The following is a 57,398-nucleotide window of genomic DNA, read 5'->3' as shown; positions in this document are numbered from 1 at the left end:
GGCGGACCGCATCGATGTCGTCATGGCGTTCGTCCGCCGGAGCGGCGTCGCCCCGCTGCTCGACGCGCTCCGTGTGCACTGTCAGGCAGGCCGCGAGCTGCGCGTGCTGACGACCACGTACACGGGCTCGACCGAGGCGCAGGCGCTCGACGCGCTCCGCAAGATCGGCGCAAGCGTGTGCGTCTCGTATGACACGGGCACGACGCGGCTGCACGCGAAGGCGTGGCTCTTTCATCGCGCGTCGGGCTCCTCGACAGCCTATATCGGCTCTTCCAACCTGACGCACACCGCGCAGACGAGCGGGCTAGAGTGGAATGTCCGCGTGTCCGGCGCCCGCAACCCGGATGTCGTCGCCAAGGTCGCCGCCGTGTTCGAGAGCTACTGGAACAGCGGCGACTTCGTGCCGTACGACCGCGAGGAGTTCCTCGAGCGCGTCGAGCGGACACCCGGCGAGGCGCCGTCGGTGATGCTCAGTCCGGTCGAGCTCCGCCCCGAGCCGTTCCAGGAGCGCCTGCTCGAGCAGATCGCGCTCTCCCGCGAGCGCGGGGTTCACCGCAACCTGCTCGTGTCGGCGACCGGCACCGGGAAGACCGTGATGGCCGCCATCGACTACGCCCGGCTCCGGGAGGCGCTGCCCCGCGCGCGCCTGCTCTTCGTCGCGCATCGCGAGGAGATCCTGGAGCAGAGCCTCGCGACGTTCCGTCACGGGCTGCGGGATCACGCCTTCGGTGAGCTGTGGGTCGGCGGCCGTCGCCCGCGGCGCTTCGACCATGTCTTTGCGTCGATCCAGAGCCTCTCCGCTGCAAGGCTCGATGACCTCGATCCGCGCCATTTCGACGTGGTGATCATCGACGAGTTCCACCACGCCGCCGCGCCGTCGTATCGCGCCTTGCTGGAGCGCGTGCGGCCCGTCGAGCTCCTCGGCCTCACGGCCACGCCCGAGAGGAGCGATGGGCTCCCGCTGCTCGGCTGGTTCGACCATCGGATCGCCGCGGAGCTCCGGCTCTGGGACGCCATCGATCAGCACCGGCTCGTGCCCTTCGTCTACTACGGTATCCACGACGGGCTGGATCTGCGCGATGTGCCCTGGCGCCGCGGGCGCGGCTACGACGTCGAGGGCCTCTCCAGGCTGCTCACCGCCAACGATGTCTGGGCCCGGCAGGTGGTGGCCCAGCTCGCCGCGCGCGTCGACGATCCACGGACGATGCGGGCGCTCGGGTTCTGCGTCAGCGTCGAGCACGCGCGGTTCATGGCGCGCGTCTTCCGCGAGGCGGGCGTCGCGGCGACGGCCGTGTGGGGAGACAGCCCCGAGGCCGAGCGGCGCGCCGCCCTCGAGGATCTCCGCGCGCGGCGGGTCAACGCCGTCTTCTCCGTGGACCTGTTCAACGAGGGAATCGACGTCCCCGCGGTCGACACGTTGATCCTCCTGCGTCCGACCGACAGCCCCACGCTGTTCTTGCAGCAGCTCGGGCGCGGCCTGCGGCGCAGCGCCGGAAAGACCGTCTGCACGGTGCTCGACTTCGTCGGGCACCATCGCCGCGAGTTCCGCTTCGATCGGCGCCTCGGCGCGCTGCTCGGCGGGAGCCGAAAGGAGCTCGTTCAGCAGATCGAGGGCGGGTTCCCGTTTCTGCCCGCGGGCTGCCACATGGAGCTCGATCAGAAGGCGTCGGAGATCGTGCTCGAGAACATCCGGCAGGCCGTGCCGTCGGGGTGGACGGCCAAGGTCGAGGCGCTGCGGGGGCTCGCCCGGGGCGGCGACGTGAGCCTCGCGCGGCTCCTCGAGGAGACGGGGATGGATCTCGAGGACGTCTATGCCGGCCAGCGATCGTGGTCCGATCTCCGTGGCGACGCGGGGCTCTCGTTGCTCCCCGCGGGGCCGCACGAGGAGGCGTTGCGGCGGGCGTGCGGGCGCTTGCTGCACGTGGATGATCTCGTGCGGATCGAGGCGTACCGGCGGCTGCTCGCGTCGGCGGCGCGTCGGGATCCAGGGGAGATGAGCCTCCGCGAGCGGCGCCTCCTGCGCATGCTGGTGGCCACGGTGGCCGATCGCGCCCTCGACAAGGCGACGACCCTGGCGCAGGCATGGGCGCTCGTCTGGGCGCACCCGCAGGTGCGCGCGGAGCTCGTCGAGGTGCTGGACCTGCTCGCTGCCCGCGTCGACCACGTGCACCGGGGGCTCATGACCCATCCGGACGTGCCGCTGGAGGTGCACGCGCGCTACTCGCGCATCGAGATCCTGGCGGCGTTCGGGGTCGGGGGCGGCGCGAAGGTGGCGCCGTGGCAGACAGGCGTGTACTGGGCGAAGGACGCCCGCGCCGACCTGCTCGCGTTCACGCTCGACAAGACGAGCGGGCAGTTCTCGCCGACGACGCGCTATCGCGATCATGCCATCAGCCGGGAGCTGATCCACTGGGAGAGCCAGTCGACCACCCGCGCTGACAGCGAGACGGGGCGCCGCTACCAGCAGCACGAGGCGCTCGGCTCGGCGGTGATGCTGTTCGCGCGGCTGCGCAGCGACGAGCGGGCGTTCTGGTTCCTGGGGCCGGCGAGCTATGTGCGGCACGCGTCCGAGCTGCCGATGGCGATCACGTGGCGGTTGCGCCATGCGCTGCCGGGGGACCTGTTCGCGTCGTTCGCGGCGGCGGTGGCGTGAAGGGGAGTGTGGGGCGACCGGGATCCCGAGCGAGCAATCGTCTCGCGTCAGCCCATCGGTGCTGGCGCCGTCTTGGGCAGCAGCGACCCGAGCGCAATACGGAGGCGGCGGCGCAGCGCTGAGCCCGCTCGGTCTCGTCCTGACCGCGCTGCGCCGCCGCCGCGCGAGCGCCGGCGGTTCCCTCTACGCACCCTGAGCCCGGTGGGCGTCAAGATTGCCGGCCGCGCCCTCACCGCACCTGGTCTTGCGTCCCCCCGTGCGCGACGAGCAACGCGACCGGCACCCGGCTCCGGACGACCACCGACTCGACCGTGCTCCCGAGGTAGAGCCGGCCGAGCGGCCCGTGATCGTAGCACCCGAGCACGAGCAGATCGTACGGAGCGCGCGCGAGCTCCCGCGCGATCTCGTCGCTCGGGTGCGCGCCCACCTGCACGCGCGGCGAGACGCGCACGCCGAGCCGGCGCCCCCGGAAGACCGCCTCGTCGACGACGCGGCGCGCCACCTCGCGCGCCCGGGATGGATCGCGATAGCGCCAGAGGACCGCGCCCAGCTCGGTCTGCGCGCAGCTGAACAGCACGAGCTCGGCGTCCCACGACAGCGCCACGTGGGCCGCGAGATCCGCCGCGGCGAGGGAGTACTCGAGGCCGATGATCGGGACGAGGATCCGCCGGCCCGGGGCGCGCTCCGCCGCCGGAGGGGCGCCCACGACGACGAGCACGTTGGACTCCGCCCGCTGGACGATCGCGTCCTGCAGGCGGCCGAACGACAGGCCGAGCGCGCGCGAAGGCGGCCGCGCGCCGAGCACGACGAGATCGTGATCCCGCGCGGCCTTCAGGATCGCCTGGATCGAGCCGCGCAGCTCGCGCTTCTGCCGCCAGATGCCGACGCGGGCGCGCTCGCCGAGCCGCGCGAGCCCCCGGCTCGCCTCGCCCGCGGCCCTCGCCGAGGCGGGCGCCTGCTGCGCCACGGCGAGCTCCGTGATGTCGACCGTCTCGCCGAGCTTTCGCTTGGCGGCGACCAGGCTCTCCACGATGTTCGTGGCGAACCCGGGCAGGGCGCGCGCCACGATCGGGACCAGGATCCGCTCGACCCCGGGGATGTACGCGCGCCGCGCGGCCTCCTCGCTCTCGAGGCGACGCGACTCCTCGGGCGACGGCGGCGTCTTTCCCTCGATCCAGGAGAGGAGCGCGGGGGAGAGGGTCACCGTGACGAGCGCGACGACGGCGTACATCGTGTAGCTGTCGCTGGAGAGGAGCCCGAGCTCGACGCCGACGATCGCGACGATGAGGTCCGTGCCGCCCTTCATGTTCAAGCCCAGCGCCACGAGCGCCGCCTCGCCGCTCCTGAGCCCGCCGAGCCGCGCGCCGACCGCGGCGGGGACGACCTTCGCCGCGGTCGCGACCAGCAGCAGCAACGCGACCATCCCCCACGCCGCCGGGGTGCGCAGCTGCGACACGTCGACGCGCATGCCCGCCAGGACGAAGAACACGGGCGCGAAGAGGCCCGCCACGAGCGTCAGCACGCCGTCGAGGAGGGGGCGGTTGGTGCGAGGTGCGCTGTTGAGCAGCACGCCGAGCGCGAACGCGCCGAGCAGCGGGTGCAGGCCGAGGCGCTGCGTGAGCGCCGCGGCCAGGAACGTGAGGACGAGGACGAGCGACACCTGTCCCTTCGAGACGCGCGTCGCGTCGGAGACCCAGCGCATCGCGAGGTGGGTGAGGCGCCGCCCGACGAGCGCCATGAACAGCAAGAACCCGCCCGCCAGGAGCGCGCTCCGGGCGACCGCCAGCGCGGGCGACGCGCCGTAGCTCGACGAGGTCATCGCGACGAGCACCCAGGCCGCGACCTCGCTGACCACCCCCGCCGCGAGCGTCACCTGCGCGTAGCTGCGGCGCATCGACTCGCGCTCGATCAGCACCTTGGCGATCACGCTGACCGCCGTCACCGAGAGCACGATCCCGAGGAAGAGGCCGCTCGGGAGGGGCTGATCGAGCGCCAGCACCGAGAAGGCGGCGCCCGCCACGAGCGAGGGCGCGATCGCGCCGAGCGCCGAGAGCGCCCCGGGGCGCGCCTCCTTGCGCAGGATGGCGACGTCGACCTCGATGCCCGCCATGAGCAGCAGGAGGAGCGCGCCGATCCAGGAGAGGCCCGAGAGCACGAGGCTGACCGCCGGATCCTGAAAGAGGACTCGATAGAACCCGGGCGCGAGCGCGCCGACGACGGACGGGCCCAGCACGACGCCGCCGAAGAGCTCGCCGAGCACCTCGGGCTGGCGCAGCCGCCGCGCGAGCTCGCCGAACGCGCGCGCGGTCACGAGGATGAGCGCGAGGGCGACGAGCGAGAGCAGGATCTGCCGCTCGGTGAGGCCGTGCATCAGGGTGGGGGGCTCCTCGGTGCGGGGTGCAGGCCGGTCCTGGCAAACGGCGTGCTGAGCGCGAGCGAGCTGCACCATGGACGTCCCCAAGGAGCGCTTCATCACCTTCACCGAGGGCCCGCCGCCCGTGGGCGAGGAGACCCTGGAGACCCTCTACGGCTGGGCCAGCTGGACCACCGCGAGCGCGCCCGCGTCCTGCTCGCCCTCGACGAGCAGCTCGAGAACGTCGGCGTCCCGGTGGCGGATCGCTACGGCGTCCTGCACGGCGTGTGGTTCCTCCTGCCGTACGTCGCCTGGGAGTCGCAGGACGCCGCGCGCGATTTCCGCGCCGACGTGATCAGCCGCACCTACAACGAGACGAAGATCACGTCGTCCAGGGAGCTCCATCGGGCGCTGGATGTCGGCGCTTCGTTGAGCGCTGTCGGGCTCTGGGGCAAGGCGAGCGCCGAGCTCAGCTATTTCAAGGACGTGGAGCTCAAGGACGACGCCTTCTACTGGCTGGTTGACGCCAACTACATCGTATCGGACGAACGGATCGAGACCAACGCGCCAGACTTCAAGCTGACAGCCGACGCCAAGGAGCTGCTCCAGCGGCATGGCGCGAGGGCGTTCTACGAGGCATGCGGCACGCACTTCTACTCGGGACAGCGCCTGGGTGCGTGATACACCCTGCTCTACGAGTTTGAGTCGAGGCAAGATAAAGTCGTCGAACGACTCAGGACGAGGGCGAGCTATGATGGCTTTGGTGTCAAAGCCAAGGCATGGTCGATGTGAAGCGGCGTATTCGGCACGGGCCGCAGGTGCAGCTCTTGAGTCCACTCATACAACTTGTCGACCACGGGGATCGACAGCTCGTGCCGGCGCGCCAGGCGTGCCTCCGGGGAGAGCGCCTCGGCTTTGCAGGCCGCTTCGATGCGGTAGGTGGCCTTGAGGTACGCGAGCGCCACGGCGGCCCGTGCGTCGCCGCCCTTCGCCGCCTTCTCGAACTTCGCGCGGATGTGCATTCCACAGCCGAGCCGGCGCTCCTCGGGCACGATCGCCTCACCCTCGTCGTCTCCGCGCAACATCGCGCCGTCCCCGGCGTAGCCATCACCCTGCAGGTAGCCGGTGAAGCCCTGCAGCAGCGCCGCCGGATGCTTCGCCCTCCAGCCCGGTGCGTACACGAACGACACCAGCTCGGCCCCGACGAAGCCCCAGATGTGCCCTCTCTTGACCCCCGCTGGATGATCCTGATCCAGCACGCGCATCCCCGTGTCGTCGGCGCGCAGGTAATACGAGCCCAGCACGCGCTCCTTGGAAACGGCCACGGGCGAGTTTTTGGCAAAAATGGCGTATCCGGTACGATCCCAGAACAAGATCCGGATCTGGTCGCCTCGCCGATCCCTGAACACGAACAGATATCCGCAGAGCGGATCGGCTCCGAAGCGCTGAGCGACCAGGGACGACAGGCCATCGAAGCTCTTTCTCAGGTCCGCCGGCTCGGCCGCGACGTAGACGCGCACCGACGGCGGCAGCGTCAGCACGGCGTCTCCTCGGCGACGAGCGCCAGCACTCGCTCGAGCGTGGCAGGGTCGAAGCCCGGCCGAACGCGGACCACCCGCCCGTTGGGCAGCGCGATCTCGATCGGCTCCGTCACGACCGGCGACACGTCCGCCACCACGTGCACCGGCAGGAACCGCGGCGCCCCCATCGATGACGACGGCGACGGCGAGGGCTGCGAGGCTCCGTCAGCCCGCAGCTTCCAGCGCCACCAGTAGAGCTGCTTGGGCTTGTACCCCTCGCGCCGCCCGAGCTGCTCGGCGCTCAGCCCGCTCCGCTCCCATCGCTCGACCCGCTCGGCCCACTCCGCTCCCATCGCTCGACCCGCTCGGCCCACTCCGCTCTCGTCGCCATCGTTTCCTCCTTCGCGATGGGAACAGATAGCCGGCGCCGCACGGACGATCACGATGGCGTTGGCTGGGCGGTTACGAGCGGGCGGCCACGCGCTGGTGCGGGTGAGCGATGCGGGCGCGGTGGAGCCGCTCGCTGCGTGGCAGGGCGGGCCGCCCCCAGGGCCGCTCGCTTCCTGGGGGGGACGGCCTACGTGGTGATGGGCGACCGGGTGACGTGCTTGCGGGTGTGATCTCCTGCGCGCCCCCCGCTACCGGTCGCGCTCGCCAATCGGCGCCGCGCCCCCGGCCAGGAACCTCGCGGTCGCCTCGAAATCGAGCAGGTATCCGCCCACCATCTCCACCTGCCAGGCCTCGGGCAGGACGCGCTGGAACTTGCTCAGGCGGTACTCGGGCACGAGCGCCAGCAGCCGGCGGCGGGTCTCGGGGGCTTCCCAGAAGCTCGCCGATCGCATCTCCTCGAACAGGCGGCTCACCGCCTCGAAGCGCACGCCGTCGCCCTGGATCTTGACGGAGAAATTGTCGGGGACGACCTTCCAACCGCCCCTCCACTCGAGCGCGTACTTGAGCGTCTGGTTGATCCGGCCGCCGGCGAAGGTCCACCAGGTGACCGTCGTGCCGTCGAGCTGCAGCGCGTCTCCGCCGCGCCGCAGGAGCTGCCCGAGGTCGCCGCGCCACTCGGCGAGCGCGGCCTTCGCCTTCGCGTCGAGGAACGCGTACTCCTCATCGCTCGTGAGGACCTCCCTCATCGCCTGGCACAGCTCGAACCCGAGGAACTGCGGGACGAAGCCTCCCCAGCTCGGCTTCTTGCCGCGCGGAGCCCCGCGGACGCGCACGAGGCGCTCCTCGTGGTTGATCGACACGACGAGCCAGGCGCGCCCGCCGAGCAGGAACGTGCTCATCTCCTCCACGAGGCGGTCCACGAACGCCTGCTCCAGGCTGCCCAGGTCGCGCTTCGACTCGGTTTGCACCTTGTAGAGGACAGGGCTCGAGAACACCGCATAGAGCTCCAGGAAGTTCTTCTTGCCGAAGACGCGCTCGGCGGTCAGCCCCATGCCGAGCAGCCCCCCGGACTCGAACAGATAGCCCTCGCGCTTCATGTGCTCGATGAGCTCGAGGTACTCCTCCCGCCGGATGCCCCGGAAATCCGGCACCCGCGCGAGCATCTGCCAGCAGCGCTCCGCGCTGATCCCTCCGTGCTGCTGCGTCATGGCCAGCACCTGGTGCACCAGGACCGGCCAGGCGCGCGCCTCGTCCTTGACGCGCTCCACCCACCCGCGCGCCGCGAGCAGCACGAGCGCCGCGCTCTGCACCACGGACACCGCGTCCTCGCAGAGGAACGTCATGTTGGCCACCGCGCCTGGCCGCCGACCCGTGCGCCCCATGCGCTGCAGGAACGACGACACCGTGCTCGGGGCGTTGGCCTGGAACGTGAGATCGAGCCCCCCGACGTCGATGCCGAGCTCGAGCGTGGACGTGGCGACGATGCAGGCGTTCGTGCCGCGGGCGAAGCGCTCCTCGGCGGCGTGGCGCTCCTCCCTCGAGACCGACCCGTGATGGACGAACACCTCGATCGCGTCGTCGCGCATGCCGTCGGCGACCGCCTCGGTGAGCGACCGGGACTGGCAGAAGAACAGGCTCTTCTTGCCGCGCCCCTCGCGGACGGCCTCGCGCGCGAAGTCGCTCGCGTCCTCCCGGAGATAGACCTTGATGAGCCGCGGAGCCTTCGGCCTCGGGGGGTCGACGACGACGCCCGGGCGCGCCGAGCTCCCGGCCAGCCAGCGGCCGATCTGCTCCGGGTTCCCGACCGTGGCGCTCAGGCCGACGCGCTGCACGTCGTGCCGGGAGAGCGCGGCGAGCCGCTCGATGACGCTCATCAGGTGCGCGCCCCGGTCGGTCCCCGCGAAGGCGTGGATCTCGTCCACCACGACGTGGCGCAGATCCGCGAAGAGCCGGCGCACCGGCACCCGGGGCGACATGAGCATCACCTCCAGCGACTCCGGCGTCGTCATCAGGAGCTCCGCGGGCTCGCGGCAGAAGGCCTCCTTCTGGCCCTGCCGGGCGTCGCCGTGCCAGACGAACCGGCGCATGCCGACCATCTGCGTGTAGTCCCCGAGGCGGACCTCCTGGTTGTTCAGCAGCGCCTTGATCGGCGCGACGTAGAGCGCCCCCACGCCCGACGGCGGCGCCGAGAGCAGCCCCGCGAGGACCGGGAACATCGACGCCTCGGTCTTGCCCCCCGCCGTCGGCGCGAGGACCACGGCGTTCTTGCCGTCCAGGATCGCCTCGCCCGCCAGCTCCTGGACCGGGCGGAGCGACGTGAAGCCGAGGTGGTGCGCGATGGCGTGCTGGAGTCGCTCCGGGAAGCGGGAGAACACGCTCATCGCCGCCTCACATCGCGACGCCGGCGCCCCCGAAGGCGTCGTCCGGCGGCGGCTCCTCGAGCTTGCGCCCGGCCAGCACGGCCTCCTCCTCGGGGGTCAACCCCGCCGGCTCGAACCCGAGCAGGCCGTGCGCGTCCTGGTCCGGGTCGTCCGCCAGCACGTCGAGCACGTTCACGAACGTCCGCAGGAACTGGCGCGGCACCACGCCCACGTCCCCCCGGAAGCCCGCCGTGACGGCGTCGACGAGCTGCTCGACGAGCTCCCTCGGCAGGCGGCGCTCGGCCTCCTCGGGCGCGAGATCGGGGTGCAGCGAGCGGAGCTTGAGCGCCACCTTCAGCAGGCGCTCGCGGTCGAACGGCCGGAGCGCGAGCTGCGGCTGCCGCAGGCTCGGGACCCCGTTGAACTCCTCGTACTTGATCCGGGCGTGGAGCGCCTCGACGCCCTTCACGCCCTGCCGGTCGTCGAAGAACGTCGGCGTGCCCGTGAACACCCAGAGCAGCCCCGGATAGCCGCTGGCCGCGTCCACGATCTGGCGGATCGCGTTCAGCGACTTGCCGCGCACGTCGCCGCGCATGCGCAAGATCGTCTCCGCCTCGTCGATGACGATGACGAGCCCGGTGTAGCCGGCGCGCTTGATGATCTCCAGGATGCCGCGGAGGTACGCCATGGCGTCGCTGCTCGAGATGTCGCCCTTCACGCCCGCGACGCCCTTGAGGCCCGCGGCGACGTTCGAGCTGCCCGAGAGCCACGACACGAGGGCCGACGCCTCTTGCACGCGGCCCGCCTGCTTCAGCTCGAACACCTTCCTGATCGCGCGGATCATGTCGGCGGGCGCCCGGCCTCCGGTGAGGGCCACGAGCTGCTCGTCGAGCTTCGCGAGCACCCGCTCGTCGAAGCTCGGGTCGTCGTCGCTCAGGCCGAGCTGGACGAGCCCCTCCTCGATGCCGCCGATCCAGCGATCGAGCACGTCCCCCAGCGCTCCCTGGGGGCACGCCGGCGTGCTCAGGCCGCTGACGACCTTGCGGTAGAGCTCGTCGAACCTGTGAAAGTGCAGATCGTTGTCGGACACCACGACGAAGCTCGTCGCGAAGCCGCCCTTCTGCGCGTCGTGGACGACGAGGTTCGCCATGAACGTCTTGCCGCAGCCGTAACCGCCGCGGAGGAACTTCACGTCGCCCTCGCCGCCCTTCACCTCGTCGAGCTTCCGCTGGAGCTCTTTCCTGTGCCGCTCGATCCCCACAGCGAACGCCTCCAGCCCCCGGTCGGGCACGGTGCCGTTGCGCAGGCGCTGGAAGATGTGGGCCGCGTCGCGGAATGCCATGCGTCAGTCCTTTCTCGCGTAGGCCTTCATGCCATGGACCGTCAGCACCTCCACCTCGAAGGGCAGCCGCCGGACCAGCTCGTCGAAGTGCCGGGCGAAGGCGCGCACGCGCCGCGGCGAGCCGAGCACCTGCGTGAGCTCGGCCTCGTTGATCGTGCGGCGCTCCGCGATGATCTCGAGCACGCGCCGGTAAGCGTCGTCCGCGACGAGCTCGCCCCACGCCGGCGTGGCCGGCGCCGGCTGCGCCGGAGCGGGGTCGCTGGCCGGCCGGGCGCGCCCCGGCGCGGGGACCGGCGAGGCCGCTGTACCGGCCCCCGGCGCGGGGACCGGCGAGGCCGCTGTACCGGCCCCCGGCGCGGGGACCGGCGAGGCCGCTGTACCGGCCCCCGGGGGCAGCGTCCCGGCCCCCGGCGGCGGCGGCGCGCTGCCCCCGGCGCCGCGGAGCTTCGGAAGGTGCCGGCTGCGCGCGACGTCGAAGAAGCCCTCGACCACCTTCGACGTCACCTCCTCGACCGCATCCGGGTGGTACACCTCGACCCGCACCTTCTCGTCGGCCTGCCCCTCGAGCTCGAACTCCACGACCGCCTCGTCGCGGTTCGGCGGGACCAGCACGCGCCCGTCGGACAGCGTGGCCGGCGGCCCCGCGTCGAGCAGCCCGATGCTCACGTCCGGCCGCCCCGGCACGCGCAGCGCCAGGCTGATGCTCTTCGGCGCGAGGAAGCCCAGCGACGCGTTCTCGCGGCTCTGCAGCCGCACGGCCACGCGCAGGCGCTGGCGCCCGAGGTGCGCGGGCTCGGGGTGCGCGACGACCTCGTACCGGGACGTCGTCCTGCCGCGGGCGACCTGCCGGTCGAGGACCAGGACCGGGATCACGCGCTCCTGCAGGCTGTTGCCGCCGTGCGCGAACGGCGCGATCTTGCCCTTCGTCTGCCAGAGCGCCGTGTCCGGCCGCAGCACCAGGTGGAGGTCCTCCTCCACGTCGTACTCCAGCGCGGAGAGGCGGATCTCGAGCACGTCCGGCATCCCGGAGGGCTCGCGCAGGAGCGCGTGCCGCCGCTCGGGCGCCCGCTTGCTGGCGCCGAACGGGATGTTCTCCGCCGTGGCGTCCTGCAGCAGGAAGCCGTGGTCGGAGGCGATGACGAAGCGCTCGACGCCGGCCTGCGAGAGGAGCGAGATCGCGGATTTCAGCAGCGCGAGCGTGTGATCGAACGTGCCGAGGTGCAGCCCGTGCTCGCCCGCGGTGTCGAGCTCCCGGCTGCGCACCACGACGAGCCGGGGCTTTCCGCCGAGGCGGCGCCTGAGCTGCGCGAGGGTCATGTCCTGGAGCTCCTCGAGCTCGAGGTCCTCCGCGCAGAGCCCCGGGCCCGAGAGGCTCCGCTGGCTCATCGCGCGCAGGCGGTCCGCGGGGAGGCACACGCGGAACTCGCCCGCGAAGAACCCTTCGAGCCTGTCGTCCTTCGTCACCACCGGGCGGAGCCGGCCGTTGCGCTCGACCGGGGCGAGCGCGTTCATGCCGATCGCGGTCTCGGTGGGCAGCTCGGCGAGCCGCGCGCCGAGGCTCGCGCGGAACCTCTCGCGCTGGAGCTCCTGGGCGAGGCCCTGCGCCATCTCGAAGCGCAGGGCGTCGACCAGGAGGTACGCCACGCGCCCGCCCTGCTCCACGAGGGGGTGGACGACCTCCTCGTAGACGGTCCGCTGCCGCAGGCCGCGCCCGGGCAGCGGGCCGTGCGCGACGCAGAGCGCGAAGAAGGCGCGGTTGATCGCGTCGGCCCAGCCGCGGTACGCGCGGCGCACGGCCTTGCGGACCTCCAGCAGCGCGTCGTAGTCGTCGAGATCGGACGCGAGCAGCGCGTGCGCTCGCTGCTCGAACAGCCGGTGCTGGCGGTCGACCGGGGCGAGCTTCTCCGCGTAGCGCTCCACCGCCTCGTCGAGCGAGCCGCACCGGTCGAGCCCCTTGCGCGTGGCCGCGAGGGCGCGGCCCGCGCTCGCCGCCTGGCGGAGGATCTCCCAGGTGCGCTGCAAGGCGGGCGAGCGCCGGACCCAGAAGCACGCCTCGGGCGTCCGCGCGAGGGCCATCTCCCCGGCGGCGTCCCAGTCGCCGCGGCGCAGCGCGCCGAGCGCCGCGGCGCGCATCGTGGCCTCCTCGAAGCGGAACGTGTCGATGGAGCCGAGCGCGCCGGCGTGGTGGCTCGTCCGCTCGTGCTGCAGGTGCTCCTGGAGCTCGTTGGCGAAGAGCTCGTAGACGTCGGCGTGCTGCTCGCGGAGGCGCGCGGCGAGGCGGCGGCAGTCCTTCGCGAGCGGGCCGAGCTGGGTGAGGGCCGCGAGCTCGGGCGTGACGGGGGGCTCCTTCAGGTCGTGGACGAACTCCACGGCCATGAGCCAGCTCGCGACCAGGGTGGCCACCGCGGTCGCGGTGAGCTCCGCCTCGCCGATGCGGTAGCGCCGGAAGGCGGCGCCGAGCCCGAGGCCCTTCTCCAGGAACTCGAGGACCTGCTCGCCGTGCTCGGGGAGGTGGGCGCGGAGGCGCGGGTCGTCGGCGACGAGCCCGAGGACGACGTCCTCGAGCCCCCGGCTCTCGAGGAGCAGCGTGATCCCGTCCCTGGGCTGGGCGCGCAGGTCGTCGAGCCAGCGATCCGCCCTGTCCAGGCTGAGCCCCGGCGCGCGGACGAAGGCGTCGATCTCCTCGAGCGTGGCCGCCCCCGCCGCGGCCTCGCGGACGAGCGTGCCGAGGCTCTTCTCGAACACCACGCCGGCCTTGTAGAGCTCGAACACGGGCGTCTCCTTCACGGTCTCCTTGTTGACGCCGGGGAGGTGGACGAGGACGTGGTCGGCGTCGAGCCCGTTGCCGTGGGGCTCGAGCGAGAGCATCAGCTCGAGGTAGCTGCCGCGGTACGGCACGACGGGGTAGGAGAACCCGAAGGCGCCGTCACGGAGCGCGTCGACGAGGGCGGGGTACTGCCGGTCCGCGTCGATCCACACCACGAGGCCGCGCTCGCGGACCTTCTTCGTGATCTCGACGGCGAGGGCCCGGCTCGCCGCGCCGGCGTGGGGATCTGCGGGGGGCATGTCGTGGGGCGAACGTACCACGGCCGCGCGAGACGCATGAAGCTCGTCCCCTCACGCGCAGCCCCCTCCGTTCCCCCACGTCAACGTGGTCGTGGTCGTGGTCGTCAACGTGGTCGTGGTCGTGGTCGTCAACGTGGTCGTGGTCGTGGTCGTCAACGTGGTCGTGGTCGTGGTCGTCAACGTGGTCGTGGTCGTGGTCGTGGTCGTGGTCGTCAACCGCTCGGTCGTGAACGTGAACGTCCCCCAGAATTCCCCACCCTCATTCCCCCCGATTCCCCTCGACCCTCGCCATCCTCGTGAGCATCGAGACCGTCCTCTCCAGCAGCTCGCGAGGCTCCACGAGCTCCTGGGTGGTGACGAGCCCGAGGGCTTCGAATGCATCGAGGATCGCAGCGCACTCCAGCGCCGAGCCTCTCGCAATCGCGTAGAACCGGCGCGCATCTCGCGCCGGCTTTCCGCTGCCCTCCGCAATGTTCAGCGGAACGGAGAGCGCCGCTCGACGGAGCTGATCCGCGAGCTCGCCCTGCCCGCGAGGGGGGCGCGCTGCCAGCGGAGCGCTGTAAGCGAGGAAGGAGATGGCGCAGCGATAGACGTCAAGGCGCTGGAATCCGAACATGGGAGGGAGGTCGACGCGATTCGGGGCTGGGTTGCGCGGGGCGGAATGGAGGCAGCGACGAGGGGGGGACCAAGGGTTCGGGAGAACGCTTACGTTCACGATCGTGTCGTTGACGACCACGACCACGACCACGACCACGACCACGACCACGTTGACGACCACGACCACGTTGACGACCACGACCACGACCACGACCACGACCACGACCACGTTCACGATCACGTGTTGTCGTGAGGGACGGCTCGGACGTGCTCCGCGAGGCGGAGGGGAGCCTCGCGAGCGCGGAGCGCGTCGTGCCGAGGGCGATGCCGGGCGGCGTGACCCCGCAGAACGGCGTCGTCGAGCTCACGACGGCCGACAAGAGCGCCTCCCCGCACGCCCCGTCGCTGTAGACCGAGGCCATGATGGTGCACGACGCGCCCTCCGGCTCCCCGCAGCCGCACGGCGAGCAGCCGCGCGTGTCGTCGATGCCGCCGTGGAAGACGTGCTTGGCCAGGTACGGCTCGCCGCACGTCACGTCGCCCTCGTGGAAGATGCACGTCAGGAAGCCGCCGGGCGGCAGGACCCCGGGCTGGTCCGGCGACGGCATGCAGGTGCTCCGGTCCCCCGGGCACTCGGTGTAGGCGCCGGGCAGGCAGGCGAGCGCCCGGGTCCGCCAGGGATCGAGGAGCGCCGGCACCGGCGGCTCGTCAATCAACCTGAGCGAGAGCAGCGAGGTGAGCGGCGTCCCTGGCGCGACCGATCAGAGCTGCCCATACTCACGGATCCGGTCGCGCTTTTCTCCCGTGTCGGACTCCAGATCGACGACGATCCCGAGGCGCGATTCGACGTAGGCCGCCCAGAAGACCCCATGCTTCGGAGCTCTGGTCCAAGCATTCATCTCTGCTATCGACAATAGTCCATCGATGTTTCGATCGAAGATCTTTATGTCCCTGAATCGTAATTCGCACGTGAAGCCGAGCTGGACGTTGAGGTTGCGGGAATAGACGTCTCCGCCGAGGAACAGATCGACGTGCGTGGTGCGGACGAGGGTCCCCTGCGCCTCAAGGTCGTGGTGAACATGGGAAGAACGGCTCCGATCAATTGGTAGAGTTGAAAGCTCGTGGCCGCGCTCGCCCGGAACGGTCCGGCTTCGAACGTGGCATGGATCCCCAGTTTCTTGTCTTCTATCGTCGACATGTTCTCCTTGCCCACGCCGATGCCGATGAAGTACCCAATGCTGAGCTCCTGGGTGGGGCTCGCGGTCTGTCCGAAGCTCACCATGACTGTATGGACGGCCCCGGGAGCCGTTCCGCCGCCATACGTGGCTCCTAGTCTCGCAAGATGGGGGAGCTTCGTCTGGACAATGCCGTTGAGGTGGAGGCCGTCCCAGTGGAATTTCTCTGGGGGCCGTTGCTCTTGCGCTGATGCCAGAGCGACAAAGGAGAACACTCAGGAAAGGCTGTCAGCCCTCGATGAATCCGTGCGCTTGGTCGCGGCCAGACGTCGCGAGCGAGCGCGTCGAGCTCGCCAAGGCACGCGCGCGATGTCCAGGACGTCGCGAGCAATCGATGAGTGGCGGTGCCGCTCGCAGGCGTCCTGATCGCGGCCCTCCGCAAGGAGGAGGGCGGAGAGCTCGCGGATCAGGTGGAGTTGCTGCCGAGCGCGGGGCGAGGATCGCCTGCGCTTCTCGCGGACCCTAGGCCAGGCAGCAGAACGTCGACGGCTCGGCCGGCAGCATCTCGCCGATCGACTCACCGCCGCTCGGAGCGCAGCCGCCGGGATCCACGGCCACGACCTCCGCCGACTTGCTGCCGAGGGCGACGCCGGGCGGCGTGACCCCGCAGAACGGCGTCGTCGAGCTCACGACGATCGACGCGAGCGCCTCGCCGCACGCCCCGTCGTTGTAGACCGAGGCCATGATGGTGCACGACGCGCCCTCCGGCTCCCCGCAGCCGCACGGCGAGCAGCCGCGCGTGTCGTCGATGCCGCCGTGGAAGACGTGCTTGACCAGGTAGGGCTCGCCGCACGTCACGTCGCCCTCGTGGAAGATGCACGTCAGGAAGCCGCCGGGCGGCGGGACCCCGGGCTGGTCGGGCGACGGCATGCAGGTGCTCCGGTCGCCCGGGCACTCGGTGTAGGCGCCGGGCAGGCAGGCGAGCGCCCGGGTCCGCCAGGGATCGAGGAGCGCCGGCACCGGCGGCTCGTCCACCCTGGGCGTGCAGGCGCCGGCCACCGTCACGGTCGGGGCGTCGATGGAGAGCGACTGGACGCACGGCTGCCCCCCGCAGTCCTGGTCCGCGGGGATCGCGTTCGCGGCGGTGCAGGCGCCGTCCCAGGCCTCGGGCGCGGCGAAGGTCGTCGCGAGGGTGCCGGGGGCATCGCCGGGGCACATCGCCGCGTGCGCCGACCAGCCCAGCGGGAGCTGGCACGAGGCCGTGGCCGCGTCGGGCGGGTCGCACAGGCAGGTCGCGCAGGCGAGCGGCTCCGGCACGAGGTCGGCGAACCCCTCGTAGCCGACGTTCGGCGCGGCGGCGGGGCAGTCCGGCGCCTGGTCCGGCGGGCCGTACCAGAGCAGCGCCGGGCCGAACCAGCCGAGCGGCGCCGGCGGGACACAGTCGCCGGCGCAGGCGCGCTCGTCGCCGCCGCCGCCCGCTCCGCCGGCACCTCCGGTGGCGCCTTCCCCGCCTTCCCCACCACCACCGCCTTCCCCGCCACCCCCATCCCCCGTGCCTGCCTCGGGATAAGGGCACGCCGGGGAGCCATATTCGCTGGGTTGACAGGGACCGTAAATGGTCGGATCTCCGGCGCAGCCGACCAGCAAGAGGAGACCCATGAGCAGAGATGAGCTGTTTCGCATGCCGCGCAGGTTATCCGGCGCCGCTCGACGTGCACAACAGGCAATTCCCTTCATACGGCAAGGCGCGCTTCCCATTCCGAAGTCCTTTCTCCAATCGTCACCAGATGCTCGCGGCAGAGTGTTCTTTTCCATGTGAAATTCAGTACGTGGCCGTAATGCCCAACCCGAGGGCTGCGCCGAGCGGCGAGGTCGTCCAGTAGAGTGGCGCTGGTCTTGCGGTCTCGTGCGCCACGCGCCTGAGCACCGCATCGTCCACGATCCATGTCGCCTCGGCGTACCCGTGCGCAGACCACCTGCGGGACAAGGGCCACTCCGCACCGAGCCGCGCTCCGAAGCCGAGGAGCGCGTCGCCGCGCGGGCTCATGGTCCACGGGGCGCGAGGGGTGAACCGGACAGCCCCGATCGCGGCGAGCCCACATCCGAACAGCATGGGGTGGCGATAGCAGGCCACGCTCGCCGCCGTGAACGCCGAGGCGCCTACCATCGAGCCCTCCACCTCCTGGGTCAAGGAACCGAGCCCCCGCCCCTCCAGCGCGATCGACCAGTCGGACCAGCGAGCGCCCACGGCGAGCGTCATCCCGGCTGCGGCCCCGGGCGTGAGCCCGAGTCCGAGGATCGCTCCGAGGCCCGCTTCGAGCCGCAGCCGCTCCGGCGAGGTCGGCGCCTCCGCCGGCCCGGCGGGCGCCTGCGGCTGCTCGGCCGGCCGGGACGGCGTCGGCGCCGCGCGCTGCGCCGACGGCGGCGGCGCGGGCGCCCCGGGAGGCTTGGACTCCGGCGAGGGGTCGGCGCCCGGCACGGGCTCGGATCTCGGCGAGGGCGAGGGCACCGGCGGCGGCGAGCGCTCGGGCGGCGGCGAGGGCACAGGCGGCGGCGAGCGCTCGGGCGGCGCGGGAGCCCGCTCCGGCGCGCCCAGGAGCTGCGCCACCACGGCGAGGGCCACGCCGGAGAGCAGCTCCTCGCAGCCGCTCCGCGTGCTGAACCCCTCGGCCCAGTGGGTCTCTCCCTGGGCGTCACGCAGCGCCATCGAGGCCGTGTGCTCCGGCCCCTCCCGGGCGATGCGGACCGTGAGCGCCCGCGGCGCGTCGTCCTGGAACGGGTCGGCGCCGAGCCCGCGCGCGACCTCCGCGCGCAGGGACGTCTCGTCGGGGCAGCCCTCGGCGCCGGGGCCTCGCACCACCTCGAGGCGCATCCCGGCCCGGGGCGGCTCCGGCGCGGCGTGCGCCTCCACGCTGCAAAGCAGGATCACGGCCGCCGCGGCGGTGGCGTGTGCCGGGCGTCCCGCGCCCGTTCGCGATCGGGCGGCGCGCCGCGCCGGGGGTGCGCCGGGTTCCTGTCTGGCCCTGGATCGGCTCATCGCGACGGCGCTCCTTCCGACGCGCGCTGCGCCGGTCCCGACGCGCGCTGCGCCGGAGGGGTGAGGCGCGTCCGGGCGACCGTACGGAGCTGCTCTCGTATGGACTTCAGCCGGCCCGCGGGGAAGCGGGCCGCGTGCGCGGCGAGCTGCCGGAGCGCCGCGGCGGCGTCCCCGGCGGAGAGGCGCTCCCGCGCCGCGTCGAGCAGCCGCAGCTCCTCGGCGAAGGTGTCGTCCCGCTGGCCGGCCGGCGGCGCCGCCCGCGGAGCGGCAGGGCACGGGCGGTGGAGCGCCTCGGTCGTCGGAGGGACGGGCGCCGGCTCCGTCGTCCGCTGCGGCGGGGTCGATGCAGCGCAGGCGCTGCGCGCGGGCAGCAGCTCGGGCAGCAGCGGCCCGAAGCGGCGAGCCCACACGGCCGGCGGCGGCGCGAGCGCGAGCATCACGGCGACGGCTCCGGCGACGCCCGCCGCGGCCGACCCGAGGGCGAGGCCGATCGGGCCAGGCCTCCGCCGCGCGGTCGCGGCCGCAAGCGCGGTCGGCGGGCGGGCCGGCGGCGCGGGCGGGACAGGCGGCGCGGGCGGGACAGGCGGCGCGGGCGGGACAGGCGGCGCGGGCGCTGGAGGCGGGGAGGCTGCCGGCGTCGAGGGGCTCTCGCCGTCGTCGTGCGCCAGGAAGCCGGACGAAAGCGGGAAGAGGAGCCAGCTCGCGCGCAGCGCCTGCCGCTGCTCCGGGCGCAGCCGCGCGACGGCGGCGCGGTAGTCCTCGCGGGCGAGGCGCAGGCGAGTGCAGGCGGTGTTGTAGTTGATGCCGAGCGCGCGCGCGATCTCGACGATCGGCACCTCGTAGGCCTCGTGCAGGACGAGGAGGATCCGCCGCTCGGGGGCGAGCGTGCCGAGCACCTCGATCGCGAGCTCCAGCCGCTCGCGCGCCGCGATGCGCTCCTCGCTGCTCGGCGCGAGATCGACGGGCTGGCCGTGGGGCGCGGGGTGCAGGCCGTTCGGGACCTCGCGGCGGCGGTAGGCGCGGTTCAGGTGATGGCTGACCTTCCGCCAGGCGATGCCGAACACCCATCGCGCCTCCGCGCTGCGGTGCTGGCAGCGGAGTTCCCGGTGCGGCGGAGGGCCGGCGGAGACGGCCTCGTGCGGCGGCGGCGTCCAGGCGGAGGCGGGGTAGGTGGGATCGAACCGATCCAGGCTCTCGTAGGCCGCGAGCAGGATCTCCTGGACCAGGTCGTCGAGGTCGGGCTCGGCGACTCCCAGGAGCCGGAGTGCGCTGGGTAGGACGCTCACGGCCGCTGCGTGAACGGAGGTCCAGGTACGGTGGCGGGAGGTGTCCTCGGTGGGAGGAAAAGGATCGCTCATGACCAAAATTGCGCGGAGCTCTCCGGGGCCGTTTGTGAAACGCACCGCCCGGTGCGGGGGACGAGGGCGCTCCAGCGCGGGTACGGGTACGGACCGGTGGTCCCGCAGGCAGCTCGATGCTCGCCATCTGGGCCGGGAGCGGGGAGCCTCCGCCGGCTCGGAAACGGTCTGGGAGAGGCAGCCGGGAGCCTCTGCCGGACCGGAGACGGTCTGGGAGAGGCTCCCGGGAGGTAGTGGCCAAGGTTGAGTGAAACTGGCCAAGTTTGGCCAGATGGCCGGCTCTCGTCGCTAGGCTTCGGCCCGAAGTAGTGCGGCCCGCGGGTGTTGGAAGCACCCCGGGCCGCGTGGCCGACACCGCTGACACGGAGCCGACGACATGCAGCCTACCGATCCGCGCGGATCGGGCCAAGGGACCGGTGCACCCAAGCGCCCACCGAGGAACCCCGGGACCCGTCCGACCACCGCCCCGCCGCACCTCGATCGCCACACCAAGGACGCCATCGGGCGCGCCCTCATGCACGGGGTCGCCCGTGTCGAGGCGTACCTGCGCCGCCGCGGTCTGCCCTCCGGCGACGTCGAGGACTTCGCCTTCGAGTGCGCCTGCCTCACGTACCGCAACATCGCCGATGGTTCCCTTGCCCTCTGCGCGGACCCTGCCGAGCGCGACGGGCAGATCGGCGGGTACATGCGGACGATGGCTTGGCGCATGGTGAGCAACCGCAAGCGCTTCAAGGATGTCTTCCGGCGCCACGTCCGCGAGGGCGGGGAGACGCTGCTTGAGGCGCGCACGTACGAGGTGGAGCCCGCGCTCGAGCTTGCCTCGGAGATCCGCGCGGAACCCCCGAAGGCCCAGCGCTTCCTGCTCGCGATGCTCGGGGTCGGCGGCGCGCTCCGCTTCGCCCACGAGGCAGCCGTCGACGCAGGCATGCACAAGCGCGCCGGCAAGTGGACCTTGCAGCGCTGCCGGGCGCGCGCCGCGAAGCGCCTCGCTGCCGTCTGACCTTCCAGCACTCGACGGCTGCCCCGGCTTGCGCCCCTGGAACCGCGAGCGCCTCTGGGCCGCCGTCCTCGACGCCCAGATGAGCGCGAAGACGCGGGGGCGACCGCGAGGCGTTCCAGCAGGCGCTCGGCGCGTCCAGGCGCTCGACGCGCTGGGCCGGCTCTACGTGCGCAGCGACGAGTAGCCCGCATCGAAGGGCGCACCCCGGGCGAGGTCCTGCCCGAGAGTGCCGCCATGGCGCTGGTGGCCGATGCGGGGTCGGTCGACGCTCCGACCTTCCTTCCCCCTCAGGCGGCGCGCGGAGGGTGCAGCCGACCGCGCGCGATCGCCTTCAGCTTGAGTGCTCGCCCGATCTTCTGCTTCGCCTTGTCGCTCTTGCCCTCGAACTCGACGAGGGCGTGCGCTGGGTTCGCGGGCTTGTTCTCAGTGGCCTCGACGGGATCGGACCACGTGGAGACGCCGGCCGCGGTTACTTCCTCGAGTGAGAGCCCCCAGACACCGGCGGAGACCACGCCGAACCCCTTGGGGGGCTGGGTCGTGAACAGGACGTGCGCCTTCTCTGGAGTCGTCATGTCGTCTCGATCCACCGATAGGCAGCCCTGGTCAACGTCACGCCACGGGTAAAAGGCCTGGCTACTCGGTTCGCCATCTTCTTGTAGCCAATTCGGGTAGACATGCCGGAGCAGAACTACCTTAACGCCCTTGATCTCCGGGCCGTTCTTGTCACACACGCGCGTCCTCCGCCGGCATCATCGCCGAAAGCCAATCTGCAAGGGTGGTCGCATCATCCACCGAAATATCGCCAGGCGCCAGGAGGTGCTCGCGTTCCTCCATGGTGTCGGCGTTAGTGGCCTCAAGCACAATATAGCCACTCAATGGGCTGAATCGCGCCTCGGCCGCCCATGAGCCGAGCACCCATTCGGCTTGAAGGCCGCCGTCGGGAGTCGGGAACACCTTGGGGCGCGGAATGGAGCGATGGTCAACCACGAGGCGTGACAGCACGAGACGCGCGAAGGCCATCACTTCTTCGGTGGGCTTCTTTCCGTCGCCATCAAGCCACCCATCGGGCACCTCTTCCAGAGTCTTCAGCCGGTCCCAAAGCTTCTTTACGTCGGGCGCGCGTTCGTCGTCGACGGTCTCGAGTTCCTCGACGGTCGTCATCCTGCGTTGTTGGAGCTGCATCGCACCGCGCACGCGTACGCGCACCATCGGACGCTGCTGAAACGCGAGCCCGAGCTCCTCGCGACGATGAAGACCGAATGGAACCTCGATCCGTTCTCCGTCCCGGGTGCGAACCCGAATCTTGCCCGAGTCGTCGACGCTCTCGACCTCGCCTTCGAAATCAACATCGGACTCGAGTGGACGCTTCGTGAGAAGCGCAAGGCGTCCTCGCGAGTTCTGGTCGATGCGGGCCACCGTCTCGCTCGTCTTGCCACGGATGCGCAGTTCCTCGCCCTTGCCAAGATGACGCCCGAGGTTGCCGAGTAGGTCGAGCAGATTGCGTGGGAAGTCAGCCGGGATCTGCGCGTTGTCGTTCGCTGCCGCGGCAAGAGCCTGAACCGTGACATCGAGCGCCTGCTCGAAGACGTAGTCGAAGGACGAAGCATCGCGACCATGTGCGGGCTCGGAGCGGCGGAGAACGGCGGTGTAGCTGCTCTCACGCGAGGCCACGAGGTTAAGCTGTGCGGCTTCGGTGAAGCCCCGCGGTACTCGCTCGCGTTCCTTGTGGTCGCGCAGCCACAGCTCGCGAGCCACGCGCAGGAGGATCGCCTGCATCGTGCCGAACTCCGCGAGGACGCTCACCGGCACGGAGTGTGATTCGAAGCGCCCGCCGTCGAAGGTGAGCTCCAGAAAGCTGTCGCCCGCGTCGGTCACGCGTTCCCCCTGCGATACATTCGGCCCGGAGTCAACCGAGTCGCGAGCCGTCCCATTCCGGCCGGCGATGCCTGAAGTGTAAGCGAGCGCAGATCGTTCGTCGAGTGCTTCGCGTCCGAAGGAACGAACGCGTCAGCACCTGCGCCGCGCTTCGCGCCTTGACGCCTTGCGCACATCGCAGACGCGGCGGCGCCGGCCATCGGCTTGCCACGGCGCGAGGCCGACCTGACCGTAACCGCCGACGGTACCTCGACCCGTTCCAGGCACACCCCTGGAACCGCGAGCGCCCCTGGGCCGCCGTACTCGACGCCCGGGTCCAGATGTGCGTACGAGCCCGATGAGTAGCCCTCGCTCGCCGCGCTTCTTCGCCGCCCCGCCGGTCTTTGCGCGCGCTTCGGGCTGCATGTGCTGCGCCGGGTTCCGGACCTGCGCGCGCAGCTTCCGGCTGAGGAGCTCAAGGAACGCGGCTCCCTCTGCTTCCTAGGCGCGAGCCCTGACCAGTTCCAGTATTGCCAGAATTCTGACACGTCACTTCTGAACGGCCGAGCAGATTCTTGCTTGACGCGTCGGCCGAAAGACGCTGTCTAAAGCGAAAGGCCGGGGTTGCAACCCGGCCTCTCAGGTCGCCGACCCCTCGATCGGCGGAGCGCTCTCGCGCACCCTCCGAAGGGGTGCCTGATGGCGCACCCGCCGTCAAGGGAGAGGCCCTCGCACGGCCCCTCGCGGGCGCAGGGCAGGTCATGATCACTCCGGATGACGTTGAGCGCCTCAACGCGGACGACAACGAGACCCTCACCCACATTGAGGCGCTTATAGACGCCGAACTCAAAGAGAAGCGGGGGCATGTTTACCAGCCGATGTGGACAGGCTGGTCGAAGCTTCCTGGCGACAAAAAGCTAGACCAGCGCATCTGGGCGGAGGTAGCTAGGCGCTACATGAAAGCTGGGTGGGTGGTCGAGATGGGCCCTCCTGGCGAGCGTGGGCCAGCCGCCTTGATCATCATGCACCCGCTGATCGCCTTTCCGCACGAATCCGGCCTGTAGAATCGAGCTTAAGGCGTGTTCGACGGCGAGAATAAGCCGACGCCTCACGCCCCGTGTTCGCCATACAGCACGCATTCTTCAGCCGCCGACAGATTGTCGCTACAACCCGATACACAAGCTTACCCATAGCGATCCCCTCCACCGCGAGGTGGTCGGACCGCGATGACATCCACCCGACATCTTGGCCATCTCCGCGGCCACCCGCAGCGGCCGAGACCTACCTCGCGCAACATCGCGTAGTGTATTTCGCGGCCGACCCACAAACAAGGCGAAATTACTCAGGATCTCCGAACAGGCTCAACTGGACCGCCCGCCTCGGCCCCGGCGCAGGCGGCGGGGGCTCCGGCTCCGAGGGAGCCGCGACGGGCGCCACGGGAGGCGGCTGCGGGGCGGAGGGCGCCGACGGCGTTCCAGTGATGGGTAGAGCGCGAGGCATGCGCTCCGCGATGGCTACGTCGAAGCGCCGGCCCGGGGTGCAGCGACCGATGTTGCCGAGCCGCATAGAGCAGGGGAGCGTCCTGGTGTACCATGGTGCGCATGGACGACCGCGAGAAGCGAGAGCGAGCGAGAACGATGGTGAAGGATGCGGCTGCTGCGCTGATTTCCGCTGGTACGAGCGCTGGAGTGGCGGCAGCGTCAGGCGCCGGATCTGGCATGGTCGCCATCTCGGGCGGAGCCAGCCTCTTGCCATGGGCGCTGACGACGGTACTTGGCATCGCCTGCAGGTGGAAGGAACTCGAAACCACAAAGTGGTGGTACGGACTTCTGCACGGCCAGGGCGACGACGAGACCACGCCCGAGGAGATTGCCGGACTCATCGACGCGCACCAAGAAGAACCGTTCGTCCGTGAGACGATCCTTCGATCGGTGCGCGCGCTTCTTGATGCAGTAGATCCAGCGGCCGTGTCGCCTCTCGCGGTGTTGGCTCGCGAGTACGTTGGCGAGCAGAAAACACCGGACGCGTTCTTTCGTGGTACTACTCGCGTTCTCGCTGAGCTCTCTGGAAACGAACTTGCAGACCTGAGAAAAGTGGTTTCATGGGTGCTCAGCGCGTGCAAGGAGGACCGTTGCATGCTCGTCGCTTTTGATCAAGATTTCTCTGCCGGCGACCACGAAGACGACTGGCCAACAATCCCGTGGCGTGTGCTTATGTTTACCGGAGGGTCAAAGTCACTGCAAGATGCTGATAGTGTGCTTGAAGGTACCAAAAACCCGGTTCGCTTACTGCGGTTGATGGAAGTAAACGACCTTGCCACCAGGCCGTCTATGCCAGGCTGGGGCGTCGACCCTCTACGGGTTACGGTGGAGATTCACACTCTCGGCAGGCTTGCTCGCGTGCTCGGTCCATCTGACTAGGCGACCCGTGCGAGTCACTCCGACGCGATAGATCGGCCGAGCGGCGTTGGTGCCATGTAGCCGCTCGGCTGCCAGGCCGCGCACCTTCGCCGCCGGTGGCAGGTTGTCGCGCCTTCCACGCGCAACGTGCCACCGCGGCTATGACATCTGCTGTCCTAGCGCCCCCTCTTCCGAGCCGTTTCGAGCAGTTTTCCCGCTGAAAAGCCGTATAATCAGAGGACCTTAGACGAAAACGCCCCGCCTCCGGCTTGCACCCGGAAGCGAGGCGGCAGAAGCCGAGCGGTGCGACCCGTCCGACGTCCTGGCAGACCGGATCCTGGGCCCTCCGCCGGAGAAAGGCAAGGGTCCCGTGGCGAACGTGCTCCCACTCGAGCGGCAGCTTGCCGTGCTCGCGGCCCTGGTCGACGGCAACAGCGAGCGCGCGGCCGAGCGCATGACCGGCGTCAGCCGGCCGACGATCAACCGCTTCGCTCTCTTAGCCGGGCAGGGCGCTGCCCGCCTTCATAACCGGCGCGTGCGGGACCTGTCTTGCTCGCTGATCACCTTCGATGAACTCTGGGGGTGGGTCGCGAAGAAGCCTCACCGCGTGGACCCGGCCGAAGATGCAGTCGATGTCGGCGAGGGGTGGATCTTCGCTGCGATCGACGTGTCGAGCCGGCTTTGCGTCTCGTTCTACGTCGGCAAACGGGACCAGGAGAGCACCGACCGCTTCATCGAAGACCTCCGCGCGCGGCTCGTGGTGATGCCGCAGCTCATGACGAGCGACGGCTTCGCGCCGTACGTGTCGTCCGTCGGGACGAGCTTCGGCCCATCGAGCACCTTCGCGCAGACCGTGAAGCACTACCGCAAGGGGAGCCGCCGTGGGCCGGACCATCGGTACGAGCCGCCGCGCGATCCGTTCATCGTCAAGCGGGCGGTCTTCGGCGCTCCCGACATGGCGAAGGCGAGCACGGCGCACTCCGAACGCCTGAACCTCACCATGCGGCACGTCAACGGCCGCCTGCGCCGCCTCTGCCTCGCGTTCTCCAAGAAGATGGAGAACCACAGGGCGGCCGTCGCGCTCGCCTACACGCACTACAACTTCTGCCACGTCGTGAAGACGCTCCGCGTGACCCCGGCGATGCAGGCGGGGATCACCGACCACGTGTGGGGCTTGGAGGAGTTGCTCGACGCGCTCATGTCCGACGCGCCGAGCGAGAAGCCCATCGCCAGGCCGCTGGCCCACGTGAAGCCGGAGGGAGCGGCCCGGGAGCTCCCGGCAGGACGCGGGTTCTTGCGCGTGGTCCAGGGCAGCGCCGCACCGAGCCCGCCCGCTGGCCCTGCGCCACATCCGCCCGCCCCGGTGCCCGTCGCCGCGACCCAGAGCGCCCACGCCCCCGTCGAGCCGACCGGTCAACTCGACCTGCTCTCCTGGCGTCCGAAGCCGAGGAAGCCGGTGCAGTTGTCGCTGTTCGGGGATCCGCCGGGGGAGGAGCAAACTTAGCCAGATCAAGCGGCTGGCCAAACTTGGCCACTACCTCCCGGGAACCTCCGCCGGCTCGGAGACGGTCTGGGAGAGGCTCCCGGGAACCTCCGCCGGCTCGGAGACGGTCGGTACGGACCGGTGGCCTGGGTAACGGTTCAGACCGGGAGCCTGGGTAGCACCCGGACGGACCGGGAGCCTGGGTGACACATGTCGTAGAGGGTCGGCGACGGAGGATCGCTGGTGCCCTGGAAAGAGACATGTTCAGTGGACGAGAGGCTTCAGTTCATCGCGCAGGTCAACGAGTCGGACGAGACGTTCGCGGAGCTGTGCCGACGGTTCGGCATCAGCCGGAAGACGGGGTACAAGTGGGTGGAGCGTTACGAGCAAGCCGGACCTCGTGGTCTGGAGGAGCGGCGGCCCGTGGCGCACACGTTCCCGCATGCGACGCCAGCGGCGATCGTCAACGCGCTGGTCGAGCTGCGGAAGGAGCGACCCACCTGGGGTCCGAAGAAGCTGCGCGCCCGGCTGGAGAGCATGGGCCTTGAGGGGCTGCCGGCGACGAGCACCATCGGCGAGCTGCTCAAGAAACACGGGCTGATCCGGCCCCGGCGGCGCCGCGTGGTGATGCCGACGTCAGCGATGCCGTCGACGCTGGCTCCAGCGGAGCAGCCTAATGACACATGGTGCGCCGATTTCAAGGGGCATTTCGCGCTTGGCGACAAGACCCGGTGCCACCCGCTGACGTTGACGGACCAGGCGTCGCGGTACTTGCTCAAATGCGAGGGCGTAGCGAAGCCGGACGAGGCCTCGGTGCGGCCGCACTTCGAGCGCGCGTTCCGCGAGTTTGGGCTGCCGAATCGTATCCGCTCCGATAACGGCCCGCCGTTCGCCACGCAGGGCATTGGAGGGCTCTCGGCGCTGTCGGTGAGCTGGATCAAGCTCGGCGTGGTTCCCGAGCGCATTGAGCCCGGCAAACCGCAGCAGAACGGCCGGCACGAGCGCATGCACAAGACGCTGAAGGCGGAGGCGACATCGCCGCCCGAAGCCACGCTCGCGGCGCAGCAGCGCGTCTTCGACCGCTTCCGGCACGAGTACAATGACCAGCGGCCTCACGAGGCGCTCGGCCAGAGGACGCCGGCTTCGCGCTACACGCCGTCGCGGCGGACGATGCCGAGCAAGCCCTCCTCGCCGGAGTATCCGGACACGATGGCCGTGCGACGCGTGGGGGACATGGGTCGGCTTCAGTTCGGTGGCGCGAACACCTTCGTTTCCAAGCTGATCGCCAACGAACCCGTGGGGCTGCTTCCGATCGCCGACGACGTCTGGGAGCTGTACTACGGGCCGGTTCTGCTCGCGCAGGTCACCTTGAAGAACAAGGAGCTGCAGCTCGCCAAGGCACGGTGACCTGCGCGCACTCACGCCGGAACGTGAGGAGAGGCTCGCGTGTACCGAGACCGCGGGAAGCGGTTCGTGTATAGATCCTGGCGGTCCGAGAGAGCGCGGTGAGCGTGTCGCGTCGACGAGGATCCGGCCCCTGTTCCCAGTCCTCCCGGAGCAGGGGCCCGTAGCTCAAGGAAGTGTCACCGCTGCTCCCGGTCAGAACTGTTACCAGGGCTCCGCTCGTACAGTCTGGGAGAGGCAGCCGGGAACCTCCGCCGGCTCGGAGACGGTCTGGGAGAGGCTCCCGGGAGCCTCTGCCGGCTCGGAGACGGTCTGGGAGAGGCAGCCGGGAGCCTCTGCCGGCTCGGAGACGGTCTGGGAGAGGCTCCCGGGAGCCTCTGCCGGCTCGGAGACGGTCTGGGAGAGGCAGCCGGGAGCCTCTGCCGGCTCGGAGACGGTCTGGGAGAGGCAGCCGGGAGCCTCTGCCGGCTCGGAGACGGTCGCCGGCATCTCCTTACTCGTTCCTCGCGGATAGCACGGCGCATGCCGGTACCACCATGCGCTCACGGCCCGGTCAGCATCCGGCATGGGTCCCGCATGCCACCCGGCGGCGCCGGCGGGAGCTGGCATGTCAATTCAACCGCAAGAGCCGCTCGACGATGCGGAACCGCCCGCGCGACGTCGCGCGGATCTGCGTCGCGATGAGCTCGATCTCCTCGTCCTCGGCGCGGACGCGGAGGGCGCTCCTGGAGGAGCGCAAGAGCACCTCGCCCTTGCTGTCCAGCTTTGCCTTTTCGATCCGTCTGTCGCTCTAGCCCTCGTCCTCGTCGTCCGCTGTGCCCGCGTCGGCCTCTGCGGGCTCGTCGGCCTCGGCCTCGGCCTTGGCGGCCTTGCGCTCGCGGCGCTTGAGCTCGGCGGCCTCGATGGCGCGCGCCTCGGCGGGGTGGTCGTGGAGGAAGCGGGCGCGGAGGTCGTCGGAGCCGGGCTCGTCGAGGGTGAAGTCGGGCCGGATCTCGTCCTGGAGGCGGAGCTCCCAGGCGTGGGCCCTGGCGGGGTGGTATTTCCAGAAGCAGCCGTGGGCGACGGCGAGGCTCGGGTCCTTCTGGCACTTGTCCTCGACGCGGGCGGGGAAGTAGCGGCGGGCGAGGTGGGACCAGTCGTAGTCCTTGCGGCCGTCGGCGAGGCAGAGCTGCTTCCACCACTTCTTGGGGTCGCTCCACTGCGGGGCCAGCAGGGGCCAGAGGGCGGCGCTGTTGATCATGACGCCGTCGTCGAGGTCCATGCGGAAGGGCGCGTCTTCGGCGCGAGGAGGGCAGGCGGGGTCGGTGGGCGGGGCGCCGCGCTCGGCGCACTGGCTCGTGGCGTCGATGAAGCCGGCGAGCTCGTCGCGCAGGCGCTTGACGGCGGTGTACTGCTTCTCGGCGGCGATGGCGGCCTTCTTGTCGCTGCCGGTGCGGGCCTGGGCGAGGTCGTTGATCTCGCCGTCGAGCTGGCGGAGCAGCGGGTGGAGGTGATCGGCGAGCAGGGTTTGCAGGGTGCTGTCCGCCCAGCGGTGGATGCTGACCCAGGCGACGAAGCTGCGCTTCTCGCTGCTCAGCGGGAAGTAGATGGGGCGGTTCTCGTAAAGGGCCTTGTGGTAGGTGAAGAAGTCCTTGCGGAGCCAGTCGCGCAACGGCAGCTTCTTGCCGGCGCCGAGAAGGGCGCGCTGGTGCTCTTCCCAGGCGCGGAGGAGGGGAGCCGCCGCGGGGTGGCGGAGGGAGTCGGGGAGGTGGTCGCTGGGGCCGACGAAGAGGATGCCGGCGGGGAGGGCGTCCTGGGGCGCGGCGTCGAGGACGCCCTCGCCGCCGGCGCCGAAGCGGCCGAGCGCGACGCCGAGGGCGAAGGAGACGTGGGCTTCCGGGGCGGGCGGGTCGAGGGCGGGCTCGTAGGGCGGGAGCGGGGCGCCCTCGGGGCGATCGACGGCGCGCTGGGCCCAGTCCTGGGCGTAGCGCCAGGGGGAGGGGCCGGGGCGCTTGAACTCCGGGCACGTTTCCTGTGTCGATGTAAGAACTGAATATGCTTGCCCAATCATTTCGACGATTGTGTCTGCACCCGCTAGAGTCGAGACGGGTAGACGGGCCACGTCGGCGAGACGGAAATGGACCGTAGGATTTAGTGATTCGATGATTGTTCTGCTCGATTTGGCGTTCAACGAGCAAAGCACTAGCGGCATGCTATCGATGTTGTGTGGGTAAACAGATGCTCCCATGTCTCCAATGATGCTGGGTGCGGCGTGGAGTCGCGCCGAGAACGATGCTCCGATGGTCGTAAATGCAATGCCCGGTCGAAAATATCTATCGGCCCCGCGTCCAAATCGGCTTCTTGGAAAATTTGCGATCTCGATGCCGTTGTGCTTCCAGCGAACCATGAAGCGCCGTGGTTCACGCCAGGTTAGTCCAGCTCCCCCTTTGATAAATGGAGCCCAGTTTGCAGACGAGCGGGTCTCCCAAACAAATCGAACGAAACGCACATCGTCGCGAGTGCCAAGTCCTTCTCGAAGATCCGCAAGGGAGCTCAACTTTGTTGCGTTCGCATACCGCTCGAGGAGCTCCTTCGTCCACCAGTACACGATGGGCTCGCCCTCGATGACCTCGAAGCCCTTCGGGTCGAACTCGTAGCGCCCCACCTGCACGAGGAGCGCCGCCCGCTTTCGCGCAGTGCGCTCCGAATCTCGCGAGCGATCGTCGAGCGGCGTTGGCTGAACGGCAACAGAAGATGTTGCTCCAGGCTTTGCGCGCCGTAGCACGGACATCACCGTTGCGAGCACCTCGTCGGGAACATCCTCGAATGCGCCGCGATCCACATCACCCAGCAGGCGTAGATCCTGCCGTTCTACGATGTGCTTCCGCAGCTCTGAGAACTGCCCCAAAAACATCCACCCCCGCATCGTGAGCAGCGCGGAGATGCCGCCCTCCCGCGCCAGCTCCAGCCCCCGCTCCAGGAACGCCGCATACAGATCCGCCTTCCCCCGCGGATACTGCCTCGCCACATACTCGAACTGCGTCGTCTTGCTCAGCCCCTGGTACGGCGGATTCCCCACGACGACATCGTAGCTCCCCTCCTTCATCAGCCGCACGAACCTCACCCCCGCGGCCACCTGCTCCCCGTGCAGCCGCAGCCCGAGGTCCTCCGAGGCCGAGTGCGCCTCCAGGAATCGCTCGAGCTTCTCGAGCACCGTCTCCCTGGCCGCCTCCGGGGACACCGCCACCCGCTGCACCGCGAACCCCTGGAACAGGTCGCCCTGCCCCGGCTTGCCGCGCTCGATCTCCAGCGCCGCCTCGTTCAGCGCCTCCTGGATCGCCACGTCCACCTTGAGCAGCGATCCCAGGTAATCGACCCCCGCGATCCCCTTGACCAGCCTGCGCGTGAGCGCCTCGGCAATGCCCGCCTCTCGCTCCAGCTCCCGGCAGAGCGCCAGCAGCGCCGGATCGTCGTCCGGCAGGTCCCCGAGCCGCAGGCTCGGCGCCACCAGGTTCATCCGGCTGAGCCGCGCCTCCGGGGCGAACAGCTTCGCCTTGAGCGCCAGCGCGGCCGCCGCGATCTGGATCGCCCGCGCATCGATGTCGATGCCGTGCAGGTTGTTCGCGAGGAGGCTCTCCGCGATGTCCTCGTCCGTCCACACCTCGCCCCGGTGCCTCGCCTCCTCGCGGTACAGCGCGGCGAGCAGGTCGAAGGCGATCACCAGGAAGTGCCCAGACCCGCACGCGGGGTCGAGCAGCTTCACCTCCCGGATCGACGACGGCGCCCTCTCCACCGCATCTTCCGGGATCGGCTGCTGCACATAGTACTTCCACGCGCTCTCGAGCCCAGGTTCCACCGGCATCAGCGCGTCGGGGGCCACCTTGCCGGCCTCGCGCTTGGCCCGCCACGCGGCGCGGCGCGCCTCGAGCGCGGGCAGCACCGCCTCGGCCTCCGCCGTCCAGCCGTTCTTTCGGCAGATCGAGAGCCACGTCAGGCCGAGGCTGTTCTGGAGCAGCCACTCGACCATGTAGCGCTCGGTGAACATCTGCGTCTTGCTGGCGATCTCGTGCGGCTCGATCTTGCCGCCGCCCGCGATCTTGGCGTCGAGCTGCTCGCGCTCCGGGTCGTTCCAGTACTGGTAGACCCAGCCGAGCGTGGTGTCGTCGCCCCAGGCGGAGGCGAGCGCCGGGTCGTTGAGCGCGTCGATGACCTCCCGCAGCACGGCGGCGGGCACGGGGAAGAGCGGCGTCAGGCCCACGGGGCCGAACAGCCCGGGGAGATCCAGCGAGAGCTCGGCGAAGACCGCCTCGAGCAGGGCGCGGTAGCCGCGCGTGTCGTCGCCCGCGAGCGGGCCGGCGTAGTGCACGAACTCCTGCTCGTAGGCCGGGCTGCCGAAGCCGCCGGTGACCACGGCGGGGCGGAGCACGCCGTGGTGCTCCAGGATGCGCACGAGCACGAGCCGGTTGAGCAGCGTGTGCGCCGCCTCCCTGGCGGCCTGCTGCAGGAACCGCTGGCGGAGCTCGGCGCCCGCGCCCTTGCCGGCCTTCCTGTCCCTCGGGGCGCGGGCGCTGCGCGCCTGCTCGTCGAGCCACGCCTCGAGGCGCTCGCGCCGGCAGCGGCGCGCCTCCGGGAGCTGGGCCTTGGCGAGGGCGACGTCGAGGCGGTACTCGCCCCGCGCCGCCTCGGTGAGCTGGTCGATGAGCCTGCCGCGGAGCGCGCGGACCGTCTTGCGAAGGGCTTCCTTCGCGTCGCTGGTGAGCAAGGTCGAGGTCATGGAGGTCATGCAGCGGCGCGCCGCGCGGGCGGCGCGCTCGTGGGAGATGCAGCGAGCGCCGCGGTCGGCTCGGTCCCGGGGCCACCCCCCGAGCACGTCCGCCGCCGCGTTCCCGGCAGGCTACCAGGAGGAAATTCCACGGAACAGCGGGGACGGTGCCGCGAGGCGACCGACCGAGAAGCCCGGCGCGGAGCCGGATGCGTGGAAACCCGGCGGTCCGGGTCGTGAACGCGCCCACCCAGCGGCCCTGCGACTCCCGGCGGTCGCGCCCGTGTGCTCGTCGGGTTGATTCCGCGGTCCAGGAGTGAACCGTTCGGCATTCGTCCTCAGGGGACACGAGGGCAGCGCAGACGGGACGAACCGCCGCCCGCGGGATGAGGCTTTCAACTTGAAGCTGAACACCTTTTCATGTACTCCCCATCGGCTCCCGCGAGCCCCGGGCCCCCTCCATGCCGCGTCCGAAGTTCTACCGCGACCCTGTGCACCTGCAGATCCGGTACGATGCCGTGGATCTCGCGCGGGCTTTCCCCGCGGAGGGCGACGCGGGGCTCCGGATCGGCTGGCTCGTGCGCAAGCTGGTGGATTGTCCAGAGTTTCAGCGCCTGCGTCACATCCGCCAGAACGGCCTCACGAACCTCGTCTTCCACGGGGCCGAGCACTCTCGCTTCGCTCACAGCATGGGGGTCGCCCATCTCGCGCGGGAGATGTACGCGGGCATCGAGCGCAACAGCGATGCGCCCGCGAACGCCGATCACAAGGTCATGACCTGCGTGGCGGCGCTCCTCCACGACGTGGGGCACGGGCCGTTCTCTCACACGCTCGAGGAGATCCTCAAGGAGCACGGCGTCGAGTTCGACCACGAGATCATGACCCAGCGGATCATCGAGGAGGACGACTCGGCGATCAGCACGACCTTGAAGAGCGCGGACCCGGCGCTGCCCACCCAGATCGTCTATTACATCGACAAGAAGAGACGGCGAGAGGCAAAGCAGGACGAGCACTGGCGGTACCGTCTCGTGTCGAGCCAGCTCGATGCCGATCGGCTGGACTACCTGCTCAGGGACGCGCTGTTCGCCGGCATGAAAGGCGGCTTCGACCTCTCTCGGCTGCTCGACTCCCTCCAGGAGCTGGACGGCAAGAGGATCGCCGTGGATCGCGGGTCCATCGTCACGGTGGAGGCCTACCTGGTCACGCTCGATCAGATGTATCGGGCGGTGTACTACCACCATGCGACCCGAGCGGCGAGCGTGCTCCTGAGCTCCACGATGAGGCGAGCGTTCGAGCTGCACCGGCGGGGGGACCCATCGATCTTCCCGCCGGAAGGCCGCACGGGCATCCACCCGCTTCAAGCGCTCGCGGAGCGTGGACAGGCGATCGCGCTGCACCAGTACATGCGCCTCGGCGAGTTCCAGGTCTGGTCGCTCATCGAGTCGTGGAAGCACCACCCTGACGCGGTGCTGAGCGATCTCGCCGGCAGGCTGCTCTGCCGGCGACTCTTCAAGACCATCGACGTCGACGCCGCCCAGCGCAGGAGCCTCAACGAGCTGGAGGAGCACGCCAGGTCGTTGACGAAGAAGCTGCTGGGCCACGTGGACGACGCCACGGTGGGCTATTACGTGTCGGTGGATGAGCCCGGTAGAACGAGCTACAAGCAGTACGACTGGCGCTCCGAGTGGCCCGACGAGTCCATCTGGCTCGTCGGGGAGGGGCCCGATCCCAGGCCCATCGAGGACAATCCACAGAGCAGGATCGTCGCTGCCCTGAAGGAGACCAAGTATTTTCACCGGCTCGTGTTTCCGGAGGAAATCAGGGCCTCGCTGCTGAGCGAGAAGAAGCCGCTCCTCAAGAAGCTGCAAGGAGGCAAGGGATAAGATGAGCTCGATCCAGCGGGGCAGCGCGCTCCGGGGGCTGCTCGCCATGGTCGCGGCCATGGGCGGCCGCCTGGAGAGCAGGATTCGCCTGCAGAAGTCGGCCTACTTGCTCAAGCGCGTCGGGGTGGACGACTTCCGCACCACGCCGTTCAAATATCACCATTACGGCCCGTACAGCCGGGCGCTGTCCGACACGTTGCAGGAGGCCATCGCCTCCGACCTCCTCAAGGAGAATCGGGCGGAGTACGGCGACGAGCAGTCGAAGTACACGTACGAGCTGACCGAACCCGGGCGAGCGTGGCTCGAAGAGAACACGGACGGAAGCGATCCGCGCGTCGAGCAGCTCGCGCCGCTGTTCAGGGATGAGCTCTGGCGTGTCCTCGAGCTGGCGGCGACGGTCCTCTTCGTCGAGCGCGACGAGTCCATCGGCGACCGGGCCCGGGCGATCGACCGCGCGGTGGCGCTCAAGCCCGCGTGCGCGGAGCACCGCGCTGCCGCGGAGGGCTTGCTGCGGCGCCTCGGCCTCTGAGGCGGCGAGGCGCCCGCGAGGGGACGCTCGGGTTCAAGCGGATCCGACGGGGGCGGGCGCGGCACGGAGGTGCGCGCGGACGGCGGGCGTCGCCCCCCGCCCGCTCACCGCAGGCGCACGCGGTGGCGGGCGTCGAGCTCGTGGAGGACGCGGCGGCGGATCTCGTCGAGCAGGCGATCCAGCGCGGCGGCGGAGTCGATCTCGCGGCCGCCGAGGTCGAGCGCGACCTCGACGACCGGCGTCGCGCCCAGGCCCTCGAGCAGGGTGTCGAGCTGGGCGAGCGCCCGGGCCTCGGCCGCCTCGCGGCGCGCCGCGAGCAGCCCTTCGAGGACCTCCAGGGCCGGGGCGACGGCGCGCTCGTCCGTGTTCGGCGCGGCGCCCTCGCGCAGGTGCCGGAGCACCTGGTGGCGCTGGTCCGGGTCGAGGCGCTCGAAGCCGCTCCGCCGCTTGAGGCGCTCCACCGCGAGGTCGACCTCCTTCGCGTGCGCGTCGAGCAGCGCGCGGCGGCGGGCGCGGTACTCCCCGCGCAGGAGCTCCACGCGCGGCTGGAGCTCGGCCGTGTCCTCCCACGGGCGCTCGGCGCGGAGGTGCGCCTCGACGGCGCCCGCGGCCGCGCGCGCGTCCTCGGACGGCGACAGCGCCGCGAGCCCGGGCCAGGTGTGGTTCAGCGCGTCCTCGGCCTGGCGGAGCACGTCGATGGCCCCGTCCGTGAGATCGGTCTCCATCCGGCGGAGCAGCGTGAGCCCGTCGCGCAGCACGTTCAGCGAGCGCTTCACGGCGAGCACCGTCGGCTCCACCCGCCGGTCGCGGCGGCACGCCTCGAGCGCGCCCTCGAGCCTGGTGAGGGTCGCCGGGTAGGCCGTGTCCTTCGGCAGGCGGCGGAAGCGCTCGCCGAGCTCCGTCAGCCGCTCGCGCACCCGGGCGAACCGCTCGGCCACGGCGTCGGCGATCGCGTCGTTGTCGCGCGCCACGTCCTTGCCGAGCAGGTCGCGGAACAGGGCGCAGATGGCGTTCCGGTCGCGCGGGGTGAGGGCCTCGACCGTGTTCTCGGTGAGCTTCGCCTTGCGGAGCCCCGCCTCCTTGAGCAGCTCCCGCGCGCCCTCGTCCCGCGGGCTCGTGATCTCGCCGATCCCCGCGATCTCGATGCGGACCTTCCGCCCGCGCAGCAGGCCGACGACGGCGGCGCGGACCACGTCCGGCGCCACGCCGTGCGGGGGGGCGCCGAAGTGCGCGAGCAGCGTGGAGCCGGTGATGCCGCCGTGCTCCCGGACGTAGGCCAGGATGTCCGTGGGGACGCGGCCCGTGCAGGTGACCTCGTAGCGCCCCGCGTCCAGGCTGAGGAGGCCGAGGCGCTCCTGGCCGAGCACCGGGGGCGGCGCCGTGAGCTCCGCGTTCTCGATGAGGTAGAGGATCTCCTTCTCGGAGACCGAGAGCATCATCGGGTGCGGGTAGAGCTCGCCCACGATCTGGCTGGCGAACGCGGCGAGCGCCGCGGGGAAGGTGGCGCCCACGTCGCGGGGCGACCGCTCCCGGCCGCGGAAGTAGAGCTGACCCGCCATGAACGCGCCCTTCACGGCCTCCGCGAGCTCCCGCTGGGCCGCCTCGAGGCGGGTGCGCTCGTCCATCAGCAGGCGGTGCCGCTCGTCCCCCGGCGAGCCCTGGCGGTGGCTGTTGAGCTCGATCATGCGCTCCGACCGCACGAGCTTCCTGGCCGCGTGCTGGACCGCGTCCACGCCCCCCACGACCCACACGATGCGGTCCCGGTACGCCTGGGTGTCGCTGCGGGGCACCCACTGCTCGGCGCCGGCCCCCTTCGTGAACTGGAAATCCACGGTGACCACCGTGTGCTTGCGCTCGTCCTTGATGTGGACGTCCTTGGCCCGCACGCTGTCCGAGAAGAGCGCGAGCCACGGGATCGAGGTCCCCTGGAGCGTCGGCTTGTCCACGCCGCCGAGGAGCTGCTCGAGCGCCTTGGCGATCTTCTCGGAGAGCTGCTCGGCCGAGGGCGCGTAGCCGTCGCGCTCGCGCTGCCACTCCTGCCCGGCCGAGCTCTCGATCTTGTAGCCGGTCTTCTCGGAGTAGCCGAGCAGGCCCTCGCCGACGAGGACGTCGAGCGCCTTCTGCACCTCCGGCAGCAGGTTGCCCTGCCCGAGGACCTCGTAGAGGCAGCGCGCGACGAGCTCCGCCGAGGTCTTCTGGTGGTCCTGCACCAGCTCGAGCAGCGCGACGGCCTTCACGACGCGCGCCATGAGCGGGCTCTCGCGCCTCGAGCAGAGATCCAGCGCGCGCGTGATCGTCATCTGCACGCCGTTGTCGAGCGCGCTGTGGAGCACGTCGTAGATGAGGTCGAGGGTGATGAGGCGGCCCACCTCGTAGCGCGCGAGATCCCGCTCGCGGAAGAGGTCGCCGAGGAGCTGGAGCAGGCCGCGGATCGCGTGGGCGTCGCCCTGGGTCCTCGCCGAGCGCGACCGGAGGCCGGTCGTGATGTCGAGGAGCAGGTCGATGTGCCCCGGGAGCATCGGGTAGATCTCCACGAAATCGGTCTCGGAGATCTCGTCGCCGCGGTACGCGTAGAGCGCGATCTCGGAGCGGTGGGCGTGGAAGAGCCCCTTCAGATCCGGCTCGAGGAGCCTCTTCTTCCGGAGCAGGCGCTTGTGGACGACGTCGCGGATGTTCGACGTGCCGAGGTGCACGCGCAAGGACGGCGGGAAGCGGTCCTTCAGCTTGAGGATGGGCGCGGCGACGCCCGTCCCCTCCTCGAGCTTCTGCTGCCCGGTCGCGAGCAGCCAGGCCTTGCCCTTCATCCGCTGCCCGAGCGCCGCCACGAACGACTGGAGCGCGAGCATGCGATCGTCGTCGTCGTGCACGTACTGGCTCACCTCGTCGACGACGAAGAACAGCGTCCGACCCGGGCAGCGCTGGTCCATCATGTGCTGGATCGCCTGCACCGCCTCGTCGGCGGACCGCTTGCCCTCGAAGCGAGAGCCGCTGCGGCTGTCCACCCACGCCATGGAATGCGTGAAGAGGTCCGGCTGGAGCGCGTGCAGCGCCGCGGAGAAGTAGTCCTCGACGAGCTGGCTGTCCTTGAGCTGGCCCCAGGGCTTGCGGTGCACCTCGAGCACCTTGTCCATGAAGCCGGCGTGCAGCCCCTCGAGCTCCAGCTTGAGCTCGTACTCGGCGACGAGGTTGCTGGTCGTGGAGTAGCCGAGCCGGTGCTGGAGCTGCCGCACCACCACGGCGTGGATGTGCTCGTCGTCGCGGGCCTTGCTGCCGACGTCGAACACGACCGCGACCGGCTGGATCCCGCTCACCATGCGCTGCCAGGCGGCGCGGAGATCGGGGGCGCCGGGGGAGTGATCCTGGGCGAGCAGCGCCTCGGCGAGCGGCCGGCCGCCGGGGAGCGTGCGGCCGTCCAGGGAGAGGCCGAGGAGCTTCGCGAAGCTCGATTTGCCGGAGCCGTAAAAGCCGGAGATCCAGCACGCGGGCAGCTCCGGCCCGCCGGGCTTCTGGAGCTCGCGGTGCATCGCGGTCAGGAGGCGAACGAACTGCTCGTGGATGCCCCCCTCCGTGGCGCGCGGATCCCTGGCCGGGTAGCCGCCGGTGATGATGTACTCCTCGACCTCGCGCTTCAGCTCGGCCGGCTCTTGCTCGTGGAAGTACACGACCGGCGGGATGGCGCGGGTGACGTCTCTCTCGAACAGATCTCCGATCAGCATCCGATCACCGATAGATCCTTGGACGGTAGTCGCGGTCGGCCGGGAGCACGCCCATGAAGGACAGGCCCGTCTCGCCGACGACCTTGCCGGGATAGAGCAGCACCACCGGCACGTTCCGCGTGTGCCCGGCGACGTGCTTGAGCAGCGCGGAGGTGCGGAAGAACGGATAGAGGGCCCCGGCGCGCCCGAGGAAGATCACGGTGCGCTCGGGGTTGTCCGAGCGCTCGCGGATGCGGTCGATCTCGCGGATCACGTCCTGCGCGAGCCCCTCGGGGCCCTCCAGGAGCGTCACGACGCGCTCCTTGAGCGCGCGCAGGCCTCGCCCTGGGTCGCTGGCCGTGGAGAGGCGCTTCTCCCGCTGGATCATCGCCTCCAGGAACGCGTCGCCCTGGGCGCGGAGCCGCGCGAGCAGCAGCGCGTTCAGCGGGATGGTGCCCGTGTTCCAGCCCGCGTCGCGCAGGGTCTCCGAGAGATCGTGGATGGCCCGGCGCAGCGTGAGCTCGTCCTCGGGGTCGTACGGCAGGATGGCGAAGTTGTAGTTGCGGACGGTGCTGATGTGCGGGCCGTCTTCGCGCAAGAGGTCTTTGCGCAGGGCGTCGAGGGCCTTGACGAGCCCGCTCTGTAGCCTGTAGCTGCTCACGCGCTCTCCCCGAGGTAGCGGAGCCCAAAGGCGGTGAGGCTCGGTTCGAGCCACGCGAGGTCGATGACGCCTCCGAGCTCGGCGAAGCGGACGCCGGGGATGCGCGACGCGAACGCGCGGAACGTGGATCTCGTGACGCCCAGGGAGCGGAGGTACGGGTTGTCGGTGAGCGAGCCGTCGATGCGGACGTCGCGCAGGAGGTACAGCACGTAACCGAGGAGGACGTCGGGCACCGGGATCGGCGGCAGCTTGCGGGGGTCCCGCCGCCCGCTGACGAGCCCGACGTCGAGCGCGGTCGCGAGGAGGTTCGAGGCGAACTTGACGCAGGTGCTCGCTCCCCACCGGCCTGCCTGGAGCGCGTCCACCCACCGGACGACCGTGTCGCGGTCGATGGTCGTGAGGCCTTGCTCGCGGCGGGTCGGGAGCAGCTCCCCGGTGAAGCGGCGGTAGATGGGATCCGCGAGCTGCGTGTGAACATGGCAGAGGAAGGGCCGCAGGTTCGACGGCACGGCCCCGAGCCGGCGGAGCAGCGCGAGCGCCTCGGGGTAGGCGTCGAACCGCTCGACCATGTCGGTCATGAGGGTGCGCACGCGCGCCTCGCTCTTGGCGCCGAACCAGCGGCGCTCGAACGCGACGCGCGCGCGGCCGGCGGCGGAGGGCGCGGCGCGCGCGGCGCCCCGGTCGGTCGAGCGACCGGCGACCGCGGGACCCCAGCGCGCGTCCACGGGGACGTCCTCGCCGGCGTGCTGCCAGTAGGCGTAGCTGTCGTCGACCGCCAGCATGCAGCGCAGGATGCGCGTGTGGACGGCGGTCGCCTCCGCCGGGCGCGCGCCGCTCGGCGTCGGATCCAGGCTGGCGCTCCCGGGAGGCGTCCCCGAGGGGGCCGGGGTCTCGACCGGCGCAGCGTTCAAGCGACCGCCTCGAGGAACGGCAGCGGGTAGCTGGTCGAGAGCGGCACGAGGGCCGCGGCGAGGAGCGCCGCGGCCTCGACCGGCGAGGCCGCGGTCACGTCCAGCCTCCGTCCTGCCGGCGTGATCTGCACCTTCGGCTTGCCCAGCGCCGCCAGCATCGACGCGAAGGCGGCGCTCGACCAGGGCCGGCCGACGAGGAACCTCGGGCCGAGCACCTCGGCGGGCGGGCGCCGCTGGTGCCGGTGCTGGGCGAGCCGATCGGCGAGCTGCTCGTCGACCGCGAAGCCGAGGTGGAACAGGCTGGAGACCGCGTCTCCCCGCGCGAGCTTCTCACGCGCCGCCTCGTCCACGCGCCGCGCGGCCTCGCGCACCAGCGCGAGGCTCGCCCAGGCCGCGGTCTTGGGGAGCAGTCGAGCGAAGAGATCGCCCCCGGCCTCGGGGTCGACGAGATCGGACCTCCACCATCCGAGCCGGGGCGGCTCACCGGCAGCCTCTCCCGCCCACGCCACCGTGAGCTGAAGCGCGAGGATCTCGTCGAGATGGGCAGGGCTGAGGCGGAGGGACATGGCTCTCGCAGGGGAGGGGCAACTCGGCCCTGGAGCCGAGCTCCGAGGACGTCCGCTGCCGCGTTGCCGGCAGGCTACCAGGGCGCAACCCCATGGAACAATGGGGACGGTCCCGCCCTGTCGTCGACCGGGCGATCGGTCGGGCACGACCCGAGCCAGAGGGCCTCTTGCTTGCCATGCTGTGGACGCGTGAACGCGTGGACGCGTGGACGCGTGGACGCGTCGTCGTGAGAGAGCGCGCTCCCTCCTCGATCTCGAGACGCTATCTTCTCATCATGAGCGCGGATTCCGGCCCCGAGACGTTTCCCTATGACGCGCTCGCGGAGGCTCGCTTTGAGAGTCGTGATCTTCGACGACGCGTGATCCACGTCCTCATCCCGGCGCCGTGCCCTCGTCTCGCCGGGACCACCCCCGCGTCCCCCCCGGCCCCGCGCCCCCCCGGCCCCGCGCCCCCCGGCCCCGCGCCCCCCGGCCCCGCGCCGTCACCGGTATGGCGTGCCGCTCGTCTCCCCATCGATGTACTGGACCCTCGGGCTCGGGTGCGCCGCGAGCTGGGCGAGGGCGTTGTTCGCGTCGCGAGCGTACCACTCGGTGAAGCCGCAGACCGCGCAGATCCACGCCTCGAAGAACCCCGCGTTGACGAGCGCGGTCGCCGCGCTCACGACGTCCGTGTTGCCGGTCAGGACGTACTGGGAGGTCACGTGCAGCGGGTTGGTGCCCCAGCCTTCCGGGCGGGGCTGCTCCACCTTGTGAACGACCCAGAGCTTCCGGGACTGGCACTTCGGGCACTGACGAGAGGTCTTCATGGCGCGATCTCCTTGGGGGCCGGACGAAGCGTAGCACCTGCGCTCGCGGCCCACGGTGCGGATCCGCTGGCGCGCGGACCTCGGGGCCACCGGATCGACGCGGACATGGGGCGCTTCGTAACGCCCGGTAAGACCCCGGACGCCCGTAACACCCCGGAGCGCTCCTGGCCCACGCGACGGCGCCACGCGACGGCGGCGGCGCCTCGCCGTCTGCCGTGCCCGCGCCGCGCGCGCCAGGGCAGGGGAGGTCGCCGTCCCCGACAGCCTCGTCGTCGCCCCGCGGCAACCCGCCGCCTGCCGTCCGGCTCGCCTGCGCGCCAGAAGCTCGTGACGTCCAACCCCTTCTGCGCTGACCCTCTCGCGCCACGTCTGCCCGACAGCGCGTTCGCGAGCGCGGCAGAGGTCGCCCGCGCGCCCGGCCAGCCGATCGGCCTCATCGATCCCGAGGCCCTCCTCGCCGGGGATGCCCGCTCCGCGGCCCGCCGTGTCCCGGAGAGGCGCGAAGCCGTGTCCCGGAGGGGAGGCGCGAAGCCGTGTCCCGGAGGCGCGAAGGAGCGCTCACCATCTACCCATCTACCCATCTACCCATCTACCGCGGCAGGAAGCGCTAACCTGACATGTACGTTCAGCGCGACGAGCGCACGAAACCAGCGGACGCAGGAAACCCAATGGCCCGATGAGGTGACCCATGGACGAACGAGATGACATGGATGAAATGGCCCCGGCGCCCCGGCCGATCACCTGGGACATCCACCGCGAAGGTCGAAGGTGGACCGCCGAGGAGTTCCACGCGCGCACCGAGCGGCTGATCGACCTGAAGCTGGAGGTCTCCAGGGGCAAGCTCTTCTGGGACGACGAGACGCGGCTGCTGCTCCTGGGCATGCTGCTGGAGAACGTCGGCCTGGACGCGGCGGTCCGGCTCGGGGACCTTTCGCGCTGGAAGGAGGCCATCGCCGCGGCCGAGCACGAGAGACAGGAAGGACGCTCGGGCGGGACTACCGGCTGACCTGGGCCCGGGACCAGCGGGGCGACATCGAGTTGCTCCCCATCGATGATGTCCTCGTCCTCCACGATCCACGACGGGGATCACGGCGCGACGAGCCGACTCTGCCCCTCCAGCGGATCGATCCCGCGCAGCACCGCGGCGCCGTGCGGCCCGGCCCGGCGGCAGGCTTCCTCGACCGGGAGGCCGCAGGCCAGATAGAAGGTGAGCGCGCCCGCGAAGCTGTCGCCCGCGCCGTAGTCGCCGGCGATCCGGTCGGGCGCGGGCGGCGCCTCGACCAGCGCCGTGCCCCCGTCGCGGACGACGCGGACCGGGCGCGGCCCGTCGGTGAGCACCAGCGCGCCGGGGCGGGGATCGTAGGCGTCGAGCGGCGCGTTCTCGCGCGGATCCGCGACGCTGCCGACGAGCACGTCGGGCGCGACCGCCGCGGCCCGGAGCGCCGCGCTCCTGCGGGCGGTGACCACGAGGCGGCGCGCGGCGCGCGCGAGGCGCAGGCTCTCGGGGTCGGCGCCGGTGAAATAGGCCGCATCGCAGCCCGCGAGGATCGACCACGGCAGCGGATCGGCCGCGGCCGGCTGGAGCGGGGCCTCCGTGACGACGATCGTGCGGTGCCCCTCCGCGTCGACGACGACCACCACGCGCGGATGAGCCACGGCGCGCCGCGCCGCGTGCACGTGGACGCGCCCCGGCGCGGCCCGGATGCGCTCCTCGACGGCGCGCCCCGCCTCGTCGTCGCCGACCGCGGTGAACAGGTGGATCTCGGCGTCGCTGCGGCAGACCTGCGCGAACGCGATGCCGCCGCCCCCGCCGGGGAGGAAGCGCGCCTCGCGCAGGTGCAGGATGTCGCCCGGCCTGGGGATGCCCTCGATGCGTCCGAGCGTCACGTGCTCGACGTGGCCCACGACGGCGATGCGCGGCGCTGTCATGCGGCGCTACATAGCACGCCCGCGCCCGCGCACCGCACGTCCGGCCTCAGCGCTTCAGCGCCCCAGCGCCTCCGCGCCCCTCAGCGCTTCGCCGCGCCCGCGCCCGCCATGAACGCCGCGAACTCCCCGGCGTACTCCGGATGCCAGCGCGACAGCGCAGGTCGATTCCGGATCAGGTCGTCGGCCGCCCACTGGATCCGGCGCTCGTCCATCGCGCGCGTGACCGCGTTGTCGGGGCAGAGGAGATAGAAGTCCCCCCGGCCCATGCCCTCGATCATCAGGTCCACCACCTGATCCGCGGTCCAGGCCTCCGCGGGCTTCTCCGGGCCCCGCGCGGTCATGCCGGTGAAGGTGTATCCCGGGATCAGGAGGTGGGCGGTGATCTTGCAGCCGGCAACATTGCGCAGCTCGTGGGCGAGCTGCTCGGTGAGCACCTTGACGCCCGCCTTGGAGACATTGTAGGCCGCGTCGCCCGGCGGGGTGGTGATGCCCTGCTTCGAGCCCGTGTTGACGATGGCGCAGGGGGTGCCCTGCGCCAGCATCGCCTCGGTGAACGCCTGCACGCCGTGGATCACGCCCCAGAGGTTCACCTCGACGACCTCCCGGAAGCGATCGTGACCCTGCCAGGGCTTGCCGCCGCCGCCGCCGATGCCGGCGTTGTTCATCAGCACGGCCACCTCCCCGAACGCCTCGTAGGCGGCCTGCTTCAGGCGCTCCACGTCGTCGAGCCGGGCGACGTCGGTCGGCACCGCGCGCACGTCGGCCGCGCCGCCGGCCGCGACGGCCGCCACGCCGGCGGCCGCCTCGCGCAGCGCCGGCCCGTCGAGGTCGGCCAGGCAGACCTTGAGGCCCATGCGCGCGAAGCGCCGGGCGGCGGCGAGGCCGATGCCGCTGGCAGCGCCGGTCACCACGGCCACGCGGCCAGGGGTCAATGCGGGATGGTCATTCATCGTGGATCTCCGTCCTTCGTCTGGATCTGGATCGCGCCGCGCGGGCGCGCCGGTCGCGGCGATTGTAGAGTTCGCCCGCATGCCCAGCCACGGTGACGACGCGCAGACGTGCGCCCTCTTCCATCTCCCCTTGATCTGCTGATAGGGAATAAGGTTCACGACGCACGCTGCCGCGGCCGCCGGCGCCCTGCGGGCGCCGCTCCTGGACATGGGGAACCACATGGATACTCTCGCCCGATCGCCGCTCGCGGTGGTCGAGTATGGCCTGGACCTCTCGATCACGGCATGGAACGAGAGCGCCGCGCGACAGCTCGGCTTCTCGGGTCAGGAAGCGATCGGCCGGTCCATCGCCGAGCTGCTCCCCACGCCCGAGGACGAGGGGCCGTGGCGGCGGCTGCTCGAGGAGGACAGCGGGGAGCAGCGCCTGCGCCACGCCCGGAAGGACGGGAGCCACGGGGTGTTCGCGTGGGCGCATCACCGCGTGCTCGGCGCCGGGGGCGAGGCGACCGGCGTGCTGTGCATCGGCCGGGACGTGACGGCCGAGGTCGAGGCGTCCCGGCGCCACAGGGAGCAGGAGCACATCCTCCGCGCCCTCGTCGACAACCTCGAGGTCGTCGTCTGGGCCTCCGACCGCCACGGCGTGTTCACCTACTATGACGGCAAGGGGCTCGCGTCGGTGGGCATGAAGCCAGGGCAGCTCGTCGGGGTGAACAATTTCGACCTCTACAAGGAGCACGAGACCGTGGCGTTGCGCACGGCCCTTCGGGGGGAGCCGTTCCACAACTTCATGGAAGTGGACGGAAGGCCCATCGAGAACTGGTTCGTCCCGGTCCGAGACGAGATGGGCGAGGTGGGCTCGGTGGTCGGCATCACCCTCGATCTCACCGAGTCGCGGCGCGCGGAGCAGGAGCTCCGGGACCGGCTCGCGCTCATCGAGCGGCAGCAGCAGGTCATTCGCCAGCTCTCGACGCCCATCCTCCAGGTCTGGAACGGCGTGCTGGCGCTCCCGATGATCGGCGTGGTCGACAGCGCGAGGACCGCGGAGGTGATGGACAGCCTGCTTCAAGCGATCGTGCGCACCGGGGCCCGCTTCGCGCTCCTGGATCTGACCGGGGTCGAGGCGGTCGACACGAAGACGGCGGGCTATCTCGTCGAGCTCGTCCGCGCGATCCGGCTCCTCGGCGCCGAGGGGATCATCACCGGGATCCGGCCGAGCGTCGCCCAGACGGTCGTCGCGCTCGGGCTCGATCTGGCCGAGGTCACGACGCTCTCCGACCTCCAGGCGGGCCTCAAGCACTGCATCGGGCGCACGCTGCGCGAGGAGCGGGCGCGCGTCGGGCAAGGCTGAGCGCGCCTGTCACGGCCGAGCGCGTCGGGCGCGGCCGAGCGCGTCGGGCGCGGCTGCGCGCGCGTGGCACGCGCCTCGCAAGGTCACGCCGCGAAAGGAGGTTCCCCATGGACCACGAGCGCTTCGTCGAGGAGGTGCAGCGCCGCGCCGGCTTCGCGGGTCGCGACGAGGCCGAGCGCGCGATCGCGGTGACCGCGCGGACGCTGGGCGAGCGGCTGCTGGAGGACGAGGCGGCCGCGGTCGCGGGCGGGCTGCCGGGTCCGGTCGCCGCCGCGGTGCGCGGCGCGACGTATCAGGGCGACTTCGATCGCGACGAGCTCTACGACCGCATCGCCCGCCGCGAGGGCGCGCCGCGCGGCTTCGGCATGGAGCACGCCCAGGCCGTGTGCCAGGTGATCGGCGAGGCGCTGCCCGAGGCCGAGCGCCAGCGGCTCCAGAAGCACCTGCCGGACTGGGCGGACCTGTTCGCCCCGCGCGAGGCCGGCGCGCCCCCGCCGCGGCCGGTGCACGCGGCGGCGCCGCCCGAGGTCGGCCACGGCGCGACGCTCGCGACGGGGCGGCCCGGGAGCCGGCGCCCCCTGAGCGAGGCGCGCCCCGAGCCGGCGCACGCGGAGTCGGTCGCCCGCTCGGACGATCCGCACGCGGACACCCGGCTGTCGAGCAGCCCGGGGCTGACGCAGGAGCGCCTCCAGGAGACGCTGGCGGAGGGGCGGCCCGGCCCCGAGCGCCCGGTCAGCGAGACGCAGCGCTGAGTCGAGCGCCCCGGGGGGCGCGCGCCATGGACAGGGAGGTCCATGAGGAGCATCGCCCAGATCGCGCGTGCGCACGCCCCCGTCCGCTCAACCATGCTGTCGAGGACGACAGAGAATTCAACACGAGGGCTCGATGCGCAGAGGCGCTCCACGCTCCCCGCGACCTCGCGCCCTTGCGTCGACTCCTCGGGCATCGCGCCTGGCTCACACCGCCGGGACCTGGGAGAGGGCGAGTCGTTCGGGCGTACACCCCCCATCACGGCCACCCCCTCTTGTGGCGCGCCTGCACCTCAGCCCCTCCGGTGAGCACCCAGATTGCCCCACCTCCCGCAGCGAAGGGCGAGACGGGACAGGTGCAACACCTGCGCGAACGAGGCGCATCGTTTGCGTCGCGGGCAGCCCGCGCCGCGCCGCGCGCGGTGTTTTTGCGTGGTACGCCCGTTGCTTTTGCGTCGCGCGTCGAGGCGCTGAGCCTCACCGCGGCGCCGAGCGGACGCGCGCAAACAGAGAGTGGGACGGTGATGAGAAGCGAATCGAGGCCGCCGGCGGAGCTGCGCGGGAATGCGCTCCAGCTCACGATGGCGACGGGCGCGTTCGCCGCGTGCTTCGCGGTGTTCGGCTCCGTCTCGGCGATGATGCCGATCCTGAAGCGCAGGCTCGATCTCGGGCCCGTCGAGGTCAGCCTCGCGCTGGCCATCCCCGTGCTGCTCGGGAGCCTGGGGCGCGTGCCGCTCGGGATGCTGGCCGATCGGTACGGCGGGCGCCGGGTCTTCCTGGCCGTGCTGGCCGCGTCGGCCGTCGCCGTGGGGCTGATGGGCGCGGTCTCGAGCTACGGCCAGCTCCTCGCGTGCGGGTTCGCGCTCGGCATCGCGCTGGCGAGCTTCTCGGTGGGCGTCGGCTTCGTGAGCCGCTGGTACCCGGCCTCGCGCCAGGGCGCCGCGCTCGGCGTGTACGGCGCGGGCAACGTGGGGCAGTCGCTCGCGGCCTTCGGCGCGCCGCTCGTCGCGGGCGCGCTGGGCTTCCGCTGGGGCTTCTGGGCCTTCGGCCTGATCGCGCTCGGCTGGCTCGTGGCGTTCGCCGCGCTCGCCCGCGACGCGGGGCCGCCGCAGCCCGCGCGGCCGCTGCGCGACGTGCTCCGCCCGCTCGCGGACCGGCGGAGCTGGGCGCTGAGCCTGTACTACTTCCTGACGTTCGGCGGCTTCGTCGCCATGGCGGTGTACCTGCCGACGTTCCTGACCGACCTGTTCCACCTCACCCCGCAGGACGCGGGGCTGCGCACCGCGGGCTTCGTGGTGCTCGCGACCGCGGCGCGCCCGCTCGGCGGGGTGCTCGCCGACCGCGTGGGCGGCCGGCGGATCCTGCTCGCGGTGTTCCCCGCGATCGCGGCGATGGCGGCGCTGATGGCCGTGCCGGCGATCGGCGCGTTCACCGTCGGCGCGCTCGGCATGGCGGCCGCGATCGGGCTCGGGAACGGCGCGGTCTTCAAGCTCGTCCCGGAGTACTTCCCGGCGTCGATCGGCAGCGTGACCGGCCTCGTCGGCGCCGCCGGCGGGCTCGGCGGGTTCTTCCCCCCGCTGGCGCTCGGCGTGGTGCACCAGGCGACGGGCGCGTACGCGCCCGGGTTCGCGCTGCTCGGCGCCTTCGCGCTCGTGTGCCTCGCGCTGCTCTGGGCGAGCGGCCGGCCGGCGCGCGCCACGGCGCACGGGGCGACGCGCGCGCGCGATCTCGCATGACCACCGTGACCGCCTCGCAGGACCACCGTGACCGCCGCGCGCATGAGGGTTTCATTGCCCGCGTCGGTCACCCCGGAGTAAAGCTTGGGAGCCCATGAATCGGCGACATGAACGCACGCGCGCGATCGCGTGGGGCCTCGCGCTCACCGCGCTCTTGGCCGTCCTCATCGTGGTCGGCTCGCGCGACCTGGCGCACTTCGACGCCGCGCTCGTCGGCTACACGTTCGCGACGCTGTTCGCGACGTTCGGGATCACCTACCGCTACACGATGTGGCTGCAGCGGCCGCCGACGCGGATGTACTGGCGCCGCGGCTGGCAGGCGTTCTTCGCGCCCCGGTCCCTGCTCGCCAACCTCGCGACGCTGGCCAGGCGCGGCGCCGTCGAGGTCGCGGCCAACCGCTTCATCTTCCGGCGCGGCTTTCTGCGCGGCGCGGCGCACTGGGCCATCATGTGGGGCTGCCTCGTCGCCTCGGCGATCACGTTCCCGCTCGTCTGGGGCTGGATCCACTTCGAGACGGTGCCCGGCGCGCTCGACACGTACCGCACCTTCGTGTTCGGCTTCGCCGCGGGCGACTTCCACGCGGGCTCGCTCCTCGCCTTCATCATCTTCCACGGCCTCGTCTGGGCCTCGGTGCTCGTGATCGTCGGCGTGATGCTCGCGTTCCGGCGCCGCATGATCGACCGCGGCGCGGCGGCCGTGCAGCAGTTCGGCGAGGACGTGCTCCCGCTGATCCTGCTGTGCGCGGTCAGCGTGACGGGCCTGATGCTCACCGTGAGCTACACGTGGATGAAGGGCTACGCCTACTCGTTCCTGGCGATCCTCCACGCCGTCACGGTCATCTTCACGCTGCTCTGGCTGCCGTTCGGCAAGTTCTTCCACATCTTCCAGCGCCCCGCGCAGCTCGGCGTCGCCTTCTACAAGGACGCGGGCGCGCGCGGCGAGCAGGCGCGGTGCCGGCGCTGCGACGCGCCGTTCGCGCCGCTCGCCATGGTGCGCGACCTCGAGGCCGTCGAGCGCGACCTCGGCTTCAAGTACGAGCTGCACAACGGCCGCGCCGAGCACTACCAGCAGATCTGCCCGAGGTGCCGCCGCGCGATGTTCGGCCTCGCGCAGGGCGCGCTCTGGGCCGCGCCCGCGCGGCCCGCGCCCGACGACACCTCCCGCACGTAAGGACCGACGCCATGGCCACCATCCCGGTCGACGACCTCGAGATCACCCGCCAGTTCGGCCCGCACCTGTCGGCGTCGACGCGCGCCGGCACCTCCACCGAGCCCGACAGGCTGGTCAAGACGCACTGCTGCTTCTGCGGGCAGCAGTGCGGGATCCAGCTCAAGGTCCGCGGCAACGAGGTCATCGGCTTCGAGCCGTGGGAGGAGTTCCCGTTCAACCGCGGGATGCTCTGCCCCAAGGGGGTCAAGCGCTACCTGCAGGGGTCGCACCCCGATCGCCTGCTGACCGCCGTGCGCCGCGACCCGTCGCAGCCGGCCGGGTTCCGGCCGATGCCGTACGACGAGGCGATCGCCTTCGCGGCGGGCGAGATCCGGCGCCTCCAGGGGGCGCACGGCGACGCCGCGATCGGCGTCCTGGGGGGCGCGAGCCTCACGACCGAGAAGACGTACCTGCTCGGCAAGTTCGCGCGCGTGTGCCTGAAGACCCCGTACATCGACTACAACGGCCGGCTCTGCATGGTGAGCGCGGGCGCCGCCAACAAGAAGGCGTTCGGCGTCGACCGCACGACCAACCCGTGGTCGGACATGGTCGGGACCGAGGTGATCTGGATCGCCGGCTCCAACGTCGCCGAGTGCTCCCCCATCACGACGAACTACGTCTGGCAGGCGCGCGAGCAGGGCGCGAAGATCATCGTCCAGGATCCGCGCATCACCCCCATCGCGCGCACCTGCGATCTGTTCCTCCCGGTGCGCCCGGGGCGCGACGCCGCGCTCTTCGCGGGCGTGCTCCACCTGATGATCGAGAACGGGTGGATCGACCGGGAGTTCATCGCGGCGCACACCGTCGGCTTCGAGCAGGTCGCCGAGCACTGCCGCGCCTTCACGCCGGCGCGCACGGCGGAGGTGACGGGCGTGCCGGAGCGGTCGATCCGCAAGGCCGCCGAGCTGTGGGGCACGGCGAGGTCGAGCTTCCTCCTGCACGCGCGCGGCATCGAGCACCACTCGAACGGCGTGCAGAACGCGCTCGGCACGATCAACCTCGTGCTGGCGTCCGGGCGCATCGGGCGGCCCAAGAGCGGCTACGGGACGATCGTCGGGCAGGCGAACGGGCAGGGCGGGCGCGAGCACGGCCAGAAGTGCGACCAGCTCCCCGGCTGGCGCGACATCTCGAACCCCGAGCACCGGCGGCACATCGCGTCGGTGTGGGGCGTCGACGAGAAGGACATCCCGGGCCCGGGCGTCGACGCGTACGAGATGTTCCGCAAGATCGACGCGGGCGAGATCAAGGGCCTGATCTCGATCTGCTTCAACCCGAAGATCTCGCTGCCCGACAACGAGTTCATCGCCCGCGCGCTCGACAAGCTCGAGTTCTACGTCGCGATCGACTTCTTCCTGAACGACACGGCCCGGCACGCCGATCTCGTGCTGCCGGGCAGCCTGCAAGAGGAGGACGAGGGGACGGTCACGCAGGTCGAGGGCCGGGTCATCAAGATCAACAAGGCGGTGGACTGCCCCGGCGAGGCGCGCCGCGACTGGGTGATCCTCCAGGACCTCGCGCGCGCGCTCGGCCGGCCGCACGGCTTCACGTTCTCGAGCCCGCGCGAGGTGTTCGACGAGCTGCGCGCAGCGAGCAAGGGCGGCGTCGCCGACTACTCGGGCATCACGTACGAGAAGATCGAGCGGCAGATGGGCGTGTTCTGGCCGTGCTACGCCGAGGATCCGGAGACCGGCCGGCCGACGCCCGATCACCCCGGCACGCCGCGGCTCTTCGAGCCTGGCAGCTACAACCCCGTCGCGCGCGGCGCCGGCCCGTTCTACTTCCCCGACGGCAAGGCGCGCTTCAACGTCGCGGAGTACCGCACGCCGGCCGACGACGTCTCCGAGGAGTTCCCGCTCTTCCTGACGACGGGGCGCGTGGTGAGCCAGTTCCTCTCGGGCAGCCAGACCCGCCGCATCGGCCCGCTGGTCCGGCAGTACCCCGAGCCGCGGATCGAGATCCACCCGCGCCTCGCGGACAAGCTCGGGATCGCCGACGGCGACTGGGCCACGTGCGAGACGCGCCGCGGCGCGATCACGCTGAGGGCGATGGTCGTCACCACCATCCGGCCCGACACGATCTTCATCCCGTACCACTGGGCGGGGGAGAAGAGCGCCAACCGGCTCACGGTCGCCGCCCAGGACCCGATCAGCAAGATTCCCCAGTACAAGGTCTGCGCGTGCCGCGTGCGCAAGGCCGACGGGGCGCCGGGCTACGCGGCGCGCCTCGAACCGCAGCAGTAGCCGCCGAGAGGATCCAGCGATGTCCGTGCCCGCGCACCTCGAGTTCTTCGTCGACGCCACCCGCTGCATCGGCTGCCAGGCGTGCGTCCAGGCGTGCAGCGAGTGCGACACGCACCGCGGCGAGTCGATGATCCACCTGGAGTACGTCCACCGCCCCGAGAGCGTGCAGACGGTGCCTGTGGTCTGCATGCACTGCGAGCAGCCGACGTGCGCCGAGGTCTGCCCCGCCGACGCGATCAAGCGGACGGGCGACGGCGTCGTGCAGAGCGCGCGCAAGCCGCGGTGCATCGCCTGCGGCAACTGCGTGATGGCGTGCCCGTTCGGGGTGCCCGAGCTCTACGCCGACCGGCAGCTCATGATGAAGTGCGACATGTGCTACGACCGCACGTCGGTCGGGAAGAAGCCGATGTGCGCCACGGTCTGCCCGAGCCAGGCGCTGTTCTTCGGCACGCGCGAGCAGGTGCGCGCCCTGCGCCCGCAGTCGATGCCGACGAACCGGTTCCGCTTCGGGGACCAGACGATCACCACGCGGGTCAACGTGATGGCGCCGCGGGCCGACGCGCCGCCGGCGCACATCGACGTGACGGCGGCGATGGACGAGCGCGCCCGTCCCCGCATGGTGAAGATGCGCGTGCTCCAGGACGATGGCGTCGCCCGGGTGCCGGCCGACGTCGACCCGTTTGCCGAGGTGGAGGTCTAGCCGTGGCCCACGACCCGCAGCGACGCTTTGAAGACGATCTCGCGCTCGATCCGCGGCTCGACACGCCGGGGCGCGAGGGCCTGACGGGGACCGCGCCCGCGAGCGCGTACGCGCCGGCGGCCGAGCCGGACGACGTGACGGTCCCGCCGGACGGGGCGCCGCTCGAGCAGCAGCCGCAGTGGCGCAAGGATTTCCCGATCGACTGGCCGGCCGACCAGCTCGTGGCGCGCCGGGATTTCGCCAAGTTCCTGGTCCTGACGAGCGGCGCGTTCACCGCGGGCCAGGGGTGGATCGCCGCGCAGGATCTCGCGCGGCGCGGGCGCGCTGCCCACCCGCGCGCGCGCATCGCGGCGCTGTCCGAGGTCGAGGCCGGTTCGGCGCGGATGTTCAACTACCCCGGCGAGCACGACCCCTGCTTGCTGATCCGCACCCCCGAGGGCGAGCTTTTGGCCTACAGCCAGGCGTGCACGCACCTCGCGTGCGCCGTCGTCCCGCGGATCGAGGAGGGGGTGCTCCACTGCCCTTGCCACGCGGGCTACTTCGACCTGCGCACGGGGCGGAACATCGCCGGCCCGCCGCCGCGGCCGCTGCCGAAGATCGAGCTCGAGGTCGTGGACGGCGAGGTCTACGCCGTCGGCGTCGAGAAGAGGACGGTGTAGCCATGAGCGTCGAGCGCCGGTGGACGCGTCAGCAGCGCGGCCCGATCGTGTACGGGATCCTGTGTTTCGTGATCATCCTCGTGGTGCTGCAGCTCTGGCTGCTCACCGCGACGATGAACGCGTGGCTCGGCGGTGACGACTCGGTCGTGTGGCCGGGGCTCGCGGCGAGCGCGGGGTGCCTGCTGCTCAACCTCGGCCTGCTGCGGTACCTGTAGCGCTGCTGCGGGCGACGGGAGGCGGCGCGGCTTCGTCCAGGCCGGCGCCGGAGTCGACGTTTCCGGACGCGACGGATGCGGTCATGTGTTCTCGGGAGACTCGGTTTGAGAAATGAGGGCATGACTGGACATCTCGCGTTGCCCTGATAACGTAGCGCGGTCGCGTGTGCTGCGGTGTGTTCCTCGCCCGCAGCCCCGAGGGGGGAGCGCGTTTTGGCGTCATGGAAGCGCTGATTCGTCCGGGATCCGTGCTGCTCGGCAAGTACCGCGTGGAGAGCGTCCTCGGGAAGGGGGGAATGGGGTACGTCGTGGCGGCGCGCCACCTCGACCTGGACGAGCGGCGCGCGATCAAGCTCCTTTTGCCCGAGGCGATCAGGGACCCGCGTGCGGAGGAGCGATTCCTCGGGGAGGCGGACAACGCATCTCGCCTCGGGGGCGAGCACGTGGCGCGTGTCCATGAGCTCGGGCGCTTGCCGACGGGTGAGCTGCTGATCGTGATCGAGCTCCTGTCGGGCGCGGATCCACGGCAGATCGTGCAGGCGGGTGGTCCGCTGCCTGTCGAGGACGCCGCGACCTCTGCGCTCCAGGCGTCGACGGCGCTCGCCGAGGCGCACGCGCTCGGCATCATCCACCGGGACATGCCCGGCGACCCGGCGAGCCCGCCGCCTGCCACCACGCCGGCAGGCCCGCCGGAGGTCGCGCCGGAGGGCCCGCCGGAGGAGGTCGTCTCGACCGGCTCCGCCTGGGACCAGACCGGCGCGCCCGGCCGGTCGATGGCCGGTCACCGGGCGCGTGCGCTCGCGAGCGCGGCGCTCGGCGTGAGCGCGATCTCGGCGTACCTGTCGTGGTTCACGCTGTATTCCGAGGCGGACCGCGGCCACGTGCGAGCCGCCGTCTCGTACGCGGTGAGCGCTCCGGCCGCGTCATCGCCGCACGATCCGGAGGACCCACCCCCCGAGGCCGTCGAGGCGCGGCCGTCATCCGCCCCGCCGCCGGCGGGGGTCGGAAAGGCATCGTCTGCGACGTCATCCACCCAGGAGAGGCACCCTCCGGGCACCCCTGCGAGCCCTCCAGCGTCGAAGTCAGCGAGCTCGCCGCGGGGCGCCGGCGCACGCACCGATCTCGTGACCGGGATATCGAAAGCCGCGCGAGCGGCGAGCGTTCCGCCCGAGCGGACGCGCGAGCCGCTGCGCTGATCCAGCTTCAAGGAGCAGCCCATGACCAGACCTGCGTGCCGCGCGCGATGGCCGCGCGCGTTCGTTCTTCCTCTGTGCGGGGGCGCGGTGATGAGAGCGATGGGAAGGGGGATGGTGGGTGCGATCGCGGCGCTCGTCGCGGCGGCGAGCTGCGGCCAGGAGGCCGGGCTCCGGGAGGGCCTCCCGTTCGACGCGGGGTGCCTCACGGTCGCGGATTGCAGGGCCGCCGAGCCGGCGTGCCGCACCGCCGTGGCGTGCCAGGAGGGCGCCTGCGTCTTCGAGGACGCCGCCGAGGGCAAGCCGCTGCCCGAGCAGATCGCCGGCGACTGCGCGCAGCGCGTGTGCGACGGCGCAGGCTCCGCCAGGCAGGCGCCGCTGCCCACGGATGTGCCGGACGACGGGAATGCCTGCACGATCGACGCGTGCGACGGGGCGACGCCCGTGCACACGCCGGGCGACTCGGTGCCTTGCTACTCGGGTCCAGAGGGGACCGACGGGATCGGGGCCTGTCGCGCGGGGCTCCAGCGGTGTGACGAGCGGGGCAACCCCGTGGGGGGCTGCGAGGGCGAGGTGACGCCGCAGCCGGAGGTGTGCGGCGGCGGCGGCGACGATGAGGATTGCGACGGCGAAACGAACGAGGACGGCGACGACTGCGCGTGCGGAGATGGCTGGGTGTCCGCGGGAGAGGAGTGCGACGACGGCGGCGTCGTCGACGGCGACGGGTGCGCGGCGAGCTGCGAGCGGGAGAGGGTCGTCACGCTCGCGGCGGGCTACTTCCATACCTGCGTGGCGCTGAATACCGGGCGGATCAAGTGCTGGGGATACAACGGCGGCGGCCAGCTCGGCCTCGGCGATACCGTGTCTCGTGGCGGCTTGCCGGGTCAGATGGGCAGCGAGCTGCCGGTGACGGATCTCGGCGCCGACGCGAAGGTCGAATCGCTCGCCCTGGGCAGCGCGCATACGTGCGCGCGGCTGACCACCGGAGCGGTCAAGTGCTGGGGGACCAGCGCTGCCGGCGCGCTCGGGCTTGGCCCGGTCGCCTCGCTCGGCGCCGCGGCGAACCAGATGGGCGATCTCCTGGAGGCGGTGAATTTGGGCGGCGTGGCGGCTTCGGTGGCCGCGGGGGCTGCTCACACGTGTGCCATCGCGAGCGACGCGACCCGGTGCTGGGGCTATAACGAGCACGGGCAGCTCGGGCTCGGCGACAAGGAAGACCGGCTGCTCGCGCAGGGCCCCGACGTGAGCCTCGGCGGCGGCAACGTGGCGCTCTCTCTCGCCCTGGGCGAGACGCACACCTGCGCGCGGTTGAACGGTGGAGCCGTCAAGTGCTGGGGCGCCAACAGCGCCGGCCAGCTCGGGCTCGGCGATATGGATTTCCGTGGGGATGATCCGGACGAGATGGGGGACGCGCTTCCTGCCGTCGATCTGGGGGGAGAGCCGGCCCAGGCGCTCTCGGCGGGGCGCTTCCATACGTGTGCGTTGCTGACCGGCGGCCGCGTCAAGTGCTGGGGGCACAACGCCTATGGTCAGCTCGGTGCAGGCGATCGATTCCATCGTGGCACGGACACGAGCCACATGGGCGAGCACCTCGACGAGGTGGACGTGGGCGCGCCCGTCACGCAGCTCGCCCTGGGCGAGTATCACACCTGCGCGCTGCTGGCCGACGGCCGCGTCAAGTGCTGGGGTCGCAACGATCTCGGCCAGCTCGGCCTGGGCGACATGCTGGACCGCGGCGGCGCCCCGGGCGAGATGGGCGACGCGCTGCCCCCGGTCGACCTCGGCGAGGGGGCCACGGCGCAGGCCATCACCGCGGGCGCGCAGCACACCTGCGCGCTGCTGACCGACGGCCGCGTCAAGTGCTGGGGCCGCAACGATTTCGGCCAGCTCGGCCTGGGCGACGCGCTGCCCCGCGGCCACGAGCCCGGCACGATGGGGGACGCCCTCCCGGCGATCGAGCTCTTCGAGAGCCCCTGATCCGTCAGCGGGTCACGGGCGGCGCGCCAGGGCACCCGGCGCCGCGAGCCTCTGGTGAGGAGCGCGATGACGCTATCTCCCGGGTCCCGGCGCCCGCGCCCTCGCCCTCGCTGCCGCTCGCGCTCTCGCCCTCGCTGCCGCTCTCGCTCTCGTCGCCGCTCGCCTCGATTGACGTCGAGCCGCCTCGCCGGCAGCGTGTCGGCCTCGCGAGGAGCTCACGTCATGACGATGGATATCGCCGCGCTGCGCCGCGACACCCCGGGCTGCGCCAGCGTCCTGCACTTCAACAACGCGGGGTCGTCGTTGCCCCCGGCCGTCGTGCTCGACACGGTGGTCGAGCACCTGCGCCGCGAGGCGGCCATCGGCGGCTACGAGGCCGAGGCGGAGGCGGGCGCGCGGATCGAGGCGGTCTACGGCTCGGTGGCGCGGCTCATCGGCGCGACACCGGACGAGATCGCGCTCGTCGAGAACGCCACGCGCGCCTGGGACATGGCGTTCTACTCGCTCCGCTTCGGCCCGGGCGATCGCATCCTCACGGCGCGGGCCGAGTACGCCTCGAACTACATCGCGTTCCTGCAGGTCGCGCGGCGCACCGGCGCGGAGATCGTCCCGGTCCCGAGCGACGAGCGCGGCGCCGTCTCGCTGACCGCGCTCGATCGCCTGCTCGACGAGCGGGTGAAGCTGATCGCGATCACGCACGTCCCCACGA

General features: G+C 71.2%; 46 protein-coding genes and 2 pseudogenes (2 of these 48 cut by a window edge). 23 read left to right on the top strand and 25 right to left on the bottom strand.

Features of this window, described 5'->3' with window-relative positions:
- Positions 1 to 2,653: the 3' portion of a DUF3427 domain-containing protein gene (locus WMF31_RS22265; RefSeq protein ID WP_436603874.1), read on the top strand. The gene continues 440 nt to the left of window position 1, outside the view; only the last 2,653 of its 3,093 coding nucleotides appear in the window; its start codon lies beyond the left edge, outside the window; it ends in the stop codon at positions 2,651 to 2,653.
- Between the two features lie 229 nt (positions 2,654 to 2,882).
- On the opposite strand, the gene WMF31_RS22260 is transcribed toward WMF31_RS22265, so the two are convergent.
- Complete coding sequence (locus WMF31_RS22260; RefSeq protein ID WP_436603873.1) at positions 2,883 to 5,024, bottom strand: cation:proton antiporter domain-containing protein; 2,142 nt, start codon at positions 5,022 to 5,024, stop codon at positions 2,883 to 2,885.
- Between the two features lie 267 nt (positions 5,025 to 5,291).
- Here WMF31_RS22260 and WMF31_RS22255 point away from each other — a divergent pair, with 267 nt between their 5' ends.
- Entirely contained in the window at positions 5,292 to 5,687 is a 396-nt protein-coding gene (locus WMF31_RS22255; protein ID WP_436603872.1) for a hypothetical protein, read from the top strand.
- A 104-nt stretch (positions 5,688 to 5,791) separates the two neighbouring features.
- On the opposite strand, the pseudogene WMF31_RS22250 reads toward WMF31_RS22255, so the two are convergent.
- The 8 genes and pseudogenes from WMF31_RS22250 to WMF31_RS22215 all read right to left on the bottom strand — a co-directional run.
- Positions 5,792 to 6,316: pseudogene (locus WMF31_RS22250) on the bottom strand (IS66 family transposase); the annotation flags it as partial.
- A 36-nt stretch (positions 6,317 to 6,352) separates the two neighbouring features.
- Positions 6,353 to 6,526, bottom strand: a pseudogene (gene tnpB / locus WMF31_RS22245) (IS66 family insertion sequence element accessory protein TnpB); the annotation flags it as partial.
- Positions 6,527 to 6,540: 14 nt separating this feature from the next.
- Complete coding sequence (gene tnpA / locus WMF31_RS22240; protein WP_436603871.1) at positions 6,541 to 6,879, bottom strand: IS66 family insertion sequence element accessory protein TnpA; 339 nt, start codon at positions 6,877 to 6,879, stop codon at positions 6,541 to 6,543.
- A gap of 285 nt (positions 6,880 to 7,164) precedes the next feature.
- Complete coding sequence (locus WMF31_RS22235) at positions 7,165 to 9,297, bottom strand: DEAD/DEAH box helicase (RefSeq protein ID WP_436603870.1); 2,133 nt, start codon at positions 9,295 to 9,297, stop codon at positions 7,165 to 7,167.
- A gap of 7 nt (positions 9,298 to 9,304) precedes the next feature.
- Entirely contained in the window at positions 9,305 to 10,618 is a 1,314-nt protein-coding gene (gene brxD, locus WMF31_RS22230) for a BREX system ATP-binding protein BrxD (RefSeq protein WP_129347573.1), read from the bottom strand.
- A 3-nt stretch (positions 10,619 to 10,621) separates the two neighbouring features.
- Positions 10,622 to 13,684 carry a BREX-6 system phosphatase PglZ gene (pglZ, locus tag WMF31_RS22225; protein WP_436603869.1) on the bottom strand — a complete coding sequence of 1,021 codons (3,063 nt, stop codon included), beginning with the start codon at positions 13,682 to 13,684 and terminating at the stop codon, positions 10,622 to 10,624.
- Between the two features lie 51 nt (positions 13,685 to 13,735).
- Positions 13,736 to 13,900, bottom strand: coding sequence for a hypothetical protein (locus WMF31_RS22220; protein ID WP_436603868.1), 165 nt, complete (start codon positions 13,898 to 13,900; stop codon positions 13,736 to 13,738).
- A gap of 43 nt (positions 13,901 to 13,943) precedes the next feature.
- Entirely contained in the window at positions 13,944 to 14,300 is a 357-nt protein-coding gene (locus tag WMF31_RS22215; RefSeq protein ID WP_129356633.1) for a four helix bundle protein, read from the bottom strand.
- Between the two features lie 230 nt (positions 14,301 to 14,530).
- On the opposite strand from WMF31_RS22215, the gene WMF31_RS22210 reads away from it, so the two are divergent.
- Together WMF31_RS22210 and WMF31_RS22205 are read left to right on the top strand one after the other, a co-directional pair.
- A complete protein-coding gene (locus tag WMF31_RS22210) occupies positions 14,531 to 14,692 on the top strand; it encodes a hypothetical protein (protein ID WP_436603867.1) in 162 nt (53 codons plus the stop codon).
- Positions 14,693 to 14,701: 9 nt separating this feature from the next.
- Complete coding sequence (locus WMF31_RS22205; RefSeq protein WP_436603866.1) at positions 14,702 to 14,923, top strand: hypothetical protein; 222 nt, start codon at positions 14,702 to 14,704, stop codon at positions 14,921 to 14,923.
- Positions 14,924 to 15,042: 119 nt separating this feature from the next.
- On the opposite strand, the gene WMF31_RS22200 is transcribed toward WMF31_RS22205, so the two are convergent.
- The 4 genes from WMF31_RS22200 to WMF31_RS22185 form a co-directional block, all read right to left on the bottom strand.
- Complete coding sequence (locus WMF31_RS22200; protein ID WP_436603865.1) at positions 15,043 to 15,180, bottom strand: hypothetical protein; 138 nt, start codon at positions 15,178 to 15,180, stop codon at positions 15,043 to 15,045.
- Between the two features lie 798 nt (positions 15,181 to 15,978).
- Entirely contained in the window at positions 15,979 to 17,139 is a 1,161-nt protein-coding gene (locus WMF31_RS22195; protein WP_436603864.1) for a hypothetical protein, read from the bottom strand.
- Positions 17,140 to 17,278: 139 nt separating this feature from the next.
- Positions 17,279 to 18,385: a hypothetical protein gene (locus WMF31_RS22190; protein ID WP_436603863.1), complete on the bottom strand. Its 1,107-nt coding sequence runs from the start codon at positions 18,383 to 18,385 to the stop codon at positions 17,279 to 17,281.
- 104 nt (positions 18,386 to 18,489) lie between these two features.
- Entirely contained in the window at positions 18,490 to 19,779 is a 1,290-nt protein-coding gene (locus tag WMF31_RS22185) for an RNA polymerase sigma factor (protein ID WP_436603862.1), read from the bottom strand.
- 448 nt (positions 19,780 to 20,227) lie between these two features.
- On the opposite strand from WMF31_RS22185, the gene WMF31_RS22180 reads away from it, so the two are divergent.
- Complete coding sequence (locus WMF31_RS22180) at positions 20,228 to 20,851, top strand: hypothetical protein (protein ID WP_436603861.1); 624 nt, start codon at positions 20,228 to 20,230, stop codon at positions 20,849 to 20,851.
- A 287-nt stretch (positions 20,852 to 21,138) separates the two neighbouring features.
- Here WMF31_RS22180 and WMF31_RS22175 read toward each other — a convergent pair whose 3' ends face one another.
- Positions 21,139 to 21,423: a hypothetical protein gene (locus WMF31_RS22175; protein ID WP_436603860.1), complete on the bottom strand. Its 285-nt coding sequence runs from the start codon at positions 21,421 to 21,423 to the stop codon at positions 21,139 to 21,141.
- Between the two features lie 151 nt (positions 21,424 to 21,574).
- Positions 21,575 to 22,726, bottom strand: a complete 1,152-nt coding sequence (locus tag WMF31_RS22170) for a hypothetical protein (protein WP_436603859.1) — start codon at positions 22,724 to 22,726, stop codon at positions 21,575 to 21,577.
- 740 nt (positions 22,727 to 23,466) lie between these two features.
- Between WMF31_RS22170 and WMF31_RS22165 the strand changes: the two genes are divergently transcribed.
- The 4 genes from WMF31_RS22165 to WMF31_RS22150 all read left to right on the top strand — a co-directional run bounded on the left by WMF31_RS22165 (position 23,467) and on the right by WMF31_RS22150 (position 27,994).
- Positions 23,467 to 23,769: a hypothetical protein gene (locus WMF31_RS22165; protein WP_436603858.1), complete on the top strand. Its 303-nt coding sequence runs from the start codon at positions 23,467 to 23,469 to the stop codon at positions 23,767 to 23,769.
- Between the two features lie 537 nt (positions 23,770 to 24,306).
- A complete protein-coding gene (locus WMF31_RS22160) occupies positions 24,307 to 25,125 on the top strand; it encodes a hypothetical protein (RefSeq protein WP_436603857.1) in 819 nt (272 codons plus the stop codon).
- A gap of 349 nt (positions 25,126 to 25,474) precedes the next feature.
- Positions 25,475 to 26,608 carry an IS1 family transposase gene (locus tag WMF31_RS22155; RefSeq protein WP_436603856.1) on the top strand — a complete coding sequence of 378 codons (1,134 nt, stop codon included), beginning with the start codon at positions 25,475 to 25,477 and terminating at the stop codon, positions 26,606 to 26,608.
- 222 nt (positions 26,609 to 26,830) lie between these two features.
- A complete protein-coding gene (locus WMF31_RS22150; protein ID WP_129346352.1) occupies positions 26,831 to 27,994 on the top strand; it encodes an IS481 family transposase in 1,164 nt (387 codons plus the stop codon).
- Between the two features lie 201 nt (positions 27,995 to 28,195).
- On the opposite strand, the gene WMF31_RS22145 is transcribed toward WMF31_RS22150, so the two are convergent.
- From WMF31_RS22145 to pglX, 3 genes are all read right to left on the bottom strand, one after another.
- Positions 28,196 to 28,480 (bottom strand): hypothetical protein, encoded by a 285-nt coding sequence (locus WMF31_RS22145; RefSeq protein WP_436603855.1) that lies wholly within the window; start codon positions 28,478 to 28,480, stop codon positions 28,196 to 28,198.
- A gap of 121 nt (positions 28,481 to 28,601) precedes the next feature.
- Positions 28,602 to 28,730 (bottom strand): hypothetical protein, encoded by a 129-nt coding sequence (locus WMF31_RS22140; protein ID WP_436603854.1) that lies wholly within the window; start codon positions 28,728 to 28,730, stop codon positions 28,602 to 28,604.
- A gap of 51 nt (positions 28,731 to 28,781) precedes the next feature.
- The gene (gene pglX / locus WMF31_RS22135; RefSeq protein ID WP_436603853.1) at positions 28,782 to 32,744 is read right to left on the bottom strand and encodes a BREX-6 system adenine-specific DNA-methyltransferase PglX; all 3,963 of its coding nucleotides are present in this window, start codon (positions 32,742 to 32,744) and stop codon (positions 28,782 to 28,784) included.
- Between the two features lie 449 nt (positions 32,745 to 33,193).
- Here pglX and WMF31_RS22130 point away from each other — a divergent pair, with 449 nt between their 5' ends.
- Both WMF31_RS22130 and WMF31_RS22125 read left to right on the top strand, forming a co-directional pair.
- Positions 33,194 to 34,615 (top strand): HD domain-containing protein, encoded by a 1,422-nt coding sequence (locus tag WMF31_RS22130; RefSeq protein ID WP_436603852.1) that lies wholly within the window; start codon positions 33,194 to 33,196, stop codon positions 34,613 to 34,615.
- Between the two features lies 1 nt (position 34,616).
- Positions 34,617 to 35,144, top strand: a complete 528-nt coding sequence (locus tag WMF31_RS22125) for a hypothetical protein (protein WP_436603851.1) — start codon at positions 34,617 to 34,619, stop codon at positions 35,142 to 35,144.
- Positions 35,145 to 35,248: 104 nt separating this feature from the next.
- Here WMF31_RS22125 and brxC read toward each other — a convergent pair whose 3' ends face one another.
- From brxC to WMF31_RS22100, 5 genes are all read right to left on the bottom strand, one after another.
- Positions 35,249 to 38,860, bottom strand: a complete 3,612-nt coding sequence (gene brxC, locus WMF31_RS22120) for a BREX system P-loop protein BrxC (RefSeq protein ID WP_436603850.1) — start codon at positions 38,858 to 38,860, stop codon at positions 35,249 to 35,251.
- 4 nt (positions 38,861 to 38,864) lie between these two features.
- The gene (locus WMF31_RS22115) at positions 38,865 to 39,500 is read right to left on the bottom strand and encodes a BREX protein BrxB domain-containing protein (protein WP_129347588.1); all 636 of its coding nucleotides are present in this window, start codon (positions 39,498 to 39,500) and stop codon (positions 38,865 to 38,867) included.
- The gene (locus WMF31_RS22110) at positions 39,497 to 40,411 is read right to left on the bottom strand and encodes a DUF1819 domain-containing protein (RefSeq protein ID WP_129347589.1); all 915 of its coding nucleotides are present in this window, start codon (positions 40,409 to 40,411) and stop codon (positions 39,497 to 39,499) included. The genes WMF31_RS22115 and WMF31_RS22110 overlap by 4 nt, the downstream gene beginning before the upstream one ends.
- Entirely contained in the window at positions 40,408 to 40,977 is a 570-nt protein-coding gene (gene brxE / locus WMF31_RS22105) for a BREX-6 system BrxE protein (protein ID WP_436603849.1), read from the bottom strand. Before brxE ends, WMF31_RS22110 begins: the two co-directional genes overlap by 4 nt.
- 482 nt (positions 40,978 to 41,459) lie before the next feature.
- Positions 41,460 to 41,783: a hypothetical protein gene (locus WMF31_RS22100; RefSeq protein WP_129347591.1), complete on the bottom strand. Its 324-nt coding sequence runs from the start codon at positions 41,781 to 41,783 to the stop codon at positions 41,460 to 41,462.
- A 688-nt stretch (positions 41,784 to 42,471) separates the two neighbouring features.
- On the opposite strand from WMF31_RS22100, the gene WMF31_RS22095 reads away from it, so the two are divergent.
- Positions 42,472 to 42,789: a hypothetical protein gene (locus tag WMF31_RS22095; RefSeq protein ID WP_129347592.1), complete on the top strand. Its 318-nt coding sequence runs from the start codon at positions 42,472 to 42,474 to the stop codon at positions 42,787 to 42,789.
- An 80-nt stretch (positions 42,790 to 42,869) separates the two neighbouring features.
- Here WMF31_RS22095 and WMF31_RS22090 read toward each other — a convergent pair whose 3' ends face one another.
- Positions 42,870 to 43,712: a PfkB family carbohydrate kinase gene (locus tag WMF31_RS22090; protein ID WP_129347593.1), complete on the bottom strand. Its 843-nt coding sequence runs from the start codon at positions 43,710 to 43,712 to the stop codon at positions 42,870 to 42,872.
- Between the two features lie 80 nt (positions 43,713 to 43,792).
- Entirely contained in the window at positions 43,793 to 44,662 is an 870-nt protein-coding gene (locus tag WMF31_RS22085) for an SDR family NAD(P)-dependent oxidoreductase (protein ID WP_129347594.1), read from the bottom strand.
- A gap of 220 nt (positions 44,663 to 44,882) precedes the next feature.
- On the opposite strand from WMF31_RS22085, the gene WMF31_RS22080 reads away from it, so the two are divergent.
- The 11 genes from WMF31_RS22080 to WMF31_RS22030 form a co-directional block, all read left to right on the top strand.
- Positions 44,883 to 46,010, top strand: a complete 1,128-nt coding sequence (locus WMF31_RS22080; RefSeq protein ID WP_242516209.1) for a PAS domain-containing protein — start codon at positions 44,883 to 44,885, stop codon at positions 46,008 to 46,010.
- Between the two features lie 107 nt (positions 46,011 to 46,117).
- Positions 46,118 to 46,762 (top strand): DUF2267 domain-containing protein, encoded by a 645-nt coding sequence (locus WMF31_RS22075; RefSeq protein WP_436603848.1) that lies wholly within the window; start codon positions 46,118 to 46,120, stop codon positions 46,760 to 46,762.
- A 521-nt stretch (positions 46,763 to 47,283) separates the two neighbouring features.
- Positions 47,284 to 48,495 carry an MFS transporter gene (locus WMF31_RS22070; protein WP_436603847.1) on the top strand — a complete coding sequence of 404 codons (1,212 nt, stop codon included), beginning with the start codon at positions 47,284 to 47,286 and terminating at the stop codon, positions 48,493 to 48,495.
- A gap of 94 nt (positions 48,496 to 48,589) precedes the next feature.
- Complete coding sequence (locus WMF31_RS22065) at positions 48,590 to 49,666, top strand: MFS transporter (protein WP_436603846.1); 1,077 nt, start codon at positions 48,590 to 48,592, stop codon at positions 49,664 to 49,666.
- An 11-nt stretch (positions 49,667 to 49,677) separates the two neighbouring features.
- Positions 49,678 to 51,945, top strand: coding sequence for a molybdopterin oxidoreductase family protein (locus WMF31_RS22060; RefSeq protein ID WP_436603845.1), 2,268 nt, complete (start codon positions 49,678 to 49,680; stop codon positions 51,943 to 51,945).
- A gap of 19 nt (positions 51,946 to 51,964) precedes the next feature.
- Positions 51,965 to 52,645, top strand: a complete 681-nt coding sequence (locus WMF31_RS22055) for a 4Fe-4S dicluster domain-containing protein (RefSeq protein ID WP_436603844.1) — start codon at positions 51,965 to 51,967, stop codon at positions 52,643 to 52,645.
- Between the two features lie 2 nt (positions 52,646 to 52,647).
- Positions 52,648 to 53,304, top strand: coding sequence for a ubiquinol-cytochrome c reductase iron-sulfur subunit (locus WMF31_RS22050; RefSeq protein ID WP_436603843.1), 657 nt, complete (start codon positions 52,648 to 52,650; stop codon positions 53,302 to 53,304).
- Positions 53,305 to 53,306: 2 nt separating this feature from the next.
- A complete protein-coding gene (locus tag WMF31_RS22045; protein WP_129347601.1) occupies positions 53,307 to 53,519 on the top strand; it encodes a DUF6755 family protein in 213 nt (70 codons plus the stop codon).
- 221 nt (positions 53,520 to 53,740) lie between these two features.
- Positions 53,741 to 54,715 (top strand): protein kinase domain-containing protein, encoded by a 975-nt coding sequence (locus WMF31_RS22040; RefSeq protein WP_436603842.1) that lies wholly within the window; start codon positions 53,741 to 53,743, stop codon positions 54,713 to 54,715.
- 111 nt (positions 54,716 to 54,826) lie between these two features.
- A complete protein-coding gene (locus WMF31_RS22035; protein WP_436603841.1) occupies positions 54,827 to 56,689 on the top strand; it encodes an RCC1 domain-containing protein in 1,863 nt (620 codons plus the stop codon).
- 222 nt (positions 56,690 to 56,911) lie between these two features.
- Positions 56,912 to 57,398 carry the 5' end (the start) of an aminotransferase class V-fold PLP-dependent enzyme gene (locus tag WMF31_RS22030; protein WP_436603840.1) on the top strand. Its footprint extends 686 nt past the window's final position, so the window shows 487 of its 1,173 coding nt (coding positions 1-487); it begins with the start codon at positions 56,912 to 56,914; its stop codon lies off the right edge, out of view.

This window comes from Sorangium sp. So ce1036 (assembly GCF_051369805.1).
Lineage (GTDB): Bacteria > Myxococcota_A > Polyangia > Polyangiales > Polyangiaceae > Sorangium > Sorangium cellulosum_F.
Note: the sequence above shows the minus strand (reverse complement) of the source record. Positions and strands in the feature narration are given on the sequence as shown.

Coding starts and splice junctions, on each gene's coding strand:
- WMF31_RS22090 (WP_129347593.1), bottom strand. CDS start 43,712: ATGACAGCGCCGCGCATCGCCGTCGTGGGCCACGTCGAGCACGTGACG.
- WMF31_RS22035 (WP_436603841.1), top strand. CDS start 54,827: ATGGTGGGTGCGATCGCGGCGCTCGTCGCGGCGGCGAGCTGCGGCCAG.
- WMF31_RS22070 (WP_436603847.1), top strand. CDS start 47,284: ATGAGAAGCGAATCGAGGCCGCCGGCGGAGCTGCGCGGGAATGCGCTC.
- brxD (WP_129347573.1), bottom strand. CDS start 10,618: ATGGCATTCCGCGACGCGGCCCACATCTTCCAGCGCCTGCGCAACGGC.
- WMF31_RS22125 (WP_436603851.1), top strand. CDS start 34,617: ATGAGCTCGATCCAGCGGGGCAGCGCGCTCCGGGGGCTGCTCGCCATG.
- WMF31_RS22260 (WP_436603873.1), bottom strand. CDS start 5,024: ATGCACGGCCTCACCGAGCGGCAGATCCTGCTCTCGCTCGTCGCCCTC.
- WMF31_RS22175 (WP_436603860.1), bottom strand. CDS start 21,423: ATGACGACTCCAGAGAAGGCGCACGTCCTGTTCACGACCCAGCCCCCC.
- WMF31_RS22145 (WP_436603855.1), bottom strand. CDS start 28,480: ATGCCGGCGACCGTCTCCGAGCCGGCAGAGGCTCCCGGCTGCCTCTCC.
- WMF31_RS22200 (WP_436603865.1), bottom strand. CDS start 15,180: ATGAATGCTTGGACCAGAGCTCCGAAGCATGGGGTCTTCTGGGCGGCC.
- WMF31_RS22095 (WP_129347592.1), top strand. CDS start 42,472: ATGGACGAACGAGATGACATGGATGAAATGGCCCCGGCGCCCCGGCCG.
- WMF31_RS22180 (WP_436603861.1), top strand. CDS start 20,228: ATGCAGCCTACCGATCCGCGCGGATCGGGCCAAGGGACCGGTGCACCC.
- WMF31_RS22160 (WP_436603857.1), top strand. CDS start 24,307: ATGGACGACCGCGAGAAGCGAGAGCGAGCGAGAACGATGGTGAAGGAT.
- WMF31_RS22130 (WP_436603852.1), top strand. CDS start 33,194: ATGCCGCGTCCGAAGTTCTACCGCGACCCTGTGCACCTGCAGATCCGG.
- WMF31_RS22100 (WP_129347591.1), bottom strand. CDS start 41,783: ATGAAGACCTCTCGTCAGTGCCCGAAGTGCCAGTCCCGGAAGCTCTGG.
- pglX (WP_436603853.1), bottom strand. CDS start 32,744: ATGACCTCGACCTTGCTCACCAGCGACGCGAAGGAAGCCCTTCGCAAG.
- WMF31_RS22085 (WP_129347594.1), bottom strand. CDS start 44,662: ATGAATGACCATCCCGCATTGACCCCTGGCCGCGTGGCCGTGGTGACC.
- WMF31_RS22165 (WP_436603858.1), top strand. CDS start 23,467: ATGATCACTCCGGATGACGTTGAGCGCCTCAACGCGGACGACAACGAG.
- WMF31_RS22040 (WP_436603842.1), top strand. CDS start 53,741: ATGGAAGCGCTGATTCGTCCGGGATCCGTGCTGCTCGGCAAGTACCGC.
- WMF31_RS22205 (WP_436603866.1), top strand. CDS start 14,702: ATGATGGTGCACGACGCGCCCTCCGGCTCCCCGCAGCCGCACGGCGAG.
- brxE (WP_436603849.1), bottom strand. CDS start 40,977: ATGTCCCTCCGCCTCAGCCCTGCCCATCTCGACGAGATCCTCGCGCTT.
- WMF31_RS22045 (WP_129347601.1), top strand. CDS start 53,307: ATGAGCGTCGAGCGCCGGTGGACGCGTCAGCAGCGCGGCCCGATCGTG.
- WMF31_RS22235 (WP_436603870.1), bottom strand. CDS start 9,297: ATGAGCGTGTTCTCCCGCTTCCCGGAGCGACTCCAGCACGCCATCGCG.
- pglZ (WP_436603869.1), bottom strand. CDS start 13,684: ATGCCCCCCGCAGATCCCCACGCCGGCGCGGCGAGCCGGGCCCTCGCC.
- WMF31_RS22060 (WP_436603845.1), top strand. CDS start 49,678: ATGGCCACCATCCCGGTCGACGACCTCGAGATCACCCGCCAGTTCGGC.
- WMF31_RS22055 (WP_436603844.1), top strand. CDS start 51,965: ATGTCCGTGCCCGCGCACCTCGAGTTCTTCGTCGACGCCACCCGCTGC.
- brxC (WP_436603850.1), bottom strand. CDS start 38,860: ATGCTGATCGGAGATCTGTTCGAGAGAGACGTCACCCGCGCCATCCCG.
- tnpA (WP_436603871.1), bottom strand. CDS start 6,879: ATGGGAGCGGAGTGGGCCGAGCGGGTCGAGCGATGGGAGCGGAGCGGG.
- WMF31_RS22195 (WP_436603864.1), bottom strand. CDS start 17,139: ATGCGAAACAGCTCATCTCTGCTCATGGGTCTCCTCTTGCTGGTCGGC.
- WMF31_RS22065 (WP_436603846.1), top strand. CDS start 48,590: ATGAATCGGCGACATGAACGCACGCGCGCGATCGCGTGGGGCCTCGCG.
- WMF31_RS22075 (WP_436603848.1), top strand. CDS start 46,118: ATGGACCACGAGCGCTTCGTCGAGGAGGTGCAGCGCCGCGCCGGCTTC.
- WMF31_RS22215 (WP_129356633.1), bottom strand. CDS start 14,300: ATGTTCGGATTCCAGCGCCTTGACGTCTATCGCTGCGCCATCTCCTTC.
- WMF31_RS22080 (WP_242516209.1), top strand. CDS start 44,883: ATGGATACTCTCGCCCGATCGCCGCTCGCGGTGGTCGAGTATGGCCTG.